General features: G+C 56.5%; 48 protein-coding genes (2 of these 48 running past the window's edge). 38 read left to right on the top strand and 10 right to left on the bottom strand.

Going from position 1 to position 57,671, the window contains the following annotated elements:
• The 4 genes in view from fmt to TU86_RS08085 are tightly spaced (at most 21 nt apart) and all read left to right on the top strand, a layout consistent with a single transcriptional unit that may run on beyond the window.
• Positions 1-950, top strand: the 3' portion of a protein-coding gene (gene fmt, locus TU86_RS08100) for a methionyl-tRNA formyltransferase (RefSeq protein WP_048363786.1). The gene continues 16 nt to the left of window position 1, outside the view; 950 of the gene's 966 nt are visible here — the last part of the coding sequence; the start codon falls outside the window, past its left edge; the stop codon is at positions 948-950.
• Complete coding sequence (rsmB, locus tag TU86_RS08095) at positions 947-2,257, top strand: 16S rRNA (cytosine(967)-C(5))-methyltransferase RsmB (protein WP_048363785.1); 1,311 nt, start codon at positions 947-949, stop codon at positions 2,255-2,257. Before fmt ends, rsmB begins: the two co-directional genes overlap by 4 nt.
• Before the next feature lie 21 nt (positions 2,258-2,278).
• Positions 2,279-3,655: a Trk system potassium transporter TrkA gene (gene trkA / locus TU86_RS08090; RefSeq protein ID WP_048363784.1), complete on the top strand. Its 1,377-nt coding sequence runs from the start codon at positions 2,279-2,281 to the stop codon at positions 3,653-3,655.
• 12 nt (positions 3,656-3,667) lie between these two features.
• Positions 3,668-3,982, top strand: a complete 315-nt coding sequence (locus tag TU86_RS08085) for a tetratricopeptide repeat protein (protein ID WP_048363783.1) — start codon at positions 3,668-3,670, stop codon at positions 3,980-3,982.
• 68 nt (positions 3,983-4,050) lie between these two features.
• Here the strand turns inward: TU86_RS08085 and TU86_RS08080 are convergent, their stop codons facing one another.
• Positions 4,051-4,938 carry a lysophospholipid acyltransferase gene (locus TU86_RS08080; RefSeq protein ID WP_048364277.1) on the bottom strand — a complete coding sequence of 296 codons (888 nt, stop codon included), beginning with the start codon at positions 4,936-4,938 and terminating at the stop codon, positions 4,051-4,053.
• A 149-nt stretch (positions 4,939-5,087) separates the two neighbouring features.
• Positions 5,088-5,645 carry a DNA-3-methyladenine glycosylase I gene (locus TU86_RS08075; protein WP_048363782.1) on the bottom strand — a complete coding sequence of 186 codons (558 nt, stop codon included), beginning with the start codon at positions 5,643-5,645 and terminating at the stop codon, positions 5,088-5,090.
• 81 nt (positions 5,646-5,726) lie between these two features.
• On the opposite strand from TU86_RS08075, the gene glyQ reads away from it, so the two are divergent.
• The 4 genes from glyQ (at position 5,727) to TU86_RS08055 (ending at position 10,122) form a co-directional block, all read left to right on the top strand.
• Positions 5,727-6,680, top strand: a complete 954-nt coding sequence (glyQ, locus tag TU86_RS08070; RefSeq protein ID WP_019828634.1) for a glycine--tRNA ligase subunit alpha — start codon at positions 5,727-5,729, stop codon at positions 6,678-6,680.
• The gene (gene glyS, locus TU86_RS08065; protein ID WP_048363781.1) at positions 6,677-8,731 is read left to right on the top strand and encodes a glycine--tRNA ligase subunit beta; all 2,055 of its coding nucleotides are present in this window, start codon (positions 6,677-6,679) and stop codon (positions 8,729-8,731) included. Before glyQ ends, glyS begins: the two co-directional genes overlap by 4 nt.
• 9 nt (positions 8,732-8,740) lie before the next feature.
• Positions 8,741-9,274 (top strand): D-glycero-beta-D-manno-heptose 1,7-bisphosphate 7-phosphatase, encoded by a 534-nt coding sequence (gene gmhB / locus TU86_RS08060; protein WP_048363780.1) that lies wholly within the window; start codon positions 8,741-8,743, stop codon positions 9,272-9,274.
• A 77-nt stretch (positions 9,275-9,351) separates the two neighbouring features.
• Positions 9,352-10,122 carry a lysophospholipid acyltransferase family protein gene (locus TU86_RS08055; protein WP_048363779.1) on the top strand — a complete coding sequence of 257 codons (771 nt, stop codon included), beginning with the start codon at positions 9,352-9,354 and terminating at the stop codon, positions 10,120-10,122.
• A 213-nt stretch (positions 10,123-10,335) separates the two neighbouring features.
• Here the strand turns inward: TU86_RS08055 and TU86_RS08050 are convergent, their stop codons facing one another.
• Positions 10,336-11,958 (bottom strand): MFS transporter, encoded by a 1,623-nt coding sequence (locus TU86_RS08050; protein WP_048363778.1) that lies wholly within the window; start codon positions 11,956-11,958, stop codon positions 10,336-10,338.
• A 90-nt stretch (positions 11,959-12,048) separates the two neighbouring features.
• The gene (locus TU86_RS08045) at positions 12,049-13,710 is read right to left on the bottom strand and encodes a GMC family oxidoreductase (RefSeq protein ID WP_048363777.1); all 1,662 of its coding nucleotides are present in this window, start codon (positions 13,708-13,710) and stop codon (positions 12,049-12,051) included.
• A 137-nt stretch (positions 13,711-13,847) separates the two neighbouring features.
• Here TU86_RS08045 and TU86_RS08040 point away from each other — a divergent pair, with 137 nt between their 5' ends.
• The 3 genes from TU86_RS08040 (at position 13,848) to TU86_RS08030 (ending at position 21,080) form a co-directional block, all read left to right on the top strand.
• A complete protein-coding gene (locus TU86_RS08040) occupies positions 13,848-14,735 on the top strand; it encodes a LysR family transcriptional regulator (RefSeq protein WP_048364276.1) in 888 nt (295 codons plus the stop codon).
• Between the two features lie 232 nt (positions 14,736-14,967).
• The gene (gene eprS, locus TU86_RS08035) at positions 14,968-17,901 is read left to right on the top strand and encodes an autotransporter serine peptidase EprS (protein ID WP_420876363.1); all 2,934 of its coding nucleotides are present in this window, start codon (positions 14,968-14,970) and stop codon (positions 17,899-17,901) included.
• A gap of 74 nt (positions 17,902-17,975) precedes the next feature.
• A complete protein-coding gene (locus tag TU86_RS08030; protein WP_082152870.1) occupies positions 17,976-21,080 on the top strand; it encodes an autotransporter serine protease in 3,105 nt (1,034 codons plus the stop codon).
• Positions 21,081-21,153: 73 nt separating this feature from the next.
• On the opposite strand, the gene gyrB is transcribed toward TU86_RS08030, so the two are convergent.
• From gyrB to dnaA, 4 genes are read right to left on the bottom strand one after another with little or no spacing between them, the layout of a single operon-like run.
• Complete coding sequence (gene gyrB / locus TU86_RS08025; protein ID WP_048364274.1) at positions 21,154-23,571, bottom strand: DNA topoisomerase (ATP-hydrolyzing) subunit B; 2,418 nt, start codon at positions 23,569-23,571, stop codon at positions 21,154-21,156.
• Between the two features lie 5 nt (positions 23,572-23,576).
• The gene (gene recF / locus TU86_RS08020) at positions 23,577-24,680 is read right to left on the bottom strand and encodes a DNA replication/repair protein RecF (protein ID WP_048363775.1); all 1,104 of its coding nucleotides are present in this window, start codon (positions 24,678-24,680) and stop codon (positions 23,577-23,579) included.
• A 21-nt stretch (positions 24,681-24,701) separates the two neighbouring features.
• Positions 24,702-25,805: a DNA polymerase III subunit beta gene (gene dnaN, locus TU86_RS08015; protein ID WP_048363774.1), complete on the bottom strand. Its 1,104-nt coding sequence runs from the start codon at positions 25,803-25,805 to the stop codon at positions 24,702-24,704.
• Positions 25,806-25,843: 38 nt separating this feature from the next.
• Positions 25,844-27,355: a chromosomal replication initiator protein DnaA gene (dnaA, locus tag TU86_RS08010; RefSeq protein WP_048363773.1), complete on the bottom strand. Its 1,512-nt coding sequence runs from the start codon at positions 27,353-27,355 to the stop codon at positions 25,844-25,846.
• 563 nt (positions 27,356-27,918) lie between these two features.
• On the opposite strand from dnaA, the gene rpmH reads away from it, so the two are divergent.
• The 24 genes from rpmH to cfaB all read left to right on the top strand — a co-directional run bounded on the left by rpmH (position 27,919) and on the right by cfaB (position 52,678).
• Positions 27,919-28,053 carry a 50S ribosomal protein L34 gene (gene rpmH / locus TU86_RS08005; RefSeq protein WP_003213577.1) on the top strand — a complete coding sequence of 45 codons (135 nt, stop codon included), beginning with the start codon at positions 27,919-27,921 and terminating at the stop codon, positions 28,051-28,053.
• A 16-nt stretch (positions 28,054-28,069) separates the two neighbouring features.
• Positions 28,070-28,471 (top strand): ribonuclease P protein component, encoded by a 402-nt coding sequence (rnpA, locus tag TU86_RS08000; RefSeq protein ID WP_203302153.1) that lies wholly within the window; start codon positions 28,070-28,072, stop codon positions 28,469-28,471.
• Positions 28,464-28,709 (top strand): membrane protein insertion efficiency factor YidD, encoded by a 246-nt coding sequence (yidD, locus tag TU86_RS22380; RefSeq protein WP_048402126.1) that lies wholly within the window; start codon positions 28,464-28,466, stop codon positions 28,707-28,709. The genes rnpA and yidD overlap by 8 nt, the downstream gene beginning before the upstream one ends.
• Before the next feature lie 2 nt (positions 28,710-28,711).
• Positions 28,712-30,397, top strand: a complete 1,686-nt coding sequence (gene yidC, locus TU86_RS07995) for a membrane protein insertase YidC (protein WP_048363771.1) — start codon at positions 28,712-28,714, stop codon at positions 30,395-30,397.
• 80 nt (positions 30,398-30,477) lie between these two features.
• The gene (gene mnmE, locus TU86_RS07990; protein ID WP_048363770.1) at positions 30,478-31,845 is read left to right on the top strand and encodes a tRNA uridine-5-carboxymethylaminomethyl(34) synthesis GTPase MnmE; all 1,368 of its coding nucleotides are present in this window, start codon (positions 30,478-30,480) and stop codon (positions 31,843-31,845) included.
• An 805-nt stretch (positions 31,846-32,650) separates the two neighbouring features.
• On the top strand, positions 32,651-34,543 hold the full coding sequence (gene mnmG / locus TU86_RS07985; RefSeq protein WP_048364273.1) for a tRNA uridine-5-carboxymethylaminomethyl(34) synthesis enzyme MnmG: 1,893 nt from the start codon (positions 32,651-32,653) through the stop codon (positions 34,541-34,543).
• Positions 34,543-35,184, top strand: coding sequence for a 16S rRNA (guanine(527)-N(7))-methyltransferase RsmG (rsmG, locus tag TU86_RS07980; protein WP_193387777.1), 642 nt, complete (start codon positions 34,543-34,545; stop codon positions 35,182-35,184). Before mnmG ends, rsmG begins: the two co-directional genes overlap by 1 nt.
• 18 nt (positions 35,185-35,202) lie before the next feature.
• The gene (locus tag TU86_RS07975) at positions 35,203-35,994 is read left to right on the top strand and encodes a ParA family protein (protein WP_048363768.1); all 792 of its coding nucleotides are present in this window, start codon (positions 35,203-35,205) and stop codon (positions 35,992-35,994) included.
• A 9-nt stretch (positions 35,995-36,003) separates the two neighbouring features.
• Positions 36,004-36,876: a ParB/RepB/Spo0J family partition protein gene (locus TU86_RS07970; protein ID WP_048363767.1), complete on the top strand. Its 873-nt coding sequence runs from the start codon at positions 36,004-36,006 to the stop codon at positions 36,874-36,876.
• 147 nt (positions 36,877-37,023) lie between these two features.
• Positions 37,024-37,431 carry a F0F1 ATP synthase subunit I gene (locus TU86_RS07965; RefSeq protein WP_048363766.1) on the top strand — a complete coding sequence of 136 codons (408 nt, stop codon included), beginning with the start codon at positions 37,024-37,026 and terminating at the stop codon, positions 37,429-37,431.
• 16 nt (positions 37,432-37,447) lie between these two features.
• The gene (atpB, locus tag TU86_RS07960; protein WP_047279004.1) at positions 37,448-38,317 is read left to right on the top strand and encodes a F0F1 ATP synthase subunit A; all 870 of its coding nucleotides are present in this window, start codon (positions 37,448-37,450) and stop codon (positions 38,315-38,317) included.
• A gap of 120 nt (positions 38,318-38,437) precedes the next feature.
• Complete coding sequence (atpE, locus tag TU86_RS07955) at positions 38,438-38,695, top strand: F0F1 ATP synthase subunit C (RefSeq protein ID WP_002555987.1); 258 nt, start codon at positions 38,438-38,440, stop codon at positions 38,693-38,695.
• A gap of 57 nt (positions 38,696-38,752) precedes the next feature.
• Positions 38,753-39,223: a F0F1 ATP synthase subunit B gene (locus TU86_RS07950; protein ID WP_047279006.1), complete on the top strand. Its 471-nt coding sequence runs from the start codon at positions 38,753-38,755 to the stop codon at positions 39,221-39,223.
• Positions 39,224-39,235: 12 nt separating this feature from the next.
• A complete protein-coding gene (locus TU86_RS07945) occupies positions 39,236-39,772 on the top strand; it encodes a F0F1 ATP synthase subunit delta (RefSeq protein ID WP_048363765.1) in 537 nt (178 codons plus the stop codon).
• Positions 39,773-39,793: 21 nt separating this feature from the next.
• Positions 39,794-41,338 (top strand): F0F1 ATP synthase subunit alpha, encoded by a 1,545-nt coding sequence (atpA, locus tag TU86_RS07940; protein WP_048363764.1) that lies wholly within the window; start codon positions 39,794-39,796, stop codon positions 41,336-41,338.
• Positions 41,339-41,388: 50 nt separating this feature from the next.
• Positions 41,389-42,249 (top strand): F0F1 ATP synthase subunit gamma, encoded by an 861-nt coding sequence (gene atpG / locus TU86_RS07935; RefSeq protein ID WP_048363763.1) that lies wholly within the window; start codon positions 41,389-41,391, stop codon positions 42,247-42,249.
• 27 nt (positions 42,250-42,276) lie between these two features.
• Positions 42,277-43,656, top strand: a complete 1,380-nt coding sequence (gene atpD, locus TU86_RS07930) for a F0F1 ATP synthase subunit beta (RefSeq protein ID WP_019828667.1) — start codon at positions 42,277-42,279, stop codon at positions 43,654-43,656.
• Positions 43,657-43,709: 53 nt separating this feature from the next.
• Entirely contained in the window at positions 43,710-44,129 is a 420-nt protein-coding gene (locus TU86_RS07925; RefSeq protein WP_420850406.1) for a F0F1 ATP synthase subunit epsilon, read from the top strand.
• A 115-nt stretch (positions 44,130-44,244) separates the two neighbouring features.
• Complete coding sequence (gene glmU, locus TU86_RS07920; RefSeq protein WP_048363761.1) at positions 44,245-45,612, top strand: bifunctional UDP-N-acetylglucosamine diphosphorylase/glucosamine-1-phosphate N-acetyltransferase GlmU; 1,368 nt, start codon at positions 44,245-44,247, stop codon at positions 45,610-45,612.
• A gap of 266 nt (positions 45,613-45,878) precedes the next feature.
• Positions 45,879-46,646: a DeoR/GlpR family DNA-binding transcription regulator gene (locus TU86_RS07915; protein ID WP_048363760.1), complete on the top strand. Its 768-nt coding sequence runs from the start codon at positions 45,879-45,881 to the stop codon at positions 46,644-46,646.
• 9 nt (positions 46,647-46,655) lie between these two features.
• The gene (gene glmS / locus TU86_RS07910) at positions 46,656-48,491 is read left to right on the top strand and encodes a glutamine--fructose-6-phosphate transaminase (isomerizing) (RefSeq protein WP_048363759.1); all 1,836 of its coding nucleotides are present in this window, start codon (positions 46,656-46,658) and stop codon (positions 48,489-48,491) included.
• Positions 48,492-48,583: 92 nt separating this feature from the next.
• Positions 48,584-49,498, top strand: coding sequence for a LysR family transcriptional regulator (locus TU86_RS07905; RefSeq protein WP_048363758.1), 915 nt, complete (start codon positions 48,584-48,586; stop codon positions 49,496-49,498).
• Between the two features lie 257 nt (positions 49,499-49,755).
• A complete protein-coding gene (locus tag TU86_RS07900; RefSeq protein WP_048363757.1) occupies positions 49,756-51,084 on the top strand; it encodes a serine hydrolase domain-containing protein in 1,329 nt (442 codons plus the stop codon).
• A 406-nt stretch (positions 51,085-51,490) separates the two neighbouring features.
• Positions 51,491-52,678 (top strand): C17 cyclopropane fatty acid synthase CfaB, encoded by a 1,188-nt coding sequence (cfaB, locus tag TU86_RS07895; protein WP_048363756.1) that lies wholly within the window; start codon positions 51,491-51,493, stop codon positions 52,676-52,678.
• Positions 52,679-52,736: 58 nt separating this feature from the next.
• On the opposite strand, the gene cls is transcribed toward cfaB, so the two are convergent.
• Positions 52,737-54,176 carry a cardiolipin synthase gene (cls, locus tag TU86_RS07890; protein WP_048363755.1) on the bottom strand — a complete coding sequence of 480 codons (1,440 nt, stop codon included), beginning with the start codon at positions 54,174-54,176 and terminating at the stop codon, positions 52,737-52,739.
• Between the two features lie 136 nt (positions 54,177-54,312).
• On the opposite strand from cls, the gene TU86_RS07885 reads away from it, so the two are divergent.
• Complete coding sequence (locus TU86_RS07885) at positions 54,313-54,831, top strand: DUF3617 domain-containing protein (protein ID WP_048363754.1); 519 nt, start codon at positions 54,313-54,315, stop codon at positions 54,829-54,831.
• A gap of 45 nt (positions 54,832-54,876) precedes the next feature.
• Here TU86_RS07885 and folE2 read toward each other — a convergent pair whose 3' ends face one another.
• Positions 54,877-55,773: a GTP cyclohydrolase FolE2 gene (gene folE2, locus TU86_RS07880; RefSeq protein ID WP_048363753.1), complete on the bottom strand. Its 897-nt coding sequence runs from the start codon at positions 55,771-55,773 to the stop codon at positions 54,877-54,879.
• 144 nt (positions 55,774-55,917) lie between these two features.
• Here folE2 and zigA point away from each other — a divergent pair, with 144 nt between their 5' ends.
• The gene (gene zigA, locus TU86_RS07875) at positions 55,918-57,126 is read left to right on the top strand and encodes a zinc metallochaperone GTPase ZigA (protein WP_048363752.1); all 1,209 of its coding nucleotides are present in this window, start codon (positions 55,918-55,920) and stop codon (positions 57,124-57,126) included.
• Between the two features lie 26 nt (positions 57,127-57,152).
• A protein-coding gene (locus TU86_RS07870) for a DUF1826 domain-containing protein (RefSeq protein WP_420865103.1) crosses the window boundary here: on the top strand, positions 57,153-57,671 show its 5' portion. The gene runs 105 nt beyond the window's last position; only the first 519 of its 624 coding nucleotides appear in the window; it begins with the start codon at positions 57,153-57,155; its stop codon lies off the right edge, out of view.

The raw sequence follows: 57,671 nt of genomic DNA, 5'->3' as shown, positions 1-57,671 counted from the left end.
GCATCGTCTTTGCTGGCACCCCAGAATTTGCCGCTGAACACCTCAAGGCGCTGCTAAACACGCCTTACGAGATCGTCGCGGTTTACACCCAGCCGGACCGTCCGGCCGGGCGCGGGCAAAAGCTGATGCCAAGCCCGGTCAAACAACTCGCGCTGGAACACAACATTCCCGTGATGCAGCCGCCGACTCTGCGAGCACCTGACGCGCAAGGCGAACTGGCCGCGCTCAAACCGGACTTGATGGTGGTCGTGGCCTACGGATTGATCCTGCCGCAAGTGGTACTGGATATTCCGCGCCTGGGCTGCATCAACAGCCACGCTTCCTTGCTGCCACGCTGGCGGGGCGCGGCACCGATCCAGCGCGCCATCGAAGCGGGCGACGGTGAAAGCGGCGTGACCGTGATGCGCATGGAAGCCGGGCTCGACACCGGGCCAATGCTGCTCAAGGTAAAAACCCCGATCACCTCTGAAGACACCGGCGGCAGCCTGCACGACCGTCTGGCCGAGCTAGGCCCGCCTGCGGTGATTCAAGCCATCGCCGGGCTGGCGGCCGGTACGTTGCAGGGCGAAGTACAAGACGACAGCCTCGCGACTTACGCCCACAAGCTGAACAAGGACGAAGCCCGTATCGACTGGACCCGTCCGGCCAGTGAACTGGAGCGTCAGATTCGTGCGTTCAACCCGTGGCCCATTTGCCACACCACGTTGAAGGGCGAAGCCATGAAAGTGCTCGCGGCCAGCCTGTTGCCTTTCGACGCTGTCGGTAAGCCTGGCGAAATCCTTGAAGCCAGAAAAACAGGCCTGATCGTTGGTTGCGGCGATGGCGCACTCGCGCTGACCCGCCTGCAATTACCCGGTGGCAAGGCGCTGAACTTCAGCGACTTTTTCAACAGCCGTCGTGAGAAATTCGCCATCAGCACCCTCCTCGGCGCAACGGAAACCGCTCAATGAACCCGCGTCTGGCCGCCGCCAAGGCACTGACCGCCGTGCTCAACGGCAAAGCCTCGCTTAACAGCTCACTGCCGTTGCAACTGGACAAGGTCGAGGCCCGCGATCGCGGCCTCACCCAGGACCTCGCCTTCGGCACGGCACGCTGGCAACCGCGCTTGTCCGCGCTGGCCAACAAACTGCTGCAAAAACCGTTCAAGGCCGCCGATGCGGACGTTGAGGCGCTGCTGCTGGTCGGTTTGTACCAACTGCTCTACACCCGTATTCCTGCCCACGCCGCCATCGGCGAAACCGTAGGCTGCGCCGACAAACTGAAAAAACCGTGGGCCAAAGCGCTGCTCAACGCCGTGTTGCGCAATGCGCAGCGTGAAAGCGAAGCCTTGCTGGCCGAGCTGGAGCACGACCCGGTAGTGCGCACGGCGCACCCGCGCTGGCTGCAAAAATCGCTGAAAGCCTTCTGGCCTGAGCAGTGGGAAGCCATCTGCGCGGCCAACAACGCCCATCCGCCGATGATTCTGCGGGTCAATCGCCGTCATCACAGCCGCGATGCGTATCTGCAATTGCTGATCGAAGCCGGCATTGAAGCGCAACCGTGCACCTTCAGCCAGGACGGCATCGTGCTGGCCGAAGCCTGCGACGTGCGCAACCTGCCAGGCTTTGCCGAAGGCTGGATCAGCGTGCAGGACGAAGCCGCGCAATTGGCGGCCGACCTGCTCGACCTGGCACCCGGCCAGCGCGTGCTCGACGCCTGCTGCGCGCCGGGCGGTAAAACCTGCCACATCCTTGAAGTCGAACCCAAACTGGCTGGCGTGGTGGCAGTAGACCTGGAAGCCAAGCGCTTGGTGCGTGTACGCGAAAACCTGGAGCGTCTGGGCCTGAGTGCAGAATTGATCGCAGCCGACGGCCGCGATACCGCTACCTGGTGGGACGGAAAGCCGTTCCAGCGCATCTTGCTCGACGCGCCTTGCTCGGCGACAGGCGTTATCCGACGCCATCCAGACATAAAACTGACACGCCAACCTGACGACATCGCCGCTTTGGCGACCCTGCAAGGCGAGTTGCTCGACGCAATGTGGCCGACGCTGGACGTCGGTGGCATCCTGCTCTACGCCACGTGCTCGACGTTGCCGACCGAAAACACCGAAGTGATTGAAGCTTTCCTGGCCCGTACACCGGGTGCGCGTGAGCTGGACATCGCCGGGCAGTTCGGCCTCAAGCAGCCGCACGGGCGCCAGTTGCTGGCCCAGCAAGGCGGGCATGATGGCTTCTATTACGCCAAGTTGATAAAGATCGCAGCCGCGCGCGGCTAATCGAGAACAGGAAATGACGGCATGAAAATCATCATCCTCGGCGCGGGTCAGGTCGGCGGCACATTGGCAGAGCATCTGGCCAGCGAAGCCAACGACATCACCGTGGTCGATACCGACGGCGAACGCCTGCGTGACCTCGGCGACCGTCTCGACATTCGTACCATTCAGGGCCGCGCCTCGTTGCCCAATGTGCTGCGTCAGGCCGGTGCCGACGATGCCGACATGCTGGTGGCGGTGACCAACAGCGACGAGACCAACATGGTTGCCTGCCAAGTGGCGTACTCGCTGTTTCACACCCCGACCAAAATTGCCCGGGTGCGTGAATCGGCCTACTTAAGCCGGGGCAACGAGCTGTTCGACAACGACGCAATTCCGGTCGACGTGTTGATCAGCCCCGAGCAAGTGGTGACCAACTACATCAAGCGCCTGATCGAACACCCCGGTGCCTTGCAGGTGATCGACTTCGCCGAAGGCAAAGCGCAGTTGGTGGCGGTCAAGGCGTACTACGGCGGCCCGTTGATTGGTCAGCAACTGCGCCAGTTGCGCGAACACATGCCGAATGTGGACACGCGTGTTGCTGCGATTTTCCGACGTGATCGCCCGATTACCCCACGGGGCGACACGGTGATCGAGGCCGATGACGAAGTCTTTTTCATCGCCGCACGCGCCAACATTCGCGCCGTGATGAGTGAAATGCGCCGGTTGGATGAAAGCTACAAACGCATCGTGATCGCTGGTGGCGGGCAAATCGGCGAACGGCTGGCCGAGGCCATTGAAAGCCGTTATCAGGTCAAGATCATCGAGATGAGCGCCGCCCGCTGCCGCTACCTGTCGGACACCCTCGACAGTACCGTGGTGCTGCAAGGCAGCGCGTCGGACCGCGATTTGATGCTGGAAGAAAACATCGCCGACGCCGACCTTTTTCTGGCCCTGACCAACGACGACGAAGCCAACATCATGTCCTCGCTGCTGGCCAAGCGTCTGGGGGCCAAGAAGGTGATGACCATCATCAACAACCCGGCCTACGTTGACTTGATTCAGGGCGGCGAAATCGACATCGCCATCAGCCCGCAGTTGGCCACCATCGGCACCTTGCTGGCGCACGTGCGGCGCGGCGATATCGTCAGCGTGCACTCATTGCGTCGGGGTGCGGCCGAAGCCATTGAGGCGATTGCCCACGGCGACTCGAAGTCGAGCAAGGTGATTGGCCGCCGTATCGGCGAGATTCACCTGCCACCGGGCACCACCATTGGCGCGATCATTCGTGACGAAGAAGTGCTGATTGCCCACGACGCCACCGTCATCAATGCGGGCGACCATGTGATTTTGTTCCTGGTGGATAAAAAGCATATTCGCGACGTTGAGAAGCTGTTCCATGTAGGACTGAGCTTTTTCTAAGGAGCCGGACGGATGCTGGAATCACTGGAAAAAATGCTGGCCAAGGGTGTGGATAACTCACTGCTGCGCTTTGGCCTGGGCAAGGGGTATCTCGACCTCGGGGATAACCTCAAGGCGGCAGAGCATCTGCAACGCTGCGTAGGTTTTGATCCCAAGTACTCGGCGGCCTGGAAGTTATTGGGCAAGGCGTATTTGGCGGCCGGGGACCGAGCGGCAGCGCGCACCGCATGGGAGCAGGGCATTGCGGCCGCGCAGGCCCATGGCGACAAACAGGCCGAAAAAGAAATGAGCGTGTTTTTGAAGAAGCTGGATAAACAGCAGCCCTGACACGGTCCGGTGGGCGTTAACGCAGGCTGCGATGTTCTGATCTGGAAAGATCGCAGCCTGCACGGTTATCAGTACCAGCGCGCCTCGCCTGGCGGACGCTTTTTGAAGCGCTTCATGCTCCACATGTACTGGCTGGGGTAAGCGCGCACATATTTTTCGACCACCTTGCTCATGGCCGCGCACGAAGTGGCCGTGTCGGTGCTGTACATTTCTTCAGGCGCGGCTTGCAGAATCACCTTGAAGCCCGAGCCATCCGGCAGGCGCAGCGCGTGCAGGAACACCCCGACCGCTTTACCGCCCGCCAGCATGTTCGGTACAAATTTGCTGGTCAGGGCCATGGTGCCCAGGAACGGTACAAAAATACCCGCCGACTCTGCTGGCTCCGGGTCTGCCGGAATACCCACCTGACCACCTTTGCGCACCTCTTTGATGACACTCAGGATGCCTTCTTTGGTCGATGCCGCGACGCGGTTGCCCAACTGAACACGCTGCTTTTGCAGCAACTCGTCTACCGCTTTGAGTTTTGGCGGGCGATAGAAAATGATCGGCTTGCACTGGCTGCAATAGAAATGGTTGAGCACTTCCCAGTTGCCCAAGTGGCTGGTGATGCCAACCACGCCCTTGCCTGACGCCAAAGCATCCTTGAGCACGTCCAGGCCTTCAACCTCACGCACCAGATCGATCGAGCGTTGAGCCGGCCAGATCCAGGCGCAGGCGCTTTCGGTCAGGCTTTTGCCGATGTCTTTGAGGCTTTGGCCGACCAGTTGCTCACGGGCAACCGGGTCCATTTCAGGGAAGCATTTGGCCAGATTGATGCGCACCACATCGCGTGAGCGATTCGGCAGTTTCCACATCAGCCAGCCAATGGCCGAGCCCACGCGTTGCACCGCGCCCCACGGGAGCATGGCAAATAACCGCAAAGCCCCGACCAGCAGGGCGCCTTTAAACTTTTCCACAGGGTTTTCCCATTCAAAACAAACGGCCTTGTAGTCGCAGGCGAAGTACGAGGTGGCGATCAGTTGCCCAACAACCTCGCTATTGAAGGCCCTTATGGCCTTATCGCAGCCTTCGCCAGCGACTACAGTCAATGCAATTGGCCCGTATTCTAACCGCCGTTGACCAGCTGCGCGTAGCGGTCACAGGTGGTGGCGTGGTCCATGACCATGCCGCTGGCCTGCATGAACGCGTAACAAATAGTCGGGCCAACGAAGGTAAATCCGGCTTTTTTGAGGCCCTTGCTCATGGCTTCAGCCTGGGGTGTAACCGCCGGGAATTCATGGCGTTCAGTGAAGTGATTGATCTTCGGCTGGCCGCCCACGAACGACCACAAAAACTCCACCGGGTTGTCCAGCGCCAGCCAGGCGTGGGCATTGCGCCTGGCGCCCACCACTTTCAGGCGGTTGCGGATAATCCCCGGATCTTGCAGCAAGACCTCTATCTCGGCGTCCGTCATGGCGGCCAAACGCTGCACATCAAAGCCAAACATGACCTTGCGATAGTGCTCGCGTTTTTTTAAAACCGTGATCCATGACAAACCGGCCTGGAACCCTTCGAGCAATAACAACTCGAACAACCCGTGCGCATCGCGCAACGGCACGCCCCACTCTTGATCATGATAGGCCGCGTACAAAGGGTCATCCGAACACCAGAAACAACGTGCCATACAGGCTCCAAGAGGTAGAGGCGCGACCGAATCGGGTATACTCCCGCTCTTTAAATCGCAGCCCAAGAAACAGGTGAATTTGTGAGCCAGCCTACGCCAGCAGTGCGTACCTTCCAAGACTTGATCCTCGCCCTCCAGCAATACTGGGCCGAGCAAGGTTGTGTGGTGCTTCAGCCCTACGATATGGAAGTGGGCGCCGGCACATTCCATACCGCTACTTTTTTGCGCTCTCTGGGCCCAGAAACGTGGAACGCCGCTTATGTGCAGCCCAGTCGTCGCCCGACTGACGGCCGCTACGGCGAAAACCCGAACCGTTTGCAGCACTACTACCAGTTCCAGGTGGTATTGAAGCCAAATCCGCCTAATTTCCAGGAGCTGTACCTGGGCTCGCTGAAGCACATCGGCCTCGACCCGCTGGTGCACGACATCCGTTTCGTTGAAGACAACTGGGAGTCGCCAACACTGGGCGCCTGGGGTCTGGGCTGGGAAATCTGGCTTAACGGCATGGAAGTCACCCAGTTCACCTACTTCCAGCAAGTGGGCGGCATCGAGTGCTATCCGGTGACGGGCGAAATCACTTACGGCCTTGAGCGCCTAGCGATGTACCTGCAAGGCGTTGATTCTGTCTACGACCTGGTCTGGACTGACGGCCCGTTCGGCAAAGTGACCTACGGCGACGTGTTCCACCAGAACGAAGTCGAGCAATCGACTTACAACTTCGAACACGCCAACGTCGACAAACTGTTCGAGCTGTTCGATTTCTACGAAAGCGAAGCCAAGCGCCTGATCGAACTCGACCAGCCGCTGCCATTGCCGAGCTACGAAATGGTGCTCAAGGCGTCCCACACCTTCAACCTGCTGGATGCGCGCCGGGCTATTTCGGTAACGGCCCGTCAGCAGTACATCTTGCGTGTGCGTACCCTGGCCCGTGCCGTAGCGCAGGCGTATCTCGAAGCACGCGCCAAGCTGGGCTTCCCGATGGCACCCCCTGATTTGCGTGATGAAGTGTTGGCTAAGTTGGAGGCTGCACAATGAGTGCTCAAGATTTTCTGGTTGAACTGGGCACTGAAGAACTGCCGCCAAAAGCCCTCAATACCCTGGCTGAAGCGTTCCTCGCCGGGATTGAAAAAGGCCTGCAAAGCGCTGGCCTGAACTTCACCGCCAAAAAAGTCTACGCCGCGCCGCGTCGTCTGGCCGTGCTGCTGACCCAGCTCGACACCCAGCAGCCGGATCGCAGCATCAACATCGACGGCCCGCCCCGTCAGGCGGCGTTCGACGCTGAGGGCAACCCGACTCAAGCCGCCCTTGGTTTTGCCAAGAAGTGTGGCGTTGACCTGAGCGAAATCGATCAGAGCGGTCCAAAACTGCGTTTCAGCCAGGTCATTGTCGGCAAGCCGACCGCCAGCCTGCTGCCAACCATCGTTGAAGACTCGCTCAACGATTTGCCAATCCCCAAACGCATGCGCTGGGGCGCCCGTAAAGAAGAGTTCGTACGTCCAACCCAATGGCTGGTCATGCTGCTGGGCGACGACGTGGTGGATTGCACGATTCTTGCGCAAAAAGCCGGTCGTGATTCTCGCGGTCACCGCTTCCATCACCCCGAAAACGTACGCATCAGCGCGCCAGCCAACTACCTCGAAGACTTGCGCAAAGCCTACGTGCTGGCCGACTTTTACGAGCGTCGTGAACTGATTTCCAAGCGCGTGGCCGAACTGGCGACGATGCAGGAAGGGACAGCCATCGTGCCGCCAAGCCTGCTCGACGAAGTCACGTCGCTGGTTGAATGGCCGGTGCCGCTGGTGTGCTCGTTCGAAGAGCGCTTCCTCGATGTACCGCAAGAAGCCCTGATCACCACCATGCAGGACAACCAGAAGTACTTCTGCCTGCTGGACGTGGACGGCAAGTTGCTGCCGCGCTTTATCACCGTGGCCAACATCGAGAGCAAAGACGCGCAGCAAATCATCTCGGGTAACGAGAAAGTGGTGCGCCCGCGTCTGACCGATGCCGAGTTCTTCTTCAAGCAAGACAAGAAGCAGACACTCGAAAGCTTCAACCTGCGCCTGCAAAACGTGGTGTTCCAGGCCCAACTGGGCAGCGTGTTCGACAAAGCTGAGCGCGTGTCCAAACTTGCCGCATTCATTGCCCCGCGCATCGGCGGCGACGCACAGCGCGCAGCCCGTGCAGGCTTGCTGTCCAAGTGCGACCTGGCGACCGAAATGGTCGGCGAGTTCCCGGAGATGCAAGGCATTGCCGGTTACTACTACGCCCTCAACGACGGCGAGCCTGAAGACGTCGCACTGGCGCTGAACGAGCAGTACATGCCGCGCGGTGCAGGCGCTGAATTGCCGGGCACCCTGACCGGTGCCGCAGTGGCCATTGCTGACAAACTCGACACGCTGGTCGGTATTTTCGGCATCGGCATGCTGCCCACCGGCAGCAAAGACCCGTACGCACTGCGCCGTGCAGCGCTGGGTATCTTGCGCATCCTGATCGACAAAAAACTCGACCTCGACCTGACTGAAGCCGTGAATTTCGCGGTGACCGCCTTCGGCGCCAAGATCAAGTCGGCCGGGCTGGCGGATCAAGTGCTGGAGTTCATCTTCGACCGCCTGCGAGCGCGTTATGAAGACGAAGGCGTGGACGTGGCCACTTACCTGTCGGTACGTGCGTTGCAGCCAACCTCGGCGCTGGACTTCGATCAGCGCGTGCAAGCCGTTCAAGCCTTCCGTCAATTGCCGGAAGCCGCAGCCCTGGCCGCCGTCAACAAGCGCGTGTCGAACCTGCTGAGCAAGGTAGACGGCAATGTCTCGACTCACGTCGAAGCCAAGTTCTTCGACAACGCCAGCGAGTTCTCGCTGTACTCGGCCATTCAAAAGGCTGACGAAGCGGTACAACCGATGGCCGCTGCCCGTCAGTACAACGAAGCGCTCACCCGCCTGGCCGCCTTGCGCGAACCGGTGGATGCCTTCTTTGAAGCGGTGATGATCAACGCCGAAGATGCCAACGTGCGGGCTAACCGCTACGCATTGCTGGCGCGTTTGCGCGGTTTGTTCCTCGGCGTAGCCGACATTTCGCTGCTGGGCTAAGGGGCTGCCGTGAAACTGCTGATTCTTGATCGGGACGGCGTGATCAATCACGACTCCGACGCTTACATCAAGTCTGTCGAGGAGTGGTTGCCACTCCCCGGTGCGATCGAGGCCATCGCGCAGTTGAGCAAGGCCGGCTGGACGGTGGCGATTGCCACCAACCAGTCCGGTATTGCGCGCGGCTACTACGACATCGCCACGCTGGACGCCATGCACGCCCGTTTGCGGGCATTGGTGGCGGAGCAGGGTGGCGAGGTCGGCCTGATAGTGTATTGCCCGCACGGCCCTGATGAGGGCTGTGCCTGTCGCAAACCCAAACCGGGCATGTTGCGCACGATTGCCGAGCATTACGGTACTGATTTACGTGAATGTTGGTTTGTGGGTGACAGTTTGGGTGACTTGCAGGCCGCAGAGGCCGTCGGTTCACAGCCTGTTTTGGTGAAAACCGGAAAAGGCGAAAAAACGTTCGAAAAAAATCTACCGGCTACTACCCTGATTTTTGACGATCTGGCGGCAGTTGCCGCACAACTTATCCACACATAAGGCATTTTTGAACACCTGCTGACATCCGTTGCCCAGGCCTGTTCACGAATGCGTTATCCGCAACGGTAAAAGCCTCTATGTCGATCTTGCAGGCCATCAGAACTTTTTTCTTTTACCTGCTGCTGGGCACCAGTTCGCTGCTGTGGTGCTCGCTGAGCTTTTTTGTCGCCCCTTTTCTGCCGTTTCGTGCGCGTTATCGCTTTATCAACGTGTACTGGTGCCGCTGCGCACTGTGGCTGACGCGGGTGTTTTTGAACATTCACGTTGAAGTGAAGGGCGCCGAAAATATTCCGAAGCGTCCGTGCGTGATTCTGGCCAACCACCAAAGTACCTGGGAGACGTTTTTTCTCTCGGCCTACTTTCAGCCGTTGAGCCAAGTGCTCAAGCGCGAACTGCTGTATGTGCCGTTCTTTGGCTGGGCGATGGCCATGCTGCGCCCGATTGCCATCGACCGTGACAACCCGAAAGCGGCGCTCAAGCACATCGCCAAGAAGGGTGACGAGCTGCTCAAGGACAACATTTGGGTGCTGATCTTTCCCGAAGGCACCCGTGTGCCGTTTGGCACGGTGGGCAAGTTTTCGCGCGGGGGCACCGCATTGGCGGTCAACGCTGAGCTGCCGGTCTTGCCGATTGCGCACAACGCAGGCAAATACTGGCCTAAAACCGGCTGGGCGAAAAAGCCTGGCACGATTGAAGTGGTGATTGGCGCGCCGATGTACGCCAACGGCACGGGCCCACGGGCGATTGCCGAGCTCAATGAGCGGGTGCAAGCCTGGAACGAACAGACGCAGCGCGACATGGGATCACTGCCACCGGTTGCAGCGCCAGCGGATGTCGCACTGGGTTAGTGCGAATTGTGGATAACGTGTGCACAAGTTTTGGATTTCTTGCAAAAAACAGTCGTAACCCAATGATTTAAATACTTATTTCTCGGTATGACTTTTTAGCGAAAAACGTGCATAAGTTTTTCTAAGCAGAAAAAACCGGCTAATTAGCCGGTTTTTTTGTGCCCGTATCCTCTGTAAGCGCGGGCTGAGGGGAGAGCGCAATAGTGCGCAGCCTCAAACCTTATCGATATCTACATTGCGGGTTTCTTTGAGGCACAGCACTCCCACCACCAGGCTGACACCGGTGATCACCACCGGGTACCACAGCCCGTAAAAGATGTCCCCGGTGTACACCACCAGCGCAAACGACACGGTCGGCAAGAAGCCACCAAACCAGCCATTACCGATGTGATACGGCAGTGACATGGAGGTGTAGCGAATACGGGTAGGGAACAGCTCCACCATCACCGCCGCCAGCGGGCCGTAGGTCATGGTCGCGATCAGGGTCAGCAGCACCATCACCAGCACCACCATCGGTTGGTTCACGGCGCTCGGGTCCGCCTTGGCCGGATAGCCTGCGTCGGTAATCGCCGCGCGCATGGCCGCTTCGTCAAAGCCGGTGATTTTTTGCTCACCCACTGACACTTCAACCAGGGTGCCGGGCGCTGCCGCCACCGAGGTGTAGGGCAACCCTTGCTTGACCAAGAAGGTTTTGACTTTATCGCAGGGGCTGTCAAAGCGCGCCTTGCCGACGGGGTCAAACTGGAAGGTGCAGGTGGACGGGTCGGCCATTACCACGATTGGCGATTGGCGACTCGCGGTGTCGATTTGCGGGTTGGCGTAATAACTCAGTGCTTTGAATAACGGGAAGTACAGCACGGTGGCCAGCAGCAAGCCCAGCATCAGAATCGGTTTACGCCCCACACGGTCTGACAGCCAGCCAAAGAAGATAAAGAACGGTGCACCCATCACCACGCTGATAATCAAGAGGGTATTGGCCTGCGCCGGGTCCATCTTGAGCATCTGCGTCAGGAAGAACAGCACGTAGAATTGCGCGGTGTAGAAGGTCACCGCTTGCCCCGCGTTGATGCCAAACAGCGCGATCAGCACGATCTTGAGGTTTTCCCATTTGCCGAACGACTCGCGGATCGGCGATTTGCTGCCTTTGCCTTCGGCCTTCATTTTCACGAAGGCGGGCGACTCGTGCATGCTCAAGCGGATCCAGGTCGAGATGCCCAGCAGCACGATGGAGAGCAGGAACGGCAGGCGCCAGCCCCACACTTCAAACTGGTCGCCGGTCAGGTAACGGCAGCCCAGCACCACCAACAACGACAGCAACAAGCCCAAGGTGGCGGTGGATTGAATCCAACTGGTGTTAAAACCGCGTTTGCCGGGCGCCGCGTGTTCTGCGACGTAGGTGGCGGCGCCACCATATTCACCGCCCAGCGCCAGCCCCTGAAGCATGCGCAACAGCACCAGCATGATCGGTGCGGCAATGCCGATGCTGGTGTAGGTCGGCAGCAAGCCCACAGCAAAGGTCGATAAGCCCATCAGAATGATGGTCATCAGGAAGGTGTATTTTCGCCCGATCATGTCGCCTAACCGACCAAACACCAACGCCCCGAACGGCCTGACCAAAAAACCCGCCGCAAAGGCCATCAAGGCAAAAATGAACGCGGTGGTGTCGTTTACCCCGGCAAAGAACTGTTTGCTCAGGACGGTGGCCAGGGCGCCATACAAGAAAAAGTCATACCACTCGAAAACAGTCCCGAGGGATGACGCAAAAATGATTTTTCGTTCTTCACGACCTGTCGGCGCTTTCGCGACGCTGGCAGTTTGTGCGATGGAGTCTGACATTTTCAATGCCCTCGGCCCTTGGGGCCACAGTGATTATTGTTGTTGTCCACTGTCGGTTCCGGATGACTGCGACCGAAACCACGACCGCCTTCAGGCGACCGGTGTTGCTGCTGCGCGAAACCGTTCTACGGGTGTTTCTGCTGCCTGAATCGGGGTGTCGAGGATCAATTGCACGGCTTTTTCGCCAATCATCAAGGTGGGTGAACAGGTATTGCCTGACACGATATCCGGCATGATCGAGGCGTCCGCTACCCGCAAACCCGGCACGCCGTGGACGCGTAGCTCAGCATCGACCACCGCCTGAGTGTCCTGGCCCATACGGCAAGTGCCCACCGGGTGAAAAATCGTCGTACCTATACGAGCGGCGGCTTCGTACAGCTGTTGCTCGGTTTGCAGGTCTTTGCCTGGCAGGTACTCCTCGGGGCTGAAGCCTTGCAGGGCAGGGCTGGCCACGATGTTACGGGTCAGGCGAATGGCATCTGCCGCGACCTTTAAATCGTCAGGGTGGCTCAGATAATTAGGGTCGATCAGCGGCGCATCGTCCGGGTTGGCTGACCGAATATCCACGCGGCCCCGGCTCTTGGGCCGCAGGTTACACACGGATGCGGTAAACGCAGGGAAACGGTGCAAAGGCTCGCCAAAGCGTTCCAGCGATAAAGGCTGCACGTGGTACTGCAAATTGGCGGACGGTTGCGCAGGGTCTGACTTTACAAACGCCCCCAATTGGCTGGGCGCCATCGCCAGCGGACCGCTGCGATCGTAGGCGTAACGCAGGCCCATGCCTAACTTGCCCCACAGGCTATTGGCCACTTGGTTGAGGGTGCGCGCATTGCTCAGTTTGAAGATCAGACGCAGTTGCAGGTGATCTTGCAGGTTGCCGCCCACCCCAGGCAGTTCGTGCTCGACCTTGATGCCCAGGCTTTCCAGCAGTGGGCGCGGGCCAATCCCCGAACGCTGCAAAATGCCAGGCGAACCAATGGCGCCGGCGCACAGGATGATTTCACGTTGGGCTTGAATGTCATGCTCGCAGCCTTGCCAACGGGCGCGTACATGGGTGGCGCGACCTGCGGTCAGTAGCACTTTGTTGACCTGCACATCGGTCAGAACGGTCAGATTTGGACGCTTGAGGATAGGCCGTAAAAAGGCTTTGGAGGTATTCCAGCGCACACCTGCGCGCTGATTGACCTGAAAGTATCCACAGCCCTGATTGTCGCCGGTGTTGAAATCGCCCACGGTGGGAATGCCGCTTTGCGCCGCGGCTTCCCGGAACGCATCGAGAATGGGCCATGAATAACGCTGTTGCTCGACCCGCCACTCACCGTCACCGCCATGCAGATCCGCGTTGCCATCGCAGTGTTTTTCACTGCGCTTGAACAGGGGCAGTACGTCTTTCCAGGCCCAGCCCGGATTGCCCTGCTCAGCCCAGCGGTCGTAATCACCCGCCTGCCCGCGCATGTAGATCATGCCGTTGATCGACGAGCTGCCACCCAACACCTTGCCGCGCGGATAGCTCAAGCGGCGCCCTTGCAACCCGGCCTGTGCCTCGGTTTTGAAGCACCAGTCGGTGCGCGGGTTGCCAATGCAATACAGGTAACCCACCGGAATATGAATCCAGGGGTAGTTGTCTTGCCCGCCCGCTTCGAGCAGCAGCACCTTGTGGGCAGGATTGGCCGACAGCCGGTTCGCCAGCACAGAACCCGCAGGGCCCGCGCCCACGATGATGTAGTCGTATACCTGAGTGGCTGATGGCATGAAGCACCTCGCACCGGTCTTTATTTTTATTGTCCTACACCATCGTATTGATTAATTTCGAGATGAAAACGCGCGATTTTGCCCACGGCCTGTGCGTTTTTGCACAGTTGGCCCATACGCCGCACTCGGGGATGACCATGTTCGACTGGAATGACCTGCGCTACTTTCTGGAGTTACACCGCAGCGGGCGCTTGCTGACCGCCGCCAAACGCATGAACACCACCCACAGCACGGTGGCGCGGCACATTGACAGCATCGAGCGGCACTTGGGGGCCGCATTGTTTGTGCAGCATGCACAGGGGTATGAACTGACCCCCGCCGGGCAGGCGCTGCTCAAACATGCCGAAGCGATGGAAAACGTTGCCCTGCTGGCCCAGGAAGAAATCACCCAGGCCATGACGCCGCTGGGCAAGATCCGTCTGGGCGTCACCGAAGGCATTGGCATCATGTTCATCACCTCACGCCTGCGCGGTTTGTTTGAGCGCTATCCGGGGCTGGAAGTGGAATTGGTCGCGGTGCCACGGTTTGTCAGCATCCTCAACCGTGAGGCCGAAATCAGTATTCATCTGGAGCGGCCCAACGCCGACCTGTTGATCACGCGCAAACTCACCGATTACACCCTCGCGCTTTACGCCAGCCCCGCCTATCTGGAGCAGGCACCGCCGCTCAACCACCGCGATGATCTGGCGCATCACCACTGGATTGGCTACGTCGATGATCTGTTGTTCAGCCAGGAGTTGTTATTTCTCAACACCTTCTGTCGCACGCCGACCGTGACATTTCGCAGTACCAGCGTGATCGCCCAGCAGCAAGCAGCGCGTGCCGGATTAGGCATCGCAGTGCTGCCCAATTACATGGCCCGCCACGACAGCGAACTGGTGCGGGTTTTGCCACAGGAGTCCGTGCAACGCAGCTACTGGATTAGCACTCGGCGCGAGTTGCACAAGTCGGTGAGGTTACGCGTGGTGTGGGATTTTTTGCTGGCGTTATGCACAGCCGAACAAACCCTCCTGCTCGCACCGTGAACCCTTAACCGCTGCCGAAGGCTGCGTCCGATGACCTGGCCGTCGTAATTTTTGGGGTTTCGGGTAAAAACGCGAAACAGCCCACAGCTTGCGGTTAATTCCGGCAGAGGCCTGATGCCTGTTCTACAGTCATGCCCTTCAATCGGGTCTTCGCTATAGAAGCCCACGCTCTTATAACGATAAAAAGTGAGCTTTTATGAACAAGGACGTTCGTCGTGGCAGCGCCGCGCCTATGCTGTGCGCCAGCCTGCTGGTACTGCTTTCAACCCCCGCCCGTGCGCAGTATCAAGAACAGGGTACGCTCGGCGATGTCGCCAGTTGGCGCTCAGCCGAGTACCAACAGGATTGGGGCCTCAAGCGTCTGTCAGCCGATGCCGCTTACGCCGCAGGCAACACCGGCGCCGGGGTCAAGATTGGGGTGATGGACTCCGGTTTTGACGCCAGCCATCCCGAAGCCGCACGTTTTCATGCCGTGACGGCCAACGGTCAATCCGCAGACGGCACACCGTTTTCAGTCGGCGGCCAGCTCAACCCGCGTAACGACTCCCACGGCACTCACGTCACGGGCACCATTGCCGCCGCCCGCGATGGCGTCGGCATGCACGGGGTCGCCTTTAATGCCGATCTGTATGTAGCCAATACCAATCAAAACGACAGCTTTCTGTTTGGCCCCAAGCCTGACGCCCTGTATTTCAAGGCCGCTTATAACGCGCTCGCCGATGCCGGGGTACGCGCCATCAACAACAGTTGGGGCAGCCAGCCCAAAGACGTGAACTACCAAACCCTCGACGGCCTGCACGCCGCCTATGCACAGCACTACAACCAGAACACATGGCTGGATGCTGCGGCCGATGTGTCGCGGCGTGGCGTGATTAACGTGTTCAGCGCCGGTAACAGTGGGGTGGCCAATGCCAGCGTGCGCTCCGCACTGCCGTATTTTCAGCCCGACCTGGAAGGGCACTGGCTGGCCGTGTCGGGGCTGGATAAAAACAATCAGCAAAAATATAACCAATGTGGCATCGCCAAATATTGGTGCATTGCCACGCCCGGCGCGCTGATCAACAGCACCATTCCCGGTGACGGCTACGGGGTTAAATCCGGTACGTCGATGTCTGCCCCCCATGCTACTGGCGCCTTGGCGTTGGTCATGGAGCGCTATCCATATCTGAATAATCAGCAAGCCCTAGAGGTGCTATTAACGACCTCGACGCAACTGGACGGTTCGATCACCGACACGCCCACAACCCGTGTGGGCTGGGGTGTGCCCGATCTGGACCGGGCAATGAAAGGGCCGGGCCAGTTACTCGGCACCTTCGATGTGCAATTGGCGCCCGGGCAACAAGATGTATGGAGTAACAACCTGTCAGATACCGCCTTGGCGGCACGCCAGAAAGAAGACGCTGCTGAGCACCAAGCCTGGCAACAAACTCTGATCGACAAGGGCTGGACTCACGGCCTGGCGAGCAACGCCAGTCAGCAAGAGCACACCGATTATGCGATTGGCATGGCCCGCGATGCGGCTGGCGCACAACGTGAATATCAGGGCAGCTTGATAAAGTCCGGCGCAGGCAGCCTGACGTTGAATGGCACCAACACGTATCGCGGCGCCACCACCGTCAATGGCGGCAGGCTCAACGTCAACGGTTCGCTGGCGTCGAGGGTGACGGTTAACAACAGCGGTTCACTCGGCGGAACGGGCCGTGTTGGCGGATTGATTGCCAACGCGGGGGCTACCGTGGCTCCGGGCAACTCGATTGGGACCTTGCAGGTCGACGGCAATGTGACCTTCGAACAAGGTTCAACCTATGCCGTGGAGTTATCCACAGCCCACAGTGACCGCCTGCTCGTGAGTGGCGAAGCCGTGCTCAATGGCGGTGTTGTGACGCTGGCGCTGGAAAACAACCCTGACGTCCTGACCCAGCCACAAGCACGCAGCATGCTCGGCCGTCAGTATCAAATCCTGCAAGCCGCAGGCGGGGTGCAAGGGCAATTCGCCAGCGTTGTACCTCATTACCTGTTCATCGGCGCTAGCCTCGATTACTCGGCCACGGCCGTGCAACTGGACATCGAGCGTAACGCCACCCCCTTTGCCCACGTCGCGGCGACGCCCAATCAGCGGGCCGTGGCGGCGGCCAGTGAACAACTCGGTGCTGGCAATGCGGTGTATGAGAGCGTGCTGAGCGCGCCTTCCATCGCAGTGGCGCAAAGCGCGTTTCAACAGTTATCCGGTGAAATTTACCCGGCACTGGGCACGATGCTGATCAACGACAGCCGCCAATTGCGCGACGCGGTAGGCGAACGCCTCAACCCGGCAGGCACCCGCAATGCTCCGCCAACAGCACCTAACGTGTGGATCAAAGCGCTTGGGGCATGGGGCAAAACCGACAGCCGCCACGACACGGCTGATTACACCACCTCGATTGGCGGCCTGCTGGCGGGTGTTGATGGGGCACTCGACGACGACACCCGATTGGGTGTGCTGGGCGGTTACAGCGACAGCTCGCTGAACATGGGCGCGGGTACGCATTCGCGGGCGACGGTGGACAGTTACCACGTGGGCACCTACCTCGGCCATACACTGGGCGCCGTGCGGTTGAGCGGCGCAGCCACCTACAGCTGGCATCGCGCCGATGTGAAGCGCGACTTGCACTACAACGACAACAGCGCCAAACAAAAAACCAAACGCGACGCGCAAACCGTGCAGCTGTTTACCGAAGCGGCTTATCGCATGAACGTACCCGCACTGAGCCTGGAACCGTTCGTCAATCTGGCGTACATCCATTTGAACAGTGACGGCTTTACCGAAAAAGGTGACGCCGCCGCGCTCAAAGCCAGCCAGGACCAGCGCGATGCCGTGCTTAGCACCGTGGGCCTGCGGGCGCTGAAAACCGTGCATATCGCCGCCCAGCCGCTGGAGCTGGCGGGCAGTGTGGGCTGGCAGCATGCCCTCAGCTCGGTCGATTCAGACGCGCATCTGCGTTTCGCTTCGGGTGGCCCCTCCTTTGCGATTGAAAGCTCGCCTCTGGTGCGCAACGCCGCACTGGTGGGCGCGCAGGCGAGCCTGGCGATCAATCGCGATCTGCGGATCAATCTGGATTACAGCGGCCAACTGGCCACTCAGGAGAAAAGCCACGGAGTGGGCTTGAGCCTGAATTGGCAGTTCTGATGCCCCAACGTTCATCCCTCCCTGTGCCTCAAGGCGCAGGGCTAATCAGCAATCCACCAAGGAAGGTTACCGGCATGGAATCACTACGTGGGCAGCGTCTGCCTGTGCAAGAAAAACGCGCACTACCGTTTAGCAAGCGTGCGCTTTCAGTGAGCCTGGGGCTGGCGACCCTGAGCCTGCTAGGCCAGGCGCAAGCCGCACCTTATATAGAAGCAGGGAGGGGCGGGCAGCCTGACAGCTGGCGCAGCCCTGAATTCAAGGCCGACTGGGGGTTGGGCGCCATCAACGCGCAAGACGCTTACGCGGCAGGTTACAGCGGTAAAGGCGTCAAACTCGGGATCTTCGACCAGCCGGTGTACGCCCAACACCCCGAATTCAGTAGCCCGAACAAAGTGGTCACAGTGGTGACTACAGGGATTCGCGAATACACCGACCCCTACATTCGGGTCAAAGCCGGAGACGCGTTTATTTACGATGGCAGCCCGTCCACCGGCTCCAATGGCAAACTGGGCTCGCACGGCACCCACGTCGGCGGCATTGCCGCCGGTGACAGAGACGGTGGCCCCATGCATGGTGTGGCGTATGGCGCGCAGATCATCATGGCGGACAACGGCGACCCCGGCCCCGAAGACGGCATTATTCGCGGCAATGACGGTGCGGTGTACAAGGCCGGGTGGGATGCACTGGCGGCCAGCGGAGCACGGATCATCAACAACAGCTGGGGCATTGGCATCACCGATAAATTCAACCTCGGTGGCAGCAATCCGGCTTACCCGCATTTCACGGTGAACGACGCGCAAGCTCAGTTCGATCAAATCCTGCCATTGCTGGACACCAAAGCAGGGGGTGCCTACCGCGGTGCTATCGAATCTGCGCGCAGCGGTATCGTGACTATTTTCGCCGCTGGCAATGACTACAACCTGAACAACCCCGACGCGATTGCAGGGCTGGCGCACTTTGTACCGGACATCGCGCCGAACTGGATCACCGTCGCCAGCTTGCAGCAAAACCCGGATAGCAACAGTACAACGCCTTACACCCTGAGCAAGTTCTCGTCCCGCTGCGGGTATGCGGCGAGTTTTTGTGTGTCAGCACCGGGTAGCACTATTTACAGCGCAATCATTGAAGGCACCACGCTGGAAAACATGACCGTCGGTTATGGCAACAAAAGCGGCACCTCAATGGCGGCGCCCCATGTGGCGGGCAGTGCGGCCGTGTTGATGGAGCGCTTCCCCTACATGACCGGTGCGCAGATCGCAGGCGTGCTGAAATCCACAGCGACTGACCTGGGCGCGCCGGGCGTCGACGAGTTGTATGGCTGGGGCATGATCAACCTGCACAAAGCCATCGACGGCCCGAGCATGTTGATTGCCGATGCCGATATTCCACAACCCTTGCGGGTTGAAGGGACTTATGGCAACGGCCAGTTTGTGGCGAACTTGCCCGGCGTGGGCGCCCTCATCGATGCGGGTAAACCCACAGAACGACGTTGTACCGACATCAGTTGTGGGCGTGATGTATGGCGCAACGATATTAGCGGGCACGGCGGGCTGACCAAACTCGGTCTCGGCACGCTGGTGTTGACGGGTGCCAACACCTACAGCGGCCCGACAGCGGTCAATCAGGGCCTGCTGGCCATCAATGGTTCGCTCAGCTCGGCCGTGACGGTGAACGCTGGCGGCACCCTGGGCGGCAGTGGTCAGGTCGCGGCGCTCACGGCGACCCACGGCGGCACTGTGGCACCGGGCAATTCCATCGGTACGCTGAACGTGGCGGGCGACATAACGTTTGAATCAGGCTCGACCTACGCCGTGGAGTTATCCCCCACCCAAAGCGACCGGATCGTGGCGGGCGGCAAAGCCACACTCAAGGGCGGCACCGTGACACTGGCGCTGGAAAATAACCCCGCGCTGCTAAGCCGCCAGCAAACCCAAAGCCTGTTGGGGCAACACTTCGACATCCTGCAAGCGGCCGGCGGAATTGACGGCCAATTTGGCGACGTGTTGCCCAATTATCTGTTTATCGGCGGGCAACTCGATTACTCCGCCACGGCAGTGCAGTTGGGTATCGAGCGCAATGCAACCTCCTTTGCCAGCGTCGCGTTGACCGCCAATCAACGCGCCGTGGCACAAGCGGCTGAAGGCTTAAACGCAGGCAACGCCGTCTACGAAGGCGTTTTGCTGTCACCTTCGGTGGCCCGTGCGCGTCAGGCCTATCAGCAATTAAGCGGTGAAATACATCCCGCGATTGCTACGCAATTGATCAACGACACCCGTCACCTTCGCGATGCCGTGGGTGATCGTCTTCGCCAGCACGACTTATACAGCGCCAGCCCAGAAGTAGCAGGGCAAAACAACGTGTGGGTCAAAGCCCTCGGTGCGTGGGGTAAAACCAACTCAGGTTCAGCCAACGCCAACTACACCACCTCTTTGGGCGGGATGTTGGTGGGCGCGGACGGTTTAATAAGCGATGCGACACGCCTGGGTGTGTTCACCGGTTATAGCCACAGCGGCCTGAACATGGGGGACGGCACGCATTCAACAGCCTCCACCGACAGCTATCACCTGGGTGCATATCTGGGGCATGAAATTGACGCGCTGCGCTTGAGCGTTGGGGGTTCTTACAGCTGGAACCGCATCGATGTAAAACGCGAGGTGCAATTCGCCGACATCGACGCCAAACAGAAAACCAAACGCGACGCCCAAACCGCGCAAGTGTTTACCGAAGCCGCCTATCGCGTCGAGATGCACACACTGGCGCTGGAACCCTTCGCCAACCTGACGTACGTGCATGTGGGCAGCGACAGCTTCCATGAAAAGGGTGGGGCAGCGGCTCTGCAAGGTCGTCGTGATAATCGCGAAGCGGTGCTCTCGACCTTGGGCTTACGGGCCGCAAAAACCCTCACATTAGGCTGTGATCAACAGCTGGACGTGGCGGGGAGTTTAGGGTGGCAGCACAACCTGAACGCCGTGCATTCGGATCAGGATTTGAGCTTCGTGGCGGGCAGTACCGCGTTTAGCGTGCAAAGCGTTTCATTGGCACGCGATGCAGCCGTGGTGGGCGCTCGAGTGGGCATGGCACTGGGTAAAGCTACGCGCCTGGAGCTGGATTACAACGGGCAATTAAGCAACAAAGAAAAGGCGCATGGCATGGGTTTGAATCTGAGCTGGCAGTTCTGATCGCCTGTATCGATCGCGCATAAAAAAAGGCCAACGCTGAGCGTTGGCCTTTTTATTGCGCATTACACCCGCATCAGAAGTCCAGGTTGGACACTGCCAGTGCGTTGCTCTCGATGAACTCACGACGTGGTTCAACGGCGTCGCCCATCAAGGTGTTGAAGATCTGATCTGCACCGATCGCGTCTTCAATGGTGACTTTCAGCATGCGACGCACGCTTGGGTCCATGGTGGTTTCCCAAAGTTGATCCGGGTTCATTTCACCCAGACCTTTGTAGCGCTGGATGGTGTGGCGCTTGGTGCTTTCGGCCATCAACCAGTCCAGTGCTTCTTTGAACTCAGTCACGGCCTTTTTACGCTCACCGCGCTGAATGTACGCGCCCTCGTCCAACAGAGTGCTCAGTTGAGCGCCCAGTGTCACAACGGTTTTGTAATCGTTGCTGCCGAAGAAGTCGCGGTTGAATGTGATGAAGGTCGAGTGGCCGTGGGAGATCAATTCGACCTCTGGCAACCAGACGTTACGCTCACGGTCTTCACGCAGGCTGGCTTTGTACACCAGGCCCGACTTCTCGACCAGACGCAGACGGGCTTCGTACTTGCTCATCCAGTCTTGCATGGCCGCGTGGTCGCCCAACTGCTCAAGGCTCACGGCTGGCAGGTAGATGAAGTGCTCGGTCAGCTCTTGCGGGTACAGGCGCGACAAACGCTTGAGGGTTTTCATCACCATGCGGAAGTCGTAAACCAGGCGTTCCAACGCCTCACCGGAGATGCCCGGGGCTTCTTCGTTCAAGTGCAGGCTGGCGTCTTCAAGCGCCGACTGGGTCATGTACTCTTCCATGGCCTCGTCGTCTTTGATGTATTGCTCTTGCTTGCCCTTTTTCACTTTGTACAGCGGCGGCTGAGCGATGTAGATGTAGCCACGCTCGATCAGCTCTGGCAACTGACGGAAGAAGAAGGTCAGCAGCAGGGTACGGATGTGCGAACCGTCGACGTCAGCATCGGTCATGATGATGATGTTGTGATAGCGCAGCTTGTCGATGTTGTATTCGTCGCGGCCAATGCCGCAGCCCAGCGCAGTGATCAAGGTGCCGACTTCTTGCGAAGAGATCATCTTGTCGAAACGCGCTTTTTCAACGTTAAGGATCTTGCCTTTCAACGGCAGGATCGCTTGGGTACGGCGGTCACGTCCCTGCTTGGCGGAGCCGCCAGCAGAGTCACCTTCCACCAGGTACAGTTCGGACAGTGCCGGGTCTTTTTCCTGGCAGTCGGCCAGCTTGCCTGGCAAACCGGCGATATCCAACGCGCCTTTACGGCGAGTCATCTCACGGGCTTTACGGGCAGCTTCACGGGCACGGGCCGCGTCAATCATCTTGCCGACAATCAGCTTGGCTTCGTTCGGGTGCTCCAACAGGAAGTCGGAGAAGAACTTGCCCATTTCCTGTTCCACTGCGGTCTTCACTTCAGAAGACACCAGCTTGTCTTTGGTCTGAGAGCTGAACTTAGGGTCTGGCACTTTTACCGAGATGATTGCGGTCAAGCCTTCACGCGCGTCATCACCGGTGGTGGCAACTTTGTGCTTTTTGGCCAGGCCTTCAGCTTCGATGTAGGTGTTGAGGTTACGCGTCAGTGCCGAGCGGAAACCCACCAAGTGGGTGCCGCCATCGCGCTGCGGAATGTTGTTGGTGAAGCACAACAGGTTCTCGTTGAAGCTGTCGTTCCACTGCAAGGCGATTTCAACGCCAATGCCGTCTTCACGCTGAACATTGAAGTGGAAGACTTCGTTGACCGGGGTCTTGTTGGTGTTCAGGTAATCCACGAATGCGCGCAGACCGCCTTCGTACTTGAACAGCTCTTCCTTGCCGCTGCGCTCATCCTTGAGGACGATGCCTACACCGGAGTTAAGGAAGGACAGTTCACGAATCCGCTTGGCCAGGATGTCCCAGCTGAAGTGGATGTTCTTGAACGTCTCTGCCGATGGCTTGAAGTGGATCTGGGTCCCCGTGGTTTCGCTTTCGCCCACAATTGCCATCGGAGCCTGAGGAACACCGTGTACGTAAGTCTGTTCCCAGATTTTGCCGCTACGGCGCACTGTCAGAACCAACAGCTCAGACAGGGCGTTTACCACCGAAACACCTACACCGTGCAGACCGCCGGATACTTTGTAGGAGTTGTCATCGAACTTACCGCCGGCGTGCAGCACGGTCATGATGACCTCAGCTGCGGAAACGCCTTCTTCTTTATGCACGTCTACCGGGATGCCACGACCGTTATCGCGCACGGTGATGGATTCATCCGGGTGGATGGTGATGGTGATGTCGTCGCAATGGCCAGCCAGCGCTTCGTCGATGGAGTTGTCGACTACTTCGAACACCATGTGGTGCAGACCGCTGCCATCGTCGGTGTCACCAATGTACATACCGGGACGTTTGCGTACGGCATCAAGGCCTTTCAGCACTTTAATGCTCGTTGAGTCGTACGTGTTTTCTTCGCTCAATGCCTTCACTCCCGATGGTCGTGGGTCTGGGTGATACAGCCCTGTTCCACGTGGAACAGCGCAACTGGCGTTTCCGTCTGCCAGCCTTCCCTCAATAATTCGTGATCTACACAGGTGATAAACACCTGGCAGCGTAAGTCTTCCAACAAGCGACACAGTGCTTGGCGATGCTGCTCGTCCAATTCGGACGGCAGGTCATCCACCAGATAAATACATTGGCCACGTCGTGCCTGACTGACCAAATGCCCCTGGGCAATGCGCAACGCACACACCACTAACTTCTGCTGGCCGCGCGACAGAATCTCTGCGGCGTTGTGTGCGCCCAGCTTGAGGCGTAAATCAGCACGTTGTGGCCCAGCCTGGGTGTGTCCCATTTGCTGGTCCCGGTGGACGGACGCGGCGAGCACAGCGCTCAGCTCTCGGTCTTTGTCCCAACCACGGTAATAGCTCAGCGTTAACCCTTCGAGCTCAAGCAATTCGCTCAGGGTCTGCTCAAAGACTGGTTTCAAGGCTTTGATATAGGCGCGGCGGTATTCATCAATTTCAGCACTGGCCAGGCACAGTTCCCGGTCCCAGGCCGCTTGTGAAACGGCGTCGAGTGTACCATGCCGCAGCCATGAGTTCCGCTGCCGCAGGGCCTTCTGTAGCCGCTGCCAGGTCGACATGAAGCGTGGCTCGACGTGGAACACCCCCCAGTCAAGAAACTGCCTACGGATCTTTGGGGCACCTTCCAATAGACGGAAGCTGTCCGGGTTGATCAGTTGCAGTGGCAGTATCTCGGCCAATTGCGCGGCACTGCGCGCATTCTGGCCGTCGATACGGATCTGAAACTCGCCTTGACGGTCCCGCGAAATACCCAACGCACTGTGTCCGCCTTCTGCCAACTCGACCTGACCGAACACGGTGCAAGCCTGTTGTTCATGCTGAATCACAGGATTGAGTCGCACACTGCGAAACGAACGCGCCAAACCCAACAGGTGGATGGCTTCCAGCACGCTGGTTTTTCCGCTGCCGTTATCGCCGTACAGGATATTAATGCGGGGGGAGGGAGAGAAGGTCACCGGGTGCAGGTTACGCACCGCGGTGACTGTGACACGACTGAGGGACATCTAGCGCAGGCTGTGCATAAGTTACAGGCGCATCGGCATAACAACGTAGGCCGAGTCGTCGTTGTCCGACTCTTGCACCAGTGCACTGCTGTTAGAGTCGGAAAGGATCAGACGCACTTGTTCAGTGGTCATCACGCCCAGCACGTCCAGCAGGTAGCTCACGTTGAAGCCGATTTCGAGCGAGCCACCGTTGTAGTCAACGCCCACTTCTTCTTCCGCTTCTTCCTGTTCCGGGTTGTTGGCCTGGATTTTCAATTGACCATTAGCCAGTTGCAGGCGAATACCGCGGTACTTTTCGTTGGACAGGATCGCCGTACGGCTAAAGGCTTCGCGCAACGCCTGACGATCACCGATCACGGTTTTGTCACCACCTTTAGGGAGCACGCGCTCGTAGTCCGGGAACTTGCCGTCTACCAGCTTGGAGGTGAACGTGAACTCGCCCGTGGTGGCACGGATGTGGTGCGCGCCCAATACGATGCTGACTTCACCGTCCGGCTCGGTCAGCAGGCGTGCCAACTCAAGGATGCCCTTACGCGGCACGATGACCTGATGGCGGTCTGGCTGGCCAATATCGGCTTTCATCGAGCACATCGCCAGACGGTGACCGTCGGTGGCAACAGCGCGGATGATGCCGGCGGACACTTCCAGGAGCATGCCGTTGAGGTAATAACGCACATCCTGCTGCGCCATTGCGAAGCTGGTGCGCTCGATCAGGCGGCGAAGTTTGCTTTGCTGCAAGTTGCAGGTTAGCGAGCCCGGGCCTTCTTCAACCGTCGGGAAATCGTTGGCGGGCAACGTAGACAGGGTGAATCGGCTACGACCGGCTTTAACAACCAGCTTTTGATCGTCCAGCTTGATATCGATCAGCGCATCGTTCGGCAGGCTTTTGCAGATATCCATCAGCTTGCGCGCAGGTACGGTGATTTCGCCAGGCTCGGCGATGTCTTCTAGCTGAACACGGCCGACCAGTTCGACTTCAAGGTCGGTACCGGTCAGCGACAATTGCTGGCCTTCGACAACCAACAGCACGTTGGACAATACCGGCAAGGTCTGGCGGCGTTCAACGACGCCTGCGACCAGTTGCAGGGGTTTCAACAGGGCTTCGCGTTGAATGGTGAAATGCATGGTCTAGTCCCTTGCCTTAATAAGCTGCGCTGGTGTCATCAGGTGGTCAGTGTACGCAGCAGGTTCTTGTAGTCCTCGCGGATGTCCGCGTCGGATTCCTTGAGTTCGTTGATCTTGCGGCATGCGTGCAAGACCGTGGTGTGGTCACGACCGCCAAACACGTCGCCGATTTCCGGCAAGCTGTGGTTGGTCAGTTCTTTGGACAGTGCCATGGCGACCTGACGTGGTCGCGCTACCGAGCGCGAACGGCGCTTGGACAGCAAGTCTGAAATTTTGATCTTGTAGTACTCAGCGACCGTGCGCTGAATGTTATCCACAGACACCAGTTTGTCTTGCAGCGCCAGCAAGTCTTTCAGGGATTCGCGAATCAACTCAATGGTGATGTCGCGGCCCATGAAGTGCGAGTGAGCAATGACTCGCTTGAGTGCGCCTTCAAGCTCCCGCACGTTTGAACGGATGCGTTGGGCAATAAAGAAGGCAGCGTCGTGCGGCAAATCGACTTTGGCCTGGTCGGCCTTTTTCATCAGGATTGCGACACGGGTTTCAAGTTCTGGCGGCTCGACGGCAACGGTCAGCCCCCAACCGAAACGGGATTTGAGGCGCTCTTCAAGGCCTTCGATCTCTTTAGGGTAACGGTCGCTGGTCAGAATCACTTGCTGACCGCCTTCAAGCAGGGCGTTGAAGGTGTGGAAAAACTCTTCCTGGGACCGCTCCTTGCGGGCAAAGAACTGAATGTCATCGATAAGCAAGGCATCGACCGAACGGTAGAAGCGCTTGAACTCGTTGATCGCATTGAGCTGAAGGGCTTTAACCATGTCAGCAACAAAACGCTCCGAATGCAGGTAAACCACCTTGGCATTCGGGTTCTTTTTCAGCAGGTGGTTACCCACCGCATGCATCAAGTGCGTTTTACCCAAGCCAACGCCGCCATACAGGAACAGCGGGTTGTAACCATGTTTGGGGTTATCCGCCACCTGCCACGCCGCAGCGCGGGCCAGTTGGTTGGACTTGCCCTCAACGAAGTTTTCGAAGGTAAAGGTGCGGTTCAGGTAACTGGTGTGCTTGAGCGCGCCTTCGACTTGAACGGTACGTTGCTCAGCCCGGACCGGGGCCTGTTGCGAACTGGCGCCAGCCATCGGGTCGAAGCTGGCACGCGACGGTTCTTCGCTCGCTTGCGCAGCCTGTTTAGCCGCCGGAGCTGGCGCACTGACGGTATTGGCAGGTGCACTCGGAGCAGGCGCTGGCGCCTGTTGCGAGGCGGCGGCCGCCAGCGGTGCATTGGGCGCTGCACGAGGTGCCGAGCTGCGTTTGCTGCCTATTAATAAGGACAACGCTGGCGCCATGCCATTGCTGTGCTCATTCAATAGCTCAAGTAAACGGCTCAGGTACTTCTCATTCACCCAGTCGAGGACAAAGCGGTTGGGTGCATACACGCGCAACTCGTCGCCTTCGGCTTCGACCTGTAGTGGACGGATCCAAGTGTTGAATTGCTGGGCAGGCAGCTCATCGCGCAAAAGCTCTACGCACTGCTGCCAAAGTTCCACTGACACGGATATCCCCTAAGTTGAAAGCCGGTGAGGCAAAAACAGGCGCCATTGTAGCGGTCACTCGCCCACTTATCCACATGTAGGTTGCCTGTCTATAAGGAGATATTCGGTTTTTATCCCTAAAAAAAGCGACAAATGGTCGGTGCGTAAGCTCTGTGGATAAGCAGGCCTAAGCCCATTGCACAAGTGGGGGTGAAACGCTGTGCATAAGTCGCCTGTGGATAAGTGGCCCTTTCATGCACAGCTTTTCCGAAGGAGTGGCACAGGCAAAGCACGGCTTGTGGACAACCTTTCAATTCTCTATACACCTTGATTTATATGGCCTAGCGCGAGTTATCCACAGAAGGTGGCCTCTATAAGAGTAGTAAGTTCTTTAAAAGAGCTTTAAATACTTCGTTTTTTTATTTCTATAGTTGGCAGGCAAAAGGTTTGCGTAAAACCCTCGACATCTATTTACCAGGAAAGGCTGGTTGGAAATTGACCTATTGGCTTGCATTCTCTAGAATCGCCGGTCTCTTAAAACGGGGGCCATTCCGGCCCGTTGTGGACGAACCAGGTAGCACGACATGAAACGTACTTTCCAACCAAGCACTATCAAACGCGCCCGCACTCACGGTTTCCGTGCACGCATGGCTACTAAAAACGGCCGTGCCGTCCTGTCGCGTCGCCGCGCCAAAGGCCGTGCGCGTCTGGCAGTTTGATAATCAGACAATGGTGGTGAGTCAGGACTTCAGTCGGGAAAAGCGGTTACTCACTCCCCGACATTTCAAGGCAGTCTTTGACTCCCCCACCGGCAAGGTACCGGGGAAAAATCTCCTGCTCCTTGCGCGCAACAACGATCTGGATCACCCCCGCCTGGGGTTAGTGATCGGTAAAAAGAGCGTAAAGCTCTCCGTTGAGCGCAACCGCCTTAAGCGTTTGATGCGTGAATCGTTTCGTCTCCACCAGGATTTACTGGTTGGTTGGGATATCGTAATCGTCGCGCGCAAAGGTTTGGGTGACGTAGAGAACCCCGAATTGATTCAGCATTTCGGCAAACTCTGGAAGCGTCTGGCACGTAACACGCCAGTTCCAGCGGTTAAAACCGAAACTGTAGGGGTAGGCAGTCCTGATGCGTAAACTGGCACTCGTTCCGATCCAGTTTTATCGCTATGCCATTAGTCCTTTGATGGCCAGCCACTGCCGTTTCTACCCCAGTTGTTCCTGCTACGCGTTGGAAGCCATCGAAAATCATGGCGTTCTTCGCGGCGGCTGGCTGACCTTTCGTCGTTTAGGTCGCTGTCACCCGTGGAATCCCGGTGGTTATGACCCGGTTCCACCTATCCCTACCTCCCGTTCTTCTTCGATGGCCGAGTAATCATGGATATTAAACGCACGATCCTGATCGTCGCCCTGGCAGTCGTGTCCTACGTTATGGTTCTCAAATGGAACCAGGACTACGGTCAAGCTGCTCTGCCGACTCAGAATGTTGCCGCCAGCAGTACGACCGCGCCGGCTTTGCCCGACACGGTTCCAGGTAACAACGCTTCCAACAGTGCTGATGTCCCTAGCGCCTCTGCTGATACCAGCACCGTGACCGAAACACCGGTTGCTGCCAGCAAAGACCTGATTCATGTAAAAACCGACGTTCTGGATATTGCAATCGATCCACAGGGTGGTGACATCGCCCAGTTGCGTCTGCCGCTCTACCCGCGTCGCCAGGATCACCCGGATGTTCCGTTTCAGTTGTTTGATAACGGCAACGAACGCACCTATTTGGCACAAAGTGGCCTGACCGGCGTAGACGGTCCGGATGCTCGTTCGTCGGGTCGCCCTGTTTTCAGCGCTGAGAAAAAGACTTATGAACTGGCTCCAGGCCAGGATCAAATGGTTGTTGATCTCAAATTCAGCGAAAACGGCGTCAATTACATCAAGCGCTTCACGCTCAAGCGTGGCCTTTACGATGTACAAGTCACTTATTTGATTGATAACGAGAGCGGCAAGCCGTGGAACGGCAACCTGTTCGCGCAATTGAAACGTGATGCCAGCTCCGATCCTTCTTCCAGCACCGCCACCGGTACTGCGACTTACCTGGGCGCCGCCCTGTGGACAAGTGCAGAGCCGTACAAAAAAGTGTCGATGAAAGATATCGACAAAGGCCAACTGAAAGAAACCGTTCAAGGTGGCTGGGTTGCCTGGTTGCAACACTACTTTGTGACCGCGTGGATCCCACAGAAAGGCGATAACAACGTCGTTCAGACCCGCAAAGACAACCAGGGCAACTACATCATCGGTTTCACTGGCCCAACGTTGACCGTTGAGCCGGGCAAAACCGCTGAAACCAGCGCCACGTTGTATGCAGGACCAAAAAGCCAGGGCGTACTCAAAGAGTTATCCCCAGGTCTGGAACTGACTGTCGACTACGGCATTCTGTGGTTCATTGCCCAGCCTATTTTCTGGCTGCTGCAACATATCCACAGCATCGTGGGTAACTGGGGCTGGTCGATCATCTTCCTGACCATGCTGATCAAAGGGATCTTCTTCCCGCTGTCGGCTGCCAGCTACAAATCGATGGCTCGCATGCGCGCTGTGGCGCCAAAACTGGCCGCTCTGAAAGAGCAGTTCGGTGATGACCGTCAGAAAATGTCGCAAGCGATGATGGAGCTGTACAAGAAAGAGAAGATCAATCCACTGGGCGGCTGCTTGCCGATTCTGGTGCAGATGCCGGTCTTCCTGTCCTTGTACTGGGTACTTCTGGAAAGTGTTGAAATGCGCCAAGCGCCGTTCATGCTCTGGATTACCGACCTGTCGATCAAAGACCCGTTCTTCATTCTGCCGATCATCATGGGCGCAACCATGTTCATCCAGCAGCGTCTGAACCCGACTCCGCCGGACCCGATGCAGGCCAAGGTGATGAAGCTGATGCCAATCATCTTCACCTTCTTCTTCCTGTGGTTCCCGGCAGGTCTGGTGCTGTACTGGGTTGTGAACAACTGCCTGTCCATCGCGCAGCAGTGGTACATCACGCGTAAAGTTGAAGCCGCTACCAAAAAAGCAGCTGAATAACTTACTCTGATGCGCACCACTCAAAACGCCCCCTAGTGGGGCGTTTTGCTATCCGTCACTTTTGTTTTGAGGCCTGTTTTATGAGTGTTCCGGCACAAACCATTGCCGCAGTAGCAACCGCCCAAGGCCGAGGTGGTGTGGGGATCGTACGTGTTTCCGGGCCACTCGCCCGGGCTGCGGCCCAAGCGTTTTGTGAGCGTGAGTTGAAACCGCGCTACGCCCATTACGGCCCTTTTTACGGAGAAAACCGTGAGGTGCTGGACGAAGGCATCGCACTTTATTTCCCCGGCCCCCACTCGTTTACTGGCGAAGACGTACTGGAACTCCAAGGCCACGGCGGCCCGATCGTGCTGGATATGTTGTTGCAGCGCTGCATCCAGTTGGGTTGCCGCCTGGCGCGTCCGGGAGAATTCAGCGAACGCGCATTTTTGAATGACAAGCTCGATCTGGCTCAAGCCGAAGCCATTGCCGACTTGATCGAAGCAAGTTCTGCACAGGCTGCGCGCAACGCATTACGTTCCTTGCAGGGCGCTTTCTCACAGCGTGTGCATAACTTGACCGAGCAACTGATCGGTTTACGCATCTATGTCGAAGCAGCGATTGATTTCCCGGAAGAAGAAATCGACTTTTTAGCAGATGGCCATGTGCTGGGCATGCTCGACAAGGTGCGTGAAGAGTTATCCACCGTTCAGCGCGAAGCGGGGCAAGGTGCCTTGCTACGCGATGGCATGACGGTGGTTATTTCGGGGCGCCCAAATGCAGGCAAGTCGAGCCTGCTCAACGCGTTGGCCGGACGTGAAGCGGCGATCGTGACTGAAATCGCAGGCACCACTCGCGACGTGTTGCGCGAACATATCCACATCGATGGCATGCCGTTGCATGTGGTCGACACGGCGGGCTTGCGTGATACCGACGATCATGTCGAGAAAATCGGTGTGCAACGGGCGCTCAAGGCCATTGGTGAAGCTGACCGTGTGCTGTTGGTGGTGGATGCAACGGCACCGGAAGCAGAAGACCCGTTTGCTCTGTGGCCAGAATTTCTGGAGCAGCGTCCTGACCCTGCGAAAGTAACCTTGATCCGTAACAAGGCCGACTTGAGCGGCGAAAATATAGCGCTGGAGGTCAGCGCAGATGGCCATGTCACGATCAGCCTGAGCGCCCGCTCCACCGCAGGCCTGGACTTGCTGCGTGAGCACCTCAAAGCCTGCATGGGCTATGAACAGACCTCTGAGAGCAGCTTCAGCGCACGTCGTCGCCATCTGGAGGCCTTGAGTCATGCCAGTGCGGCGCTTGAACACGGTCGCGCGCAATTGACCCTCGCGGGCGCTGGAGAGTTGTTGGCTGAAGATTTACGCCAGGCACAGCATTCACTGGGCGAAATTACCGGGGCCTTCAGTTCCGATGATTTGCTGGGCCGGATTTTCTCCAGCTTCTGTATCGGTAAGTAACGACGCACTGTAGCCGCTGAGAGGCGTAGCGAGGCTGCGAAAAGGACCGAAGGGCTTCAGATTGCCGGTGCTGCTTCGCAACCCATCGCAGCCGTGTATCGCATCAGCGGCTACAGATATCAATCATCTTGCTACCGTTACCCACGTGCCTACTGAGTGACTCGTCCCATACGCCATTGATGCCGCCGCGAAGCTTGCGGCCAGTTCTTGATTCCCCTGCAACAAGGGCAGATCAGTGCATCTCTGGAGTAAATGTCCATCATCAGCCCGATGGTTTGACCTCAATCTGAATCTTCACCGACGGCATGCGGGCCTGCCATTCATCGCCTTAATTCCCTCCTGATCGACTAAACGCTTGATGAATCCTTCATTCAGGCGGCTTTCGCCTGTCTGTTTATTGGCCGGTGCAGTCTTTTTCTTTGGAATAAGCCCTGTGCATAACTGGCCTTCAGGTCAGTGGGTAAGTAGGCCTGAAAACTGAAGATAACCACCCCTGTGGATAAGCACCTGTTTTACCCACAGGCTTAAAGCACTTATTCACGCCCCTCATTGGCACATGACCACAGACTTTTGAATCTCTGTACAGTACGTAAAATATGGTCTGTAGCAATCTATCCACAGAAATGTGCCTCAGTAGAAATAAACATAAAAACAAAGCTTTATAAATTTCTTCTCTATTTATTTATCTATCTTGCCCTTATCCACAGCTGGTTAAATTTTGTGCAAAGGGTTCTTTAAGAAGGGCGAAGTCCCTATACTTTGCGGTCTCTCTAAAAAACCCCTAGTAACAGGCACGAGGTGCGTGGTGAATTTCCCTTCCCGTTTTGCAGTGATCGTCATCGGTGGCGGTCACGCCGGAACCGAGGCTGCACTTGCTTCAGCACGTATGGGCGTAAAAACCCTGCTGTTGACCCACAACGTGGAAACCCTCGGGCAAATGAGCTGCAATCCTGCGATTGGCGGGATTGGTAAAAGCCATCTGGTTAAAGAAATCGACGCCCTTGGTGGCGCGATGGCGATAGCCACCGATAAAGGCGGTATTCAGTTCCGTGTACTCAATGGCCGTAAAGGCCCCGCCGTACGCGCAACCCGTGCACAGGCTGACCGCATTCTCTACAAGGCGGCTGTGCGTGAAATTCTGGAAAACCAGCCCAACCTGTGGATATTTCAACAAGCCGCTGATGACCTGATCGTCGAACAGGATCAAGTGCGAGGCGTCGTGACCCAAATGGGCCTGCGTTTCATGGCCGATGCCGTGGTTTTGACCACAGGCACGTTCCTCGGTGGACTTATCCACATCGGTATGCAGAACTACTCGGGCGGCCGGGCCGGTGATCCACCGTCGATCGCCTTGGCCCAGCGCCTGCGTGAACTACCGCTGCGAGTAGGTCGCTTGAAAACCGGCACGCCACCGCGCATCGACGGTCGCTCGGTGGATTTCTCTGTGATGACCGAGCAACCTGGCGATACCCCGATTCCTGTCATGTCGTTCATGGGCAACAAAGAACAGCACCCGGCGCAAGTCAGTTGCTGGATCACCCATACCAACGCACGCACCCACGAAATCATTGCCGCCAACCTGGACCGCTCGCCGATGTATTCGGGCGTGATTGAAGGAATTGGCCCACGCTACTGCCCATCGATTGAAGACAAGATTCATCGCTTTGCAGACAAAGAAAGCCATCAGGTCTTTATCGAACCGGAAGGCCTGACCACGCATGAGCTGTACCCGAACGGGATTTCAACTTCACTGCCGTTCGATGTGCAAATCCAGATCGTGCAATCGATTCGCGGTATGGAAAACGCCCATATCGTGCGTCCTGGTTATGCCATCGAGTACGACTACTTCGATCCGCGAGATCTGAAGTACAGCCTCGAAACCAAAGTCATTGGCGGTTTGTTCTTTGCCGGGCAAATCAACGGCACCACCGGTTACGAAGAAGCGGGTGCCCAAGGTTTGCTGGCCGGCGCCAATGCGGCTTTGCTTTCACAAGGCAAAGAGAGCTGGTGCCCGCGTCGCGATGAAGCCTACATCGGGGTGTTGGTCGACGATTTGATTACCCTGGGTACTCAAGAACCGTATCGGATGTTCACCTCCCGCGCCGAGTACCGGCTGATCCTTCGTGAAGACAACGCCGATATGCGTCTGACCGAAAAAGGTCGTGAACTCGGATTGGTCGATGACGCGCGTTGGGCGGCCTTCTGCACCAAGCGCGAAAGTATTGCGCTGGAAGAACAACGATTGAAAAGCACATGGGTGCGACCGGGTACGGAACAAGGCGATGCAATTGCTGCCAAATTTGGTACGCCCTTGACCCATGAGTACAATTTGCTGAATTTGTTGACCCGCCCCGAAATCGACTACGCCGGTCTGGTTGAAGTGACCGGGCAAGGCGCTGAAGACCCGTTGGTCGCCGAGCAGGTTGAAATCAAGACCAAATATGCGGGTTATATCGATCGTCAGCAGGATGAAATTGCCCGTTTGCGGGCAAGCGAAAATACCAAACTGCCTGTGGATATCGATTACACGGTCATTTCCGGGCTGTCGAAAGAGATCCAGAGCAAGCTGGGCGCAACTCGCCCCGAGACCTTGGGCCAGGCATCGCGGATCCCCGGCGTCACGCCGGCGGCCATTTCCCTGTTGATGATTCATCTGAAAAAACGCGGCGCAGGCCGCACGTTGGAGCAAAACGCTTGATTTCGCTGGTCACTGCACAACACGCCGAAGAGTTATCCACAGGTGCACGTCAACTGGGTGTCGAATTGACCGACATCCAGCACCAGCAATTGCTGGCTTATCTGGCCCTGTTGATTAAATGGAACAAGGCTTACAACCTTACGGCTGTGCGTAACCCGGACGAAATGGTGTCGCGTCATTTGCTCGACAGTCTCAGCGTCATGCCATTTATCGAAAATGGCCGCTGGCTGGATGTCGGCAGTGGTGGCGGCATGCCCGGCATCCCTCTGGCGATCCTGTTTCCTGAGTCGCAAGTGACCTGTCTGGACAGTAACGGTAAAAAAACCCGTTTTCTGACCCAGGTTAAACTCGAACTCAAACTGGACAACTTGCAAGTTATCCACAGCCGCGTTGAGGAATATCAACCGGCGTTGCCATTTAACGGAATTGTGTCCAGAGCCTTCAGCAGCATGGAGAACTTCTCCAACTGGACGCGCCACTTGGGCGACAGCCAAACGCGCTGGTTGGCAATGAAGGGCGTTCATCCTGCTGATGAGCTGGTAGCATTGCCGACTGATTTTCGTCTCGATAGCGAACACGCCTTGACCGTTCCGGGTTGCCAAGGCCAACGCCATCTGCTGATACTGCGCCGCACGGCATGATTGGGAACGCACGCAAGAATGGCTAAGGTATTCGCAATAGCGAACCAAAAGGGTGGTGTGGGTAAGACCACCACCTGTATCAACCTCGCAGCATCGCTGGTCGCCACCAAGCGTCGGGTGCTGCTGATCGACCTCGATCCACAAGGCAACGCCACCATGGGTAGCGGTGTGGATAAACACGCGCTCGAGAACTCGGTGTACGACCTGTTGATCGGAGAATGCGACCTGGCCCAGGCCATGCACTACTCCGAACACGGTGGTTATCAGCTGCTGCCGGCAAACCGTGATCTCACGGCAGCGGAAGTCGTGCTGCTTGAAATGCAGATGAAAGAAAGCCGTCTGCGCACAGCGCTGGCGCCGGTTCGCGAGAGCTACGATTACATCCTGATCGATTGCCCGCCCTCACTGTCGATGCTGACTTTGAACGCGCTGGTTGCCGCCGATGGCGTCATCATCCCCATGCAGTGCGAATACTTTGCACTGGAAGGGTTGAGTGACCTTGTGGATAACATCAAACGCATTGCTGAGCTGCTCAACCCGAACCTGAAGATCGAAGGCCTGTTGCGGACCATGTACGATCCGCGCTTGAGCCTGATGAATGACGTTTCGGCGCAGCTCAAGGAGCACTTTGGCGGGCAGCTTTACGACACGGTGATTCCACGCAACATCCGTTTGGCCGAAGCGCCCAGCTACGGCATGCCGGCGCTGGCGTATGACAAAAATTCCCGTGGCGCGATTGCTTACCTGGCCCTCGCGGGCGAGTTGGTTCGTCGTCAACGTCGCAGCTCCCGCACCGTTCAGCCAACTTAAGGAAATCCCATGGCCGTCAAGAAACGAGGTCTCGGACGCGGACTGGATGCACTCCTGAGTGGCCCTACGGTCAGCTCGCTGGAGGAGCAAGCGGTCAAGGTTGATCAAAGCGAACTGCAACATTTGCCCCTGGACCTGATCCAGCGTGGCAAATACCAGCCGCGCCGCGATATGGACCCGCAAGCCCTTGAAGAGCTTGCTAACTCCATCAAGTCCCAAGGTGTGATGCAGCCCATCGTGGTACGCCCCATTGCAGGCGAGCGCTTTGAAATCATCGCCGGTGAACGCCGCTGGCGCGCGAGCCAGCAAGCTGGCAAAGACACCATCCCGGCGATGGTGCGCGATGTGCCGGACGAAACCGCTATCGCAATGGCGCTGATCGAAAACATTCAGCGCGAAGACCTCAATCCGATTGAAGAAGCCATTGCCTTGCAGCGTTTGCAGCAAGAGTTCCAGCTGACCCAACAGCAAGTGGCTGACGCCGTGGGCAAGTCCCGGGTGTCTGTGGCTAACCTGTTGCGATTGATTTCGTTGCCGGAAGTGATCAAAACCATGCTTTCCCACGGCGACCTGGAAATGGGTCACGCGCGGGCTTTGCTGGGTTTGCCGGAAAACCAGCAGGTTGAAGGGGCGCGACACGTTGTCGCACGCGGGCTGACCGTGCGTCAGACCGAAGCCTTGGTTCGCCAGTGGTTGAGCGGCAAACAAGACCCAGTTGAACCGGTTAAACCCGATCCGGATATCACGCGTCTCGAACAAAGACTGGCCGAACGACTAGGCTCTGCGGTGCAAATCCGCCACGGAAAAAAGGGAAAAGGCCAATTAGTAATTGGTTACAATTCTCTGGATGAGCTTCAGGGTGTGCTTGCACACATCCGCTGAAACAATTCCTCGTGTAGCGCGCAGTCGGAAATCACTACCTGACAGTTGAATAGGGAATTAAGCGCCCCTATACTCTGCGCGCATTTTGTCGGCACAAATTATGCCAAGTTTTCACTTTTGGCAGCCGACCTTTGAGGAGCAGATGTGATGGAAACACGCACGCCAAACCGCTTGCCGTTCCATCGCTTGGCGGTTTTTCCGGTTTTACTGGCTCAATTTGTCGTTGTATTGCTGGCTGCTCTGGGGCTCTGGCAATGGCATGGAGTCGTCGCCGGTTATTCAGGACTTTGCGGAGGCCTGATTGCTTTGCTACCCAATGTGTACTTTGCTCACAGGGCTTTCCGGTTTTCCGGCGCCCGAGCAGCGCAAGCCATCGTCCGGTCGTTTTACGCTGGCGAGGCAGGCAAATTAATTTTGACGGCAGTGCTGTTCGCGCTGACGTTTGCAGGTGTGAAGCCATTGGCGCCATTAGCAGTATTTGGCGTCTTCGTGCTGACCCAACTGGTCAGTTGGTTCGCTCCCCTGCTAATGAGAACAACACTTTCGAGACCTTAGGGCGTTTGAGGCAACCATGGCAGAAACAACCGCTTCGGGCTATATCCAGCACCACTTACAGAACCTGACCTTCGGGCAGCTACCTGATGGCGGCTGGGGCTTTGCTCACACCGTTGCAGAAGCTAAAGAAATGGGCTTTTGGGCATTCCACGTCGATACACTCGGCTGGTCGCTGTTTGTCGGCCTGATCTTTATCCTCGTTTTCCGCATGGCGGCCAAGAAGGCAACTTCGGGTCAACCAGGCGCATTGCAGAACTTCGTTGAAGTGCTGGTGGAATTCGTTGATGGCAGCGTCAAAGACAGTTTCCACGGCCGCAGCGCAGTTATTGCTCCACTGGCGCTGACGATTTTCGTCTGGGTGTTCCTGATGAACGCCATCGACTTGATCCCGGTTGACTGGATTCCTCAGTTGGCCATTCTGATCACTGGCGATGAACACTTCCCGTTCCGTGCCGTACCGACGACTGATCCTAACGCTACCCTGGGCATGGCCCTGTCGGTATTTGCGCTGATCATCTTCTACAGCATCAAAATCAAGGGCATCGGCGGCTTCATCGGCGAATTGACCCTGCACCCGTTTGGCAGCAAGAACATCTTCGTTCAAGCGCTGCTGATTCCGGTTAACTTCCTGCTCGAATTCGTGACGTTGATTGCCAAGCCAATCTCGCTGGCACTGCGTCTGTTCGGCAACATGTACGCTGGCGAACTGGTATTTATCCTGATCGCCGTAATGTTCGGCAGCGGCCTGCTTTGGCTTAGCGGTCTGGGCGTGGTGCTGCAATGGGCGTGGGCTGTATTCCACATCCTGATCATCACCTTGCAAGCGTTCATCTTCATGATGTTGACCATCGTCTACTTGTCGATGGCGCACGAAGAGAACCACTAAGGCCCGCTTCGGCGAGTCTGGTGCCCCTCCTGCTTCGGTGGGAGGGCGTCGCAAAATGATTTTGTTTTACCGCTTTAATCTAAAAACCTAAACCATACGACGTAAAAGTCGGGAGGAAAGATGGAAACTGTAGTTGGTCTAACCGCTATCGCTGTTGCACTGTTGATCGGCCTGGGCGCACTGGGTACCGCAATTGGTTTCGGCCTGTTGGGCGGCAAATTCCTGGAAGGCGCAGCGCGTCAACCAGAAATGGTTCCAATGCTGCAAGTTAAAATGTTCATCGTTGCCGGTCTGCTCGACGCCGTAACCATGATCGGTGTTGGTATCGCACTGTTCTTCACCTTCGCTAATCCCTTCGTTGGTCAACTCGCTGGCTAATCACTCGAATTGTCGAGTTGATTAGAGTGATGGACAACGAACGAGCGAGGTGTTGGCGTGAACATTAATGCAACCCTGATTGGCCAGTCCGTTGCGTTCTTCATTTTTGTACTGTTTTGCATGAAGTTCGTGTGGCCTCCGGTCATCGCGGCATTGCAAGAACGTCAGAAGAAGATTGCGGCTGGACTGGACGCTGCTAACCGAGCAGCTCGCGACCTGGAGTTGGCCCAAGATAAAGCGGGTCAACAACTGCGCGAAGCTAAGGCTCAAGCAGCTGAAATCATTGAGCAAGCCAAGAAACGCGGTACTCAGATCGTAGACGAAGCCCGTGAACAGGCTCGCGTTGAAGCTGACCGTGTGAAGGCTCAGGCTCAGGCCGAGATCGAACAGGAACTGAACAGCGTCAAAGACGCCCTGCGTACCCAATTGGGTGGCTTGGCTGTTGAAGGCGCAGAGAAGATCCTGGGTGCCACAATCGATCAAAACGCGCACGCGGAGCTGGTTAATAAACTGGCTGCTGAAATTTAAGCGAGGGCGATCATGGCAGAATTGACCACGTTGGCCCGACCTTACGCTAAGGCAGCCTTCGAGCACGCCCAGGCCCACCAGCAACTGGCCTCTTGGTCAGCCATGCTCGGCCTGGCTGCAGCAGTGTCGCAAGACGACACTATGCAGCGCGTGCTCAAGGCCCCGCGACTGACGAGCGCAGAAAAGGCCGCCACATTTATTGATGTGTGCGGTGACAAGTTCACTGTAGAAGCACAGAACTTCATCAATGTCGTTGCCGAAAACGACCGTCTCCCGCTATTGCCGGAGATCGCCGCTCTGTTTGACCTGTACAAGGCCGAACAAGAGAAATCGGTAGACGTTGAAGTGACCAGTGCTTTTGCATTGAACCAAGAACAGCAAGACAAACTCGCCAAGGTTCTCAGTGCACGACTCAACCGGGAAGTGCGCCTGCAAGTTGCGGAGGATGCCAGCCTGATAGGTGGTGTCATCATCCGCGCCGGCGACCTGGTTATCGATGGCTCGGTTCGCGGGAAACTCGCAAACCTTGCCGAAGCATTGAAATCTTGAGTTTGAAGGGGCAGCAGAGCAATGCAGCAACTCAATCCTTCCGAAATAAGTGAAATTATCAAGGGCCGCATCGAAAAACTCGATGTGACCTCTCAAGCCCGCAACGAAGGCACTGTCGTCAGCGTATCTGACGGCATTGTGCGGATTCACGGTCTGGCCGACGTAATGTACGGCGAAATGATCGAGTTTCCGGGCAGCGTCTTCGGTATGGCGCTTAACCTTGAGCAAGACTCTGTAGGTGCCGTAGTTTTGGGCGCTTACACGACTCTGGCTGAAGGCATGAGCGCCAAGTGCACCGGCCGTATCCTGGAAGTTCCTGTTGGTAAGGAACTGCTGGGTCGCGTTGTCGACGCACTGGGTAACCCCGTTGACGGCAAAGGTCCGCTGAACAACACCGAGACTGATGCAGTCGAGAAAGTTGCTCCAGGCGTGATCTGGCGTAAGTCGGTAGACCAGCCTGTACAGACTGGCTACAAGGCTGTCGATGCCATGATCCCTGTCGGCCGTGGCCAGCGTGAGCTGATCATCGGTGACCGTCAGATCGGTAAAACCGCTCTGGCGATCGACGCGATCATCAACCAGAAAGACAGCGGCATTTTCTGTGTATACGTAGCGATCGGTCAGAAGCAATCGACCATCGCCAACGTGGTTCGCAAGCTGGAAGAAAACGGCGCGCTGGCTAACACCATCGTCGTAGCTGCCAGTGCATCCGAATCCGCAGCGCTGCAGTTCCTGGCACCGTACTCCGGTTGCACCATGGGCGAATACTTCCGCGACCGCGGTGAAGACGCGCTGATCGTTTATGACGATCTGTCCAAGCAAGCAGTGGCTTACCGCCAGATTTCCCTGCTGCTGCGCCGTCCACCAGGCCGTGAAGCTTACCCAGGCGACGTGTTCTATCTCCACTCCCGTCTGTTGGAGCGCGCATCCCGCGTTTCCGAAGAGTACGTAGAGAAGTTCACCAACGGCGCAGTGACCGGCAAAACCGGTTCCCTGACCGCACTGCCGATCATCGAAACCCAGGCTGGCGACGTTTCTGCGTTCGTTCCGACCAACGTGATTTCCATCACTGACGGTCAGATCTTCCTGGAATCGGCCATGTTCAACTCCGGGATCCGTCCTGCTGTGAACGCCGGTGTTTCGGTATCCCGTGTGGGTGGTGCCGCTCAGACCAAGATCATCAAGAAGCTGTCCGGTGGTATCCGTACCGCTCTGGCTCAGTACCGTGAACTGGCGGCATTCGCCCAGTTCGCTTCTGACCTGGACGAAGCGACCCGCAAGCAACTTGAGCATGGTCAGCGCGTTACCGAGCTGATGAAGCAGAAGCAATACGCACCAATGTCGATCGCTGACATGGCGCTGTCGCTGTATGCCGCTGAGCGTGGGTTCCTGACTGACGTCGAAATCACCAAGGTCGGTAGCTTTGAACAAGCGCTGATTGCTTACTTCAACCGCGATCACGCCGAATTGATGGCGAAGATCAACGTTAAAGGTGACTTCAATGACGACATCGATGCTGGCATCAAAGCCGGTATCGAGAAGTTCAAGGCCACCCAAACCTGGTAAGCCGCAGCGGGAGCCGCAAGGCTCCCGCTTGCTAACCTGATAGGTGTTACATGGCAGGCGCAAAAGAGATTCGCAGTAAGATTGCGAGCATCAAAAGCACGCAAAAAATTACCAGCGCCATGGAAAAAGTGGCGGTAAGCAAAATGCGCAAGGCACAAATGCGCATGGCTGCTAGCCGTCCTTATGCGGAGCGCATCCGCCAGGTTATTGGGCATTTGGCCAACGCCAACCCGGAATACCGCCACCCATTCATGATCGACCGTGCTGTCAAGCGTGTGGGTTATGTGGTTGTGAGCAGTGACCGTGGTTTGTGCGGTGGTTTGAATACCAACCTGTTCAAGGCTTTGGTCAAGGACATGGCGGTAAACCGCGAAAACGGCGTCGAGATTGATCTGTGCGTGGTCGGCAGCAAAGGTGCGGCTTTTTTCCGCAACTTTGGCGGTAACGTCGTTGCTGCAATCAGCCATCTGGGTGAAGAACCGTCGATCAATGACTTGATCGGCAGCGTTAAGGTGATGCTGGATGCTTACCTGGAAGGCCGTATTGATCGCCTTTCCGTGGTATCCAACAAGTTCATCAACACCATGACGCAACAGCCTACTGTGGAACAACTGATTCCACTGGTGGCGACCCCGGATCAAGAACTCAAGCACCACTGGGACTATCTCTACGAACCAGATGCCAAAGAGCTGCTTGACGGCTTGATGGTGCGTTACGTGGAGTCGCAGGTGTACCAGGCGGTGGTCGAGAACAGTGCAGCTGAACAAGCTGCGCGGATGATCGCAATGAAGAACGCCACTGATAACGCCGGTGATTTGATCAGCGATTTGCAGCTGATCTACAACAAGGCGCGTCAGGCTGCGATCACCCAAGAGATCTCGGAAATCGTCGGCGGCGCTGCCGCGGTTTAACGGTTCAAATATTCAGAGGATCCAGCTATGAGTAGCGGACGTATCGTTCAAATCATCGGCGCCGTGATCGACGTGGAATTCCCACGCGAAAACGTACCGAGCATCTACAACGCGCTGAAAGTACAAAGCGCGGCCGGAACCACTCTGGAAGTTCAGCAGCAGCTGGGCGACGGCGTGGTTCGTACCATTGCGATGGGTTCCACCGAGGGCTTGAAGCGCGGTCTGGAAGTCACCGACACTGGCGCAGCCATCTCCGTTCCAGTCGGTAAAGCGACTCTGGGCCGGATCATGGACGTTCTGGGCAACCCGATCGACGAAGCTGGCCCGATTGACACCGAAGAGCGTTGGGGCATTCACCGTCCTGCACCGTCCTTCGCTGAGCAAGCTGGCGGCAACGACCTGCTGGAAACAGGCATCAAGGTTATCGACCTGATCTGCCCGTTTGCAAAAGGCGGTAAGGTGGGTCTGTTCGGTGGTGCCGGTGTAGGCAAAACCGTAAACATGATGGAACTGATCCGTAACATCGCCATGGAACACAGCGGTTACTCTGTGTTTGCTGGTGTGGGCGAGCGTACCCGTGAGGGTAACGACTTCTACCACGAGATGAAGGATTCCAGCGTACTGGACAAAGTGGCACTGGTTTACGGTCAGATGAACGAGCCGCCGGGTAACCGTCTGCGCGTTGCACTGACTGGCCTGACCATGGCCGAGAAGTTCCGTGACGAAGGTAACGACGTACTGTTGTTCGTTGACAACATCTACCGTTACACCTTGGCCGGTACTGAAGTATCCGCACTGCTGGGCCGTATGCCTTCGGCAGTAGGTTACCAGCCGACTCTGGCTGAAGAGATGGGTACTCTGCAAGAGCGCATCACTTCGACCAAAAACGGTTCGATCACTTCGATCCAAGCGGTATACGTACCTGCGGATGACTTGACTGACCCGTCGCCTGCGACCACGTTTGCCCACTTGGACGCCACTGTCGTTCTGTCCCGTGACATCGCTTCCCTGGGTATCTACCCAGCGGTAGATCCACTGGATTCGACTTCGCGCCAGCTGGACCCGAACGTAATCGGCCAGGAACACTACGACACCGCTCGCGGCGTTCAGTACGTGTTGCAGCGTTACAAAGAACTGAAGGACATCATTGCGATCCTGGGTATGGACGAGCTGTCGGAAACCGACAAGCAGTTGGTATCTCGCGCTCGTAAGATCCAGCGTTTCTTGTCTCAGCCGTTCTTCGTGGCTGAAGTCTTCACTGGCGCTTCGGGTAAATACGTTTCCCTGAAAGACACCATTGCTGGCTTCAAAGGCATCCTCAACGGTGACTACGACCACCTGCCAGAACAAGCGTTCTACATGGTCGGCGGCATCGAAGAAGCGATCGAGAAAGCCAAGAAACTGTAATTCGGGCGCCCGGTAACGGGCGCTAATCAGGTTGAGGCAATCAGATGGCTAATATGACAGTCCATTGCGATATCGTCAGCGCGGAAGGAGAAATCTTTTCCGGTCTGGTTGAGATGGTGATTGCGCACGGCAGCCTGGGTGATCTTGGTATCGCTCTGGGTCACGCTCCGCTGATCACTGAACTCAAGCCAGGTCCGATCCGCCTGATCAAACAGGGTGGGGAAGCCGAGGTGTTTTACATCTCCGGCGGTTACCTCGAGGTTCAGCCGAACATGGTTAAGGTACTTGCAGATACCGTGCAACGTGCTGCCGACCTGGATGAAGCCTCCGCTCAGGAAGCCGTTAAGGCTGCCGAGAAGGCCCTGAACGAAAAAGGCGCAGATTTCGATTACGGATCTGCTGCTGCACGACTGGCCGAGGCCGCAGCTCAGCTGCGCACCGTCCAGCAAATCCGCAAGAAGTTCGGCGGCTAAGGCTCCTGCTTCATTGTGTGATTGATTAAAAAGGGTAGCCTCGGCTACCCTTTTTCTTTTTCCGCGAAATACTTTTTGGTCGCAGCCGCTGACCACCCAGGATTGGTAGCCAGTCATGTCTCTCGATATCGTCATTCTCGCCGCAGGTCAGGGCACACGCATGCGTTCGGCATTGCCCAAGGTATTGCACCCGGTGGCCGGCAATTCTATGTTGGGCCATGTTATCCACAGCGCCCGCCAACTCAAGCCAACCGGTATTCACGTAGTGATCGGCCATGGGGCTGAATTAGTACGCGAACGTCTGGCCGCAGAAGACTTGAATTTTGTACTGCAAGACAAGCAGTTGGGCACCGGCCACGCCGTGGCTCAGGCACTGCCGTTTATAACGGCACAAAACGTGCTGATCCTGTACGGCGATGTCCCGTTGATCGAAGTTGAGACCCTGCAACGCCTGCTTAAGCAAGTCGGCCCTGAACAACTGGGCCTGCTGACCGTCAACCTGCCAGACCCGACCGGTTATGGCCGTATCGTTCGTGATGCGAGCGGCAAGGTCAGTGCCATCGTTGAGCACAAGGATGCGAGCGAAGCTGAACGCACAATCTCTGAAGGCAATACTGGGATTCTTGCGTTGCCGGCCCATCGATTAGCGGACTGGATGAGCCGCCTGTCGAACAACAATGCACAGGGCGAGTATTACCTGACCGACGTGATCGCAATGGCGGTGAACGATGGTTTGGTCGTGGCCACCGAACATGCGCTGGACCCGATGGAAGTACAGGGCGCCAACGACCGCAAGCAACTCAGTGAACTGGAACGTCACTATCAGGTGCGTGAAGGCCGCCGTCTGATGGCATTGGGTGTGACCTTGCGCGACCCGGCGCGCTTTGATGTGCGCGGCGAAGTCAGCGTCGGGCGTGATGTGCTGATCGACATTAACGTGATCCTCGAAGGTCGCGTGGTGATTGAAGACGACGTGGTGATTGGTCCTAATTGCGTGATCAAGGACAGCACCTTGCGCAAAGGTGTCGTGGTCAAAGCTAATAGTCATCTGGACGGTGCCATCATGGGCGAGGGCAGCGATGCAGGCCCATTCGCCCGATTGCGACCAGGTAGCGTGCTTGATGCACGTGCCCATGTGGGTAACTTTGTTGAGCTGAAAAATGCCCACCTCGGTGAAGACGCCAAGTGTGGCCATCTGACCTACTTGGGCGATGCTGAAGTGGGTGCGCGCACCAATATCGGCGCCGGGACCATCACCTGCAACTACGATGGCGCCAATAAGTGGAAGACAGTGTTGGGCGCAGATGTATTCATTGGTTCCAACAACTCACTGGTTGCACCTGTGGATATCTCTGACGGCGCCACGACGGCTGCCGGTTCGACCATTAATCAACACGTGCCCGCTGAACAGCTTGCCGTTGGTCGTGCACGCCAGCGCAATATCGAAGGCTGGAAGCGCCCCGTTAAGCGACCCAAGGCTTAAGAGGGTGTTATCCACACGCTAAAAAAGCTTTTTGTGGGTAATTTTGATTGTTACATATTTGTTAAAAATCAATATGTTAGCTAAAGCCCTTATCCATGCCTTGTGGATAAGGGCTTTTTAATAACCCGAAAACAGGGCTTACCCCCCTGCAAATCCTTGGCACGAGAAGTTATGCACAACCCCGTGTATGGAGTTTTTTGTTGACGAAAATTTCGAGATCGGGTTTCATTGCTTTCGTTATCTTTCGAAACGAAACTTAGGTCGTTATGTCCAAGCGCAATACGCCTCAACGCAGACACAACATTCTTGCCCTGCTCAGTGAGCAAGGTGAAGTCAGTGTGGATGAACTGGCCAAACGTTTCGAAACTTCAGAGGTTACGATTCGCAAGGACTTGGCAGCACTCGAAAGTAATGGCCTGCTGCTGCGTCGTTATGGCGGCGCTATTACTTTGCCCCAAGAGTTGGTGATAGACCCCACTCAGCCGGTGTCTGCTTATAAGCAAGCGATCGCTCGTGCTGCTGTGACACTGATCAAAGAACACGCGCGCATCATCATCGACAGTGGCAGTACCACCGCGGCGATGATTCCTCAGTTAGGCCAGCAACCTGGCCTGGTCGTCATGACCAACTCGTTGCATGTCGCCAATGCCCTCACTGAACTTGAGCACGAGCCAGTGTTGTTGATGACGGGTGGCACCTGGGATCCACATTCCGAATCTTTTCAGGGCCAAGTGGCGGAGCAAGTGCTGCGCTCTTACGATTTCGACCAACTGTTTATCGGCGCTGACGGAATCGATCTGCACCGCGGTACCACCACCTTTAATGAGTTGCTGGGGCTGAGCCGGGTCATGGCTGAAGTCGCGCGTGAAGTCATTGTCATGGTCGAGTCCGACAAAATCGGCCGCAAAATACCCAATCTGGAACTGCCCTGGAGCAGCGTCCATACCCTTATTACTGATGATCGCTTGCCCAAAGACGCTCGCGAACAGATTCAGGCCCGAGGCATAACCTTGTTATGCGCGGCACTTAGTTAGGAGAACGTTATGTGTGGAATTGTTGGCGCAGTCGCTGAACGAAATATCACGGCCATTCTGCTCGAAGGCCTGAAGCGTCTTGAATACCGCGGCTATGACAGCGCCGGTGTGGCTGTTTTTACAAACAACGGCACACTGGAGCGCATGCGCCGAAATGGCAAAGTCGCTGAGTTGGAACAAGCCCTGGCCGGTGAACCGCTGGTCGGACGGCTGGGTATTGCCCACACGCGTTGGGCCACGCACGGTGCACCTTGCGAGCGCAATGCGCACCCGCACTTCTCGGGTTCGGATCTGGCTGTGGTGCATAACGGCATCATTGAAAACCATGAAGCCCTGCGCGAACAACTTAAAGGCTTGGGCTATGTGTTCACCTCGGACACCGACACTGAAGTCATTGCGCACCTGCTTAACCACAAGCTCAAAGACAACAACGACCTGACGGCCGCGCTCAAAGCCACCGTCAAAGAATTGCACGGTGCCTACGGTTTGGCTGTAATCAGCGCCAAACAACCGGATCGTCTGGTAGCAGCGCGTAGCGGTAGCCCTTTGGTGATTGGTCTGGGTCTGGGCGAAAACTTCCTTGCCTCCGACCAATTGGCTCTGCGCCAAGTGACGGATCGCTTCATGTACCTGGAAGAAGGCGACATTGCTGAAATCCATCGTGACAGCGTGCAAATCTGGGATGTGACCGGCCAAAGCGTGCAGCGTGAAGCGGTGCAATACAGCGATGGTGCTGAAGCAGCCGACAAAGGCGAGTACCGTCACTACATGCTCAAAGAAATTCACGAGCAACCGGCTGTTGTGCAACGCACTCTGGAAAATCGTTTGGGGCAGGACCATGTGCTGGTTCAGGCTTTCGGCCCACAAGCGGCTGAACTGTTCGCCAAGGTGCGCAATGTTCAGATCGTTGCCTGCGGTACGAGCTACCACGCGGGGATGGTTGCGCGTTACTGGCTGGAATCGTTGGCCGGCATTCCGTGTCAGGTCGAAGTTGCCAGCGAGTTCCGTTATCGCAAAGTGGTGGTTCAGCCCGATACCTTGTTTGTTTCGATCTCGCAGTCCGGTGAAACGGCTGACACCCTGGCGGCATTGCGCAACGCCAAAGAGCTGGGTTTCCTTGGCAGCCTGGCTATTTGTAACGTCGGCATCAGTTCGCTGGTACGTGAGTCTGATCTGACCTTGCTCACCCACGCAGGGCGTGAAATTGGTGTGGCATCCACCAAAGCCTTCACCACTCAATTGGTCGGTTTGTTGCTGCTGACCCTGTCATTGGGTCAGGTGCGTGGCACCCTGCAAGCGGGTGTTGAAGCCCAGTTGGTTGAAGAGTTGCGTCGTCTGCCAGCTCGTTTGGGCGAAGCGCTGGCAATGGACACCACGGTTGAAAAAGTCGCGCAATTGTTCGCCGATAAACACCACACCTTGTTCCTCGGCCGTGGTGCTCAGTTCCCGGTAGCGATGGAAGGCGCGCTTAAGCTCAAAGAAATTTCGTACATCCATGCCGAAGCCTACCCGGCGGGTGAGTTGAAGCACGGTCCATTAGCGCTGGTAGACAGCGACATGCCGGTGGTCACGGTGGCCCCCAACAACGAGCTGCTGGAAAAACTGAAATCTAACCTGCAAGAAGTACGCGCCCGTGGCGGTGAATTGATTGTGTTTGCAGATGAGCAAGCGGGCATGACCAATGGTGAAGGCACGCATGTGATCAACATGCCGCACATCCACGATGTATTGGCGCCCATCCTCTACACGCTGCCGCTGCAATTGTTGTCGTACTACGTGGCCGTATTGAAAGGCACCGACGTCGACCAACCGCGTAACCTGGCTAAGTCCGTGACGGTAGAATAAACATCACCGTATTGATAAAACGTTAACCTTTCGACCCGCCCATGCGGGTCGAATCGTTAGTGGACTGCGGGCAACGGCCATAAGGAAAAGGCATGTTTCATAGCAACGCATTAAAACAATTGGATATGCAGGACCTTTCCATCGTTTTGCTGCTGATTGAAAACAGGAGTGCAAAGCGGGTTTCGGAAATATTGAACGTGAGTCAGTCGAGTATCAGCTACAGCTTGAAGAAGCTGCGCCATTGCTTTGACGACACATTGTTTGAAAACACAGAAGGGGCGATGCAGCCAACAGCGCGCGTATTGGCGATGAAGCCGTACTTGCAAAGCATGGTGCAGTGCATCAATCAATGTGCGAAAGAAGGCGTTTCGCAGGCACCCTCCGTGCGTCAGTGGAATATCACGGCGCCCGAGTATTTTGAAATCTTGATGTTGCCTGCGTTGTTGCAGCACATCCGCGAAGCCGGTCGCAATTGGTCATTGAGTGTGAGCCGCTTGGGTCAGGATCTGCCCATCAGTCAGTTGTTAGCCGGTGACACCGATGTCTGCTTCGGTTTCGGCCCTGGTTATCATCAGTTGCACCCTCTCTTGAGTTACCAAAGCCTGGGGGACGATTCTTTCGTGTGCCTGTCCAGCGTGCACAAGCACCAGGCCAAAACCACCTTGGACCTCAACGAATTCTGCGAGACACCACAGGTATTTCCGACGCCGTGGTTGTCTGAAAAAAACATGGTGGATGACTGGCTGAGTAAACAGGGCCGCAGTCGCACAATCATGACGCGCGCCAATTCCTATCACGCCGGGGTCAATATTTTGCTTTCGGTGCCTGCGTTGATCGCCGTGCCTACGCACGTATTAAGCACGTTAAAAGTGCCGGATCAGATAAAAGTCTTGAAGCCACCGCCAGGTTTTCCGACCTTCACCCTGGACATGATCTGGTGCAAAGACAGAAACACCCAAAACGATTTCCATCAGTTAGAAGCGCTGGTGCAAAAAATCAAAAGGTGAATTCGGTTTTTTGAGACGGCTGAAGTACGCGCCACTGTAGGGTGAGGATGAACCTTACAGAGGAGCATCCCGATGCCAAATCCATTTAACTGGTAAAAGACCCGTTTGAACGCCGTTGCTGGCGTGGCGTGAAGAAGGTCTAGTTTGGCTATGCAAAGCCCTTCTTATCGCGCAAGGTGGCGTGCGGCCATGAATCGAAAAGGGAACATTCAATTCAGTACTGGGCCAATGTTACGTTCCTTTCATGGGGCTTTTACATGCTTAAGTTTTTTTCAAAACCCGCTCGCGCCAGTGCTTTTCTGCTTTCATGCCTGGCGTCTTCCATTGCCGGTGCAGCCGACACCACATACCCGGATGCCGCTGCCAGTGACCCCGCCAAGATGGGATGGATGGTCGGTTCTCCGCCGCCGCCTGATCGAATTATTCGTTTTTCCGATGGCAGTTATTTCAAATTTCCGGCCATGCGCTGGAGTGTTTCAAACTTCCGTCAATTGATGCCCACGACCAATGTGTCGCGTGGCTTGGGCGCCCCGGTGCCGCTGAATCGTGCATTACGTAAGGACATCGACGCGCTGACGTTTATCCCGACCGGTGCCAGTAAGCCGATGACGTGGGAGCAATCGCTGGCGGCCAATTACACGGATGGCATTGTGGTCTTGCATCGCGGCAAGGTGGTGTACGAACGCTATTTTGGTGTGTTGAATCCACAAAAACAGCACGCAGCGATGTCGGTCACCAAGTCAGTGGTAGGCACGATGGGAGCGATGTTAGTGGCGGATGGCACGCTGGATGCCAATAAAAAAATCGTCGATTACATCCCCGAGTTAGCCAAGTCAGCGTTTGCCAATGCCACTTTGCGCCAAGTGCTCGACATGACCACCGGGCTCAAATTCAGCGAGGACTATGCAGATCCCAACGCTGAAGTCTGGCAACACGCAATGGCCGGTAATCCGCTGCCAAAACCTGCGGACTACACCGGACCGCAAACGTACATGGAGTACCTGCAAACCGTGCAGCCGTCAGGTGAGCACGGTAAAGCGTTCGCCTACAAAACCGTGAATAGCGATGTATTGGGCTGGGTGATTGCCCGTGTGACCGGGCGCAATGTTGCGCAGTTATTGTCAGAAAGAATCTGGCAGCGTGTGGGCGCCGAACAAGATGCCTACTTCACCGTCGACTCCATCGGCACCCCGTTTGCGGGCGGTGGTTTGAATGCAGGCCTGCGGGATTTGGCGCGCTTTGGCGAGATGATTCGCAATGACGGCAAGTACTTGGGCCAGCAAATCGTCCCTAAAGCTGTGGTGGATGATATTCGAGCAGGCGGTGACAAACAGGCGTTTGCCCAAGCCGGTTATGACCAGCTCAAAGGCGGCAGTTACCGCAACATGTGGTGGGTGACGCATAACCCGGATGGAGCCTTTATGGCCCGCGGCGTATACGGTCAACGGATTTACATCGATCCGAAAGCGGAAATGGTGATCGTGCGGTTCGCCTCCCATCCGATTGCCAGCAACTCGGCCAATGATCCTGTGACCATTCCGGCCTTCGAAGCACTGGCCAAACAGTTTATCACTCACCCGCAGTAATCGTGCTTCGGCGCGGTCTTTTCCAAAAATGAAGATTGCGCCGGGTCGACGAAAGTTTCACCTCTTCTGTTATATCGCAATTACATATTTCAGAAGTGAGAGCGTCCATGCATGTCGATTTAGAGGTCGAAGAGGGTGGCCTTGAATCTCTTCCTCGTTTTCAACGCGCGAGTGCTCAGGCTTCTCAGCTGCATCGGTTGGGGGCTGGACTGGCGGGCTTAAGTCTTGTCGCGTGGGGCCTGGCGTTTTTTATAGACCTGTTTTCGCCTGAGTAAGCGCGGCCTTGCGGTGCAACTTAAAAAAGGTTTCATCGGCTCTAGCCCATACCTTCTAGCCCGTGAGGCTGACAGTTTGGGTTAATCGACTACCCTTATTTTTTGACGTCTGAAATGAGGGAGGATGACTGATGCTCGCGCAACTGCCACCAGCTTTACAGAATCTTAAAATTCCACTTCGGCTGAAGCTCTGGGATGGACATGAACTGGATCTGGGGCCAACCCCCAGCGTGACCATTGTGGTCAAGGATCCGAAGATCGTTTCTGAGTTCATGCATCCCAGTCTCGACCTGTTGGGCAGTGCGTTCGTCGAAGGTCGACTGGAACTGTCTGAAGGGTCAATCAGCGAAGTCGTACGCGTGTGCGATGAACTCAGCCAAGCGTTGCTCGACGAGGATGATGACAGCACGCCCGCGCGCAACTACCACGACAAGGCTACCGACGCAGCGTCCATTTCCTACCATTACGACCTGTCTAACGCGTTTTATCAGTTATGGCTGGACCGCGAGATGGTCTATTCCTGCGGGTACTTTGAGACCGGTGAAGAGAGCCTGGATGAAGCTCAGCAAGCCAAGTTTCGCCACTTGTGCCGAAAACTTCGGCTCAAGCCAGGTGAGTACCTGCTGGATGTCGGCTGTGGCTGGGGCGGGTTGGCACGTTTTGCAGCACGCGAATTCGGGGTCAAGGTGTTTGGTATCACCCTGAGCAAAGAGCAACTCGCCTTGGCTCAAGAACGGGTCAAGGCAGAAGGTCTGCAAGACAAGGTCGATCTGCAACTGCTCGACTACCGTGACCTGCCACAAGATGGCCGCTTCGACAAAATTGTCAGCGTGGGGATGTTTGAGCACGTCGGCCACGCCAACCTGCGAGAGTACTGCCAAGTATTGTTCAACGCAGTGCGCGAAGGTGGTTTGGTGATGAACCACGGCATTACTGCCAAACACACCGACGGGCGCCAAGTGGGTCGCGGTGCGGGGGAGTTTATCGAGCGCTATGTGTTTCCTAACGGCGAATTACCGCACTTGTCGATGATCAGTGCACACATCAGCGAGGCTGGACTGGAAGTGGTCGATGTCGAGAGCCTGCGTTTGCATTACGCGCGCACGCTGGAGCATTGGAGTCAGCGCCTTGAACAAAACCTTGAGGCGGCTGCCAAGCAAGTGCCAGAGCAGACATTAAGGATTTGGCGGCTGTACCTTGCAGGCTGCGCGTATGCGTTTGCCCGTGGCTGGATCAACATTCATCAGATCCTCGCCGCAAAACCGTATGCCGACGGTTCGCTTGAGTTGCCACGGACGAGGGCCGATATTTATCGTTGAGCGGTCGAGATTTCGGTGATCGTCAAAGGGCCGTGTCACTCAGTGACATGGCCCTTTTTTATAGAACAGGCGAAACCAAGCGCGCCACACGCATGCCAAGTTGCTGCAAACGGTGCGTGGTTTTGATGTCGTCTTCGGTGATTTCACGCGCCAGGGCAAAGTCGTCCAGCAGCATATGTTCGACTTCGCGGGCAAACGCTTCGTCGACCGTCAGCAGCATCACTTCAAAGTTCAGGCGGAACGAGCGGTTGTCCATATTGGCGCTGCCGACCGCACTGATTTCGTTGTCGACCAGCACAACCTTCTGATGAATGAACCCTGGCTGGTAGCGGAACATTTTCACCCCAGCACGCACCGCCTCGAAGGCATACAGGCTGGAGGCCGCATACACAATTTTATGGTCGGGCCGTGAGGGAATGAGGATGCGTACATCCACCCCGCGCAACACGGCAAGCCTCAATGCGGAAAAAACCGCTTCATCCGGCACGAAGTAAGGCGTTGTTATCCACACCCGTTCAGTGGCGGCATGGATGGCTTCAACAAAAAACAGTGAGCAGGTTTCGTACGGATCGGCTGGGCCGCTGGCTAGAAATTGGCACAGTACACCGCCTTCCGGGTAAGCCTGCGGCAGGATCAACGGCGGTAGTTTGCGCGCAGCCCAGAACCAGTCTTCGGCGAACGACTCTTGCAGGCAAGCCACCACCGGCCCGCAGACCTCGACGTGGGTATCGCGCCACGGAGACAGAGGCGGTTTGGCTCCCAAGTATTCATCGCCAACGTTATGCCCGCCGACAAACCCTTTCACACCATCCACCACAACCACTTTGCGGTGGTTACGAAAGTTGACCTGAAAGCGACTGATCCAGCCGCCGCGGGTGGCAAATGCCTGCGCTTGAACGCCCCCCGCACGCAACGACTCGGAATAACTATTGGGCAAAGAATGGCTGCCAATGCTGTCGTACAACACATACACCTGAACCCCTTGAGCCGCTTTTTCGAGCAGCAGGGCATGCAGTTTCATACCAAGGTCGTCGTTATGAATGATAAAAAACTGCACCAGGACCACCTGTTCGGCGGTGCGGATGGCTTCAAAAATGGCGTTGAACGTTGCTGTTCCGTTGATCAGTAGACTCACCTGATTGTTCGCCAGGCACGGCATTCGGCCTAGCTTGGGCATTGCTCGCAAAGAGGTGTAGGCCTTTGAGTTACGTGCGGCAAGGGCTTCCTCGACCCAAGGTCGCCAGTTCAGATCTGCGATGGCTTCACGCATTTCCTGATTGGCCTGACGTCTGGCGCGGATGTAATCGTCGAAGGTGCTACGGCCAAAAATCAAATACGGGATGAGCGTGAAGTAGGGAATGAAGAACAATGACATGGCCCAGGCAATTGCACCTTGAGCGGTTCTCACGGTTAATACCGCGTGCACGGCGGCAATCAAACCCAAGGTGTGGATCAATAAAATCAGATAACCGAAAACGTGCGGGCCGAGATAATCCATGCGTATCCTTGCTCCTCAATGTGTGACGCTGCGTACTAAAAGACCACGTTATGCAATGAATGTCCCTAAATGCTTGCTGATGCAACGCTTGCTGTTTTTCAACGTCTAACCCCCACATATCCGTAGGAGCTACTTGATGAATGTTCGTGTGCTTGGGCTGCTCATGGCCTGTGGTTTATCGATACCTGTGGCTCAAGCCCAAATGCTGCAACCGGGCCTTTGGGAGCTGACCACCAGCAATATGCAAGTCGATGGCCAACAGCTTCCTGACCTGCAACTGATGTTGGGCCAATTGCAATCCATGTTGACCCCGGAGCAACAGGCGCAATTGGAAAACCAAGGGATCACCGTTGGTGGTAAAGGTGTGCGGGTATGCCTGACGTCTGAGCAGGTCAAATCAGATGCGATCCCGCTGACAGATCCGAAGTCCGGTTGTAATCAGCAGATCACTGAGCGTAGTGGAAATCAGTGGAAGTTTCGCTTTAGTTGCCCAAAAGCCCAAGGCGCAGGGGTTGCCACATTTGCCAGCGACCGAGAGTTTAGTACCCAAGTAAACGGCACGTTCAACGCCACGGGTGTTCAGCAAAAAGGCAGCATGGATACCCGTGCGGTATGGCTGGGCCAAAACTGTGGAACCGTCAAACCTCGCACATGATTCAAGCTGTCCGCGCACTGGGCCCATCAGTGCGCGGAACGCCCTCTAGGCATTTCGCCAATTCCAGCGACTCTGAGCCACCGCATCGTGGCTGTGCAAACTCTCGGCATGCACCACCTTAAGGCTGAAGCCTTTAACCCCCGCTGTACTTTTCAGCGCGACATTCAAGCGTCGCGCAGCATCCTCACAAAACATTAAATTTTGCCCATTGGCTAATGCGAAGGCTTGTTCGTCTGCGCGTTTTACGGCTGTTTGTACTGCGGTGCCCAGGGCTGTTTCTGCTTCATCAATGATGTTGTTGATCGGAAAATTTTGCAGCTCGCGACCGAGATGCAGCTGCAAGTGAGCCGTGCTTCTCTGGCTATGCGGAGTAGCCACAATGCCTTGAGTACTGCCAAGCCATGTCAACACTTCGGCGTGATGGAGTGGTTTGTTCGCGAAGTCATCGACAAATTGTTGTTGGATTAGTTGGCGTGCTAACGCGGCTGAACAAGGGCAAGTGGATGAATAGTCCACGTCGATTTTTAGTTCCACGTGGAACATTCCATTTTTCAGTGAAGCTTCGATGCTGACTGGGTAGCTCTTCCATCCACTTAATGCGCTGACTAATGCGGGTCGTTTTAACAGCACCTGCGTGTGGATTTTTAGGTAGGCACAGATGGATAAATCGTCATGCGAGTCCAAAAACTGCTGCAAAATTTTCTTCAAAAGTAGCGGGTTCAGAGCCTGCGAATCTAAAACTTCGAGCGCTAAATATAAGCGCGACATATGGATGCCACGTGCCTCGCCGTCATCAAGGCTGACACCGGCATCGGCGGTTGCGGCCAAACGCTGACCATTTATCACAACAGGTAGTGCAATGCCGCACATGCCGACCCATTCCAGCGGAACAGTCTGCCGGGCGTTTTGTGACGCAATGTCAGGAAGAGTAAGGGCGTTCATAAAAAATCCCATCTATGGAAAAGCGTGACGTTACAAGATAACAATTATAATGCCTTGTATTGTTATAATGTATCACTAGAAGCAATTTAATGATCACGCCCACAAGCGGGCGCTTTGACCTGCCGACCCTGATGAGGAACTTCCATGCCCAATCGTCTACCCGTGACAGTGTTGTCTGGTTTTCTCGGTGCAGGAAAAAGCACCCTGCTCAATTACATTCTGCGTAACCGCGACAACTTGCGCGTCGCGGTCATCGTGAATGACATGAGTGAAATCAATATTGATGGTGCCCAGGTTCAGCGCGATGTGAGCCTGAACCGGGCAGAAGAAAAATTGGTCGAAATGAGCAATGGCTGCATTTGCTGCACCCTGCGTGAAGACTTGCTGGAAGAGGTCAGCAAACTGGCCAAGGAAGGTCGATTTGATTATTTATTGATCGAGTCCACGGGTATTTCTGAACCGCTGCCAGTCGCAGAAACCTTCACGTTTCGAGACGACGAGGGCCAAAGCCTGGCCGACATCGCGCGCCTCGATACGATGGTCACTGTCGTTGATGGCCTGAATTTTTTACACGATTACCAGGCCGCCGAAAGCCTTGGCACGCGCGGTGAGACATTGGGGGAGGAAGATGAGCGTTCGATCACTGATCTTTTAATCGAACAAATCGAGTTTGCCGACGTTATTTTGGTCAGCAAAATAGACCTCATCAGCCGTGTTGAGCGTCAGGAGTTGATGGCCATTCTTCAACGACTGAATGCTCAGGCTGAAATCATTGCAATGGTCATGGGTGAAGTCCCGCTGAATAAAATTCTGGATACGGGACGTTTTGATTTCGAGCGCGCAGCTCAAGCGCCAGGCTGGTTGCAAGAACTGCGCGGTGAACATGTGCCTGAAACCGAAGAATATGGCATTGCCTCGACGGCTTACCGGGCACGTCGGCCTTTCCACCCGGAACGTTTTTTTAATTTTATTGATCGACCGTGGACGAACGGTAAATTGCTGCGTTCCAAGGGTTTTTTCTGGCTGGCCAGCAAGTACCAGGAAGCCGGCAGCTGGTCACAGGCGGGCGGTTTAATGCGCTATGGATATGCCGGGCGCTGGTGGCGATTTGTACCCCGTGATCAGTGGCCGCAAGAGGCAGATGCCAAGGCCGAAATCCTTAAGAAATGGCTGCCGGACACCGCTGACTGTCGTCAGGAATTGGTCTTTATCGGTCAACATATCGACTTCAATCAGCTCACACATGAACTCGACTCCTGCCTGTTGACTGATGAAGAGATGGCCTTGGGTGTAGAGGGCTGGCGGCAGATGAGCGACCCGTTTGGTGGGTGGTATGACGAGGTGGCCGCCTGATGAATGCCTTCGCTTGCAGCCCAAACATGACGATAAAACAGGTCTGCGGGGCCACTCCCCAAATCCTCACACGTGTACTGGATCAAGACGTCAATTTGGCCGTCTGGCAGCGCCACTTGCCTGTGCATATTGCTGATTTCAGCGATTTACTGCTGTCGTTGGATGAGCCTTTGGCGGATGCCTTGAGCCTGGAAATGAACGATGAAAACGCTCAGCCCAACCTTTATGGGCTTGCGCACAGGTTCAACGATTTGGAAGGCTATGAAAGCTTCATGGCGGATGTTGCCTGGTTGGTCAGCGCCTATGCTTGTTTGTTAGGCGCCAAACGTATTGGGCTGCGTCTCAGGGCCTTGGATAAGGCCATGTGCCCGCGCTTTCACGTTGATCATGTGCCTGCACGCCTGATCACCACCTACGCAGGACAGGGCAGTCAGTGGCTCGCCGAGGGCGTGATGGCACGTCAGCAACTGGGCCAGGCGCAGGCAGAGCCGACTCAAGCAGCGTTGATTGAGCAACTGAGCACAGGAGATGTGGCGCTGCTTAAA

This window comes from Pseudomonas weihenstephanensis (assembly GCF_001043055.1).
Taxonomy (GTDB): Bacteria; Pseudomonadota; Gammaproteobacteria; order Pseudomonadales; family Pseudomonadaceae; genus Aquipseudomonas; species Aquipseudomonas weihenstephanensis.
This window is presented reverse-complemented; position numbering and strand designations above follow the sequence as displayed.

Bases quoted from the DNA above. Each gene is read 5' to 3' on its own strand.
- rsmB (WP_048363785.1), top strand. From the start codon at position 947: ATGAACCCGCGTCTGGCCGCCGCCAAGGCACTGACCGCCGTGCTCAAC.
- trkA (WP_048363784.1), top strand. From the start codon at position 2,279: ATGAAAATCATCATCCTCGGCGCGGGTCAGGTCGGCGGCACATTGGCA.
- TU86_RS08085 (WP_048363783.1), top strand. From the start codon at position 3,668: ATGCTGGAATCACTGGAAAAAATGCTGGCCAAGGGTGTGGATAACTCA.
- TU86_RS08075 (WP_048363782.1), bottom strand. From the start codon at position 5,645: ATGGCACGTTGTTTCTGGTGTTCGGATGACCCTTTGTACGCGGCCTAT.
- glyS (WP_048363781.1), top strand. From the start codon at position 6,677: ATGAGTGCTCAAGATTTTCTGGTTGAACTGGGCACTGAAGAACTGCCG.
- TU86_RS08055 (WP_048363779.1), top strand. From the start codon at position 9,352: ATGTCGATCTTGCAGGCCATCAGAACTTTTTTCTTTTACCTGCTGCTG.
- TU86_RS08050 (WP_048363778.1), bottom strand. From the start codon at position 11,958: ATGTCAGACTCCATCGCACAAACTGCCAGCGTCGCGAAAGCGCCGACA.
- TU86_RS08045 (WP_048363777.1), bottom strand. From the start codon at position 13,710: ATGCCATCAGCCACTCAGGTATACGACTACATCATCGTGGGCGCGGGC.
- TU86_RS08040 (WP_048364276.1), top strand. From the start codon at position 13,848: ATGTTCGACTGGAATGACCTGCGCTACTTTCTGGAGTTACACCGCAGC.
- eprS (WP_420876363.1), top strand. From the start codon at position 14,968: ATGCTGTGCGCCAGCCTGCTGGTACTGCTTTCAACCCCCGCCCGTGCG.
- TU86_RS08030 (WP_082152870.1), top strand. From the start codon at position 17,976: ATGGAATCACTACGTGGGCAGCGTCTGCCTGTGCAAGAAAAACGCGCA.
- recF (WP_048363775.1), bottom strand. From the start codon at position 24,680: ATGTCCCTCAGTCGTGTCACAGTCACCGCGGTGCGTAACCTGCACCCG.
- dnaN (WP_048363774.1), bottom strand. From the start codon at position 25,805: ATGCATTTCACCATTCAACGCGAAGCCCTGTTGAAACCCCTGCAACTG.
- rpmH (WP_003213577.1), top strand. From the start codon at position 27,919: ATGAAACGTACTTTCCAACCAAGCACTATCAAACGCGCCCGCACTCAC.
- yidD (WP_048402126.1), top strand. From the start codon at position 28,464: ATGCGTAAACTGGCACTCGTTCCGATCCAGTTTTATCGCTATGCCATT.
- yidC (WP_048363771.1), top strand. From the start codon at position 28,712: ATGGATATTAAACGCACGATCCTGATCGTCGCCCTGGCAGTCGTGTCC.
- mnmE (WP_048363770.1), top strand. From the start codon at position 30,478: ATGAGTGTTCCGGCACAAACCATTGCCGCAGTAGCAACCGCCCAAGGC.
- TU86_RS07975 (WP_048363768.1), top strand. From the start codon at position 35,203: ATGGCTAAGGTATTCGCAATAGCGAACCAAAAGGGTGGTGTGGGTAAG.
- TU86_RS07970 (WP_048363767.1), top strand. From the start codon at position 36,004: ATGGCCGTCAAGAAACGAGGTCTCGGACGCGGACTGGATGCACTCCTG.
- TU86_RS07965 (WP_048363766.1), top strand. From the start codon at position 37,024: ATGGAAACACGCACGCCAAACCGCTTGCCGTTCCATCGCTTGGCGGTT.
- atpB (WP_047279004.1), top strand. From the start codon at position 37,448: ATGGCAGAAACAACCGCTTCGGGCTATATCCAGCACCACTTACAGAAC.
- atpE (WP_002555987.1), top strand. From the start codon at position 38,438: ATGGAAACTGTAGTTGGTCTAACCGCTATCGCTGTTGCACTGTTGATC.
- TU86_RS07945 (WP_048363765.1), top strand. From the start codon at position 39,236: ATGGCAGAATTGACCACGTTGGCCCGACCTTACGCTAAGGCAGCCTTC.
- atpA (WP_048363764.1), top strand. From the start codon at position 39,794: ATGCAGCAACTCAATCCTTCCGAAATAAGTGAAATTATCAAGGGCCGC.
- atpG (WP_048363763.1), top strand. From the start codon at position 41,389: ATGGCAGGCGCAAAAGAGATTCGCAGTAAGATTGCGAGCATCAAAAGC.
- atpD (WP_019828667.1), top strand. From the start codon at position 42,277: ATGAGTAGCGGACGTATCGTTCAAATCATCGGCGCCGTGATCGACGTG.
- TU86_RS07925 (WP_420850406.1), top strand. From the start codon at position 43,710: ATGACAGTCCATTGCGATATCGTCAGCGCGGAAGGAGAAATCTTTTCC.
- glmU (WP_048363761.1), top strand. From the start codon at position 44,245: ATGTCTCTCGATATCGTCATTCTCGCCGCAGGTCAGGGCACACGCATG.
- TU86_RS07915 (WP_048363760.1), top strand. From the start codon at position 45,879: ATGTCCAAGCGCAATACGCCTCAACGCAGACACAACATTCTTGCCCTG.
- glmS (WP_048363759.1), top strand. From the start codon at position 46,656: ATGTGTGGAATTGTTGGCGCAGTCGCTGAACGAAATATCACGGCCATT.
- TU86_RS07905 (WP_048363758.1), top strand. From the start codon at position 48,584: ATGTTTCATAGCAACGCATTAAAACAATTGGATATGCAGGACCTTTCC.
- TU86_RS07900 (WP_048363757.1), top strand. From the start codon at position 49,756: ATGCTTAAGTTTTTTTCAAAACCCGCTCGCGCCAGTGCTTTTCTGCTT.
- cfaB (WP_048363756.1), top strand. From the start codon at position 51,491: ATGCTCGCGCAACTGCCACCAGCTTTACAGAATCTTAAAATTCCACTT.
- cls (WP_048363755.1), bottom strand. From the start codon at position 54,176: ATGGATTATCTCGGCCCGCACGTTTTCGGTTATCTGATTTTATTGATC.
- TU86_RS07885 (WP_048363754.1), top strand. From the start codon at position 54,313: ATGAATGTTCGTGTGCTTGGGCTGCTCATGGCCTGTGGTTTATCGATA.
- folE2 (WP_048363753.1), bottom strand. From the start codon at position 55,773: ATGAACGCCCTTACTCTTCCTGACATTGCGTCACAAAACGCCCGGCAG.
- zigA (WP_048363752.1), top strand. From the start codon at position 55,918: ATGCCCAATCGTCTACCCGTGACAGTGTTGTCTGGTTTTCTCGGTGCA.